Genomic DNA, 56702 nt, shown 5'->3' with positions numbered 1-56702 from the left:
GGCGGCGGAGGTGCCGATCAGACCGGTGCCGATGACGAGGGCGGTTCTCACTGGGCGATGTCCTTGCGGAGTGCGGCGGCGGCGCCGAGGTAGACGTGCGCGACCTCGGAGCGCGGCCGGTCGGTGTCGATGTGCGCGAGGACGCGGACCACGCGCGGCATGGCCCCCGCTATGTCCAGCTCCTGGGCGCAGATCAGCGGTACGTCGACGATGCCGAGGCCGCGCGCGGCGGCCGCGGGGAAGTCGCAGTGCAGATCGGGCGTGGCCGTGAACCAGATGCTGATCAGGTCTTCCTGGGTCAGCCCGTTCCGCTCGAGGACGGCGGTGAGCAGCGCGCTGACCCGCTCGCCCATGTGCCCGGCCTCGTCCCGCTCCAGTTGGACGGCGCCCCGGACCGCTCGTACCGCCACAGTGCTGCTCCTCGCTCGCGCGGCGACGACTGTTGCCGACACCTTCGTACGACAAGCGTAGTCAGCGCCCGGCACGGGAGTGCGCGGCGCCCGTCTGCCGAGACGGGCGCCGCGCACCATACCGGGGTGGGTCAGAGCTGCTGCTGCTTGATCAGGTCCTCGAGCGATCCGGAGGGCACCTGGCCCTCGGGCGTCAGCTTGTCGACGGCCTGCGGCAGCACCTGAGCGATGTCGTTCGCGGCCTGCTCAGGGGAGACTCCGGCCTCCTCGGCGACTTGGCGGAGGGTGTCGTCGGGCAGCGCCTCCCGCACCTGGGCGCCGGAGACCTCCTTGTTCTCGCCGTTGCCGACCCAGGACTGGGCCTGGTCGGCGAGTCCGGCCTTGGTCAGCCCTTCGAGCAGGCCGGACAGCGGGTTGCTCCCGCCCGCGCCGCCGCCCTTGCTCATCAGGGCGCCGAGCAGCGCGCCGAGGATGTTCCCGCCACCGCCGCCGGACGAGCCACCCTGCTGACCGCCCTGCTGGCCGCCGCCGAGGAGACCGCCGAGAAGGCTGCCGAGATCGTTACCCGCCATGGTCGCGCCTTTCGCGTGAAGGGCCGGGCCCGCGCCGAGGAGGACGGCGGGGCCTCAGACCATGCCAATGTCACCCGAATCGCCCACTGTCGCCACTTGGGCCGATTGGGGGACGTTTAGCTATGGATAGCTATGGACGAAGGGGGACGGGTCCGCTTGCATGGAAGGGCCGGGCAGGCTCAGCGCCTCGGGGGGCTCGCATGAAGCGCTCAGGACCTCTGTACACCCTTCTCGCCGGGCTGCTGCTCGCCCTGTTCATGCTGTCGCTCAACGCGACGACGGGGACGGGCAGTTCGTCGTACGGAGGGAACGCGCCCGGCACCACACCCCCCTCCCCCACGAAGGGCACGCCGAAGCCGACGGGCAGCCCCTCCGCGAGTGCGTCCGAGAGCCCCTCGAAGAAGCCGCCGCCCAACGCCGACTACGCGGGCCGCACCGACGACAACACCTCGGCGGTCTCCCTCTCGCTGCGCGACGGCAAGGCCATCGCGTACTTCTGCGACGGCCACAACACCGAGTCCTGGCTGAAGGGCGACGTCGAGGACGACGGCTCGATGCGGCTGACCGGCAAGCACGGCGCGAAGCTGAACGGTCAGCTCACCGGCAAGAGGATCCGGGGCACGGTCGACATCGACAAAGAGACCTGGAAGTTCACCGCCGCCAAGGCCGTCAAGCCGTCCGGCCTCTACCGCGCCACCACCGAGGTGCGCGGCGCCAAGCTCGACGGCGGCTGGATCGTCCTGGCCGACGGCAGCCAGGTCGGCATCCTCAAGCGCGACGGCAAGCCCGCGAAGGCCCCGCGGCTCGACCCGCGCACCGGCACCGTCCGGGTCGACGGCGACGTCGTCACCGCCCGCCCCGTCACGCCGTAGAGCCGCCCGCCCGCATCGCCGGGCGCCCGTCCCGCCCACGCCGAGAGGGAGCCCTCATGAGCGTCGACCCCACCGCCCCCACCCAGGGCGGCTTCCCCGTGCCCCCGGGCGCGGGCGAGCACCGCAGGCCGGGCGCCGCCCGCTATCTGGTGCCCGCGCTGTTCGCCGCGGCCGTCGCGGTGGGCCTCGGGGCGTACGGCAAGATCCACGATCCGGAGGGCACCGCCTTCAACCTCGCGGGCTTCAGCAGCACGAGCGCCGTCAAGTCCTGGCTGGCCACGACGGCGTTCGCCTTCGCGCTCGTGCAGGTCGTCTCGGCCCTGATGCTGTACGGGAAGGTCCCGGGACCCTCCTGGTCGGCGGCCCTGCACCGCTGGTCGGGCCGGATCGCGTTCCTGGTCGCCGTCCCCGTGGCGGTGCACTGCCTCTACGCGCTCGGCTACCAGACGTACTCGACCCGCGTGCTGTGGCACTCGCTGCTCGGCTGCTTCTTCTTCGGCGCGTTCAGCGCCAAGATGCTGCTGCTCCGCTCGGAGCGGCTGCCCGGCTGGCTGCTGCCCCTGGTCGCGGGCGTGGTCTTCGTGACGCTCACGGTGATCTGGCTGACGTCGGCGCTCTGGTTCTTCCGTACGGTCGGGGTGACGACGTGAGCGGCGCGGGGCGGGCGTCGCGGCGGGCGGTCATCGCGGCGGGCGCGGGGGCGCTGGCGGCGGGCTGCACGAAGTACGGCGACGAGGGGTCACAACCGGAGCCCTCGGACACCGCGACCCCGCCCCCGTCCTCGTCCGCACCCGGCTCCGCCAAGACCTCCGGATCCTCCGCGCCCGCCTCCGAGAGTCCGAAGCCGCCCGCGGGCCCCGAGCTGGCCAAGACCTCCGACATCCCGGTCGGCGGCGGCAAGGTCTTCAAGGACAAGAAGGTCGTCGTGACCCAGCCCGAGAGCGGCGACTTCAAGGCCTTCTCCGCGGTCTGCACCCACCAGGGCTGCACGGTCTCGGAGGTGGCGGGCGGCACGATCAACTGCCCCTGCCACGGCAGCAAGTACCGGGTGGCCGACGCCTCCGTCGCGGGCGGCCCCGCGCCGCGCCCACTGCCCCCGCAGAAGATCACGGTCACCGGAAACTCGATCACGCTCGGCTGACCCGGAGCCGTACGCTCACGGCATGCGCCCTCCGGACCCTCACGACCTGGTACGCGACCACACGATCTACTCCTGCGTGATGGGCTCGCGCGCCTTCGGCCTGGCCACGGACGGCAGCGACACCGACCGCAGGGGCGTCTTCCTCGCCCCCACACCGCTCTTCTGGCGCTTCGACAAGCCGCCGACGCATGTGGACGGGCCCGCGGCCGAACAGTTCGGCTGGGAGCTGGAGCGCTTCTGCGAACTCGCCCTGCGCGCGAACCCGAACGTCCTGGAGTGCCTGCACTCCCCGCTGGTGGAGCACCTCACGGACACCGGCCGCGAACTGCTCGACCTGCGCGACGCCTTCCTCTCCCGCCAGGCCCACGACACCTTCGCCAGGTACGCCCTTGGCCAGCGCAAAAAACTCGACGCCGACGTCCGCGTCCACGGCGTCCCGCGCTGGAAGCACGCCATGCACCTGCTCCGCCTGCTGATGTCCTGCCGCGACCTGCTGCGCACCGGCGAGCTGACGATCGACGTCGGCGAGCAGCGCGAGCCGCTGCTCGCGGTCAAGCGCGGCGAGGTCTCCTGGCCGGAGGTCGAGTCGTGGATGAACCGTCTCGCGGCAGAGGCGGACGCGGCGGCTCCGCACAGCCCGCTCCCGGCTGGACCCGACCGGGAGCGGATCGAGGACTTCCTCTTCCGTACGCGGCAGGCGTCAGCCCTGAAGTCCTGAAGTCCTGACAGGCGTACGCGGACGACGAGGCCGGGGTCAGCCGTCATGGCTCAAGAATCCCAGAGCGTGCCGAACGCGCGCAGCTCGTCCCCGTGTTCGATCCGCGCCGTCCACTCGGCGGGCCACGCGGCCGCCCCGAGGTGCGCCCCCGCGAAGGCCCCGGCCAGGCAGGCGATCGAGTCCGAGTCCCCCGACGTGCAGGCGGCTCTGCGCAGCGCCGTGACCGGCTCGTCGACGAACATCAGGAAGCACAGCAGGCCGGTGGCGAGCGCCTCCTCGGCGATCCAGCCCGCGCCGGTGGCCAGGCAAGGATCGGTCTCCGGCGAGGGTGAGCGCAGCGCGTCCTTGAGCCTCTCCAGGACATCGAGGCACTCGTCCCAGCCCTGCGCGATGAACGCCCCCGGCGTCGCGGCCCCGCCCCGCTTCCACAGCTCGCCGAGCCAGCGCTCGTGGTACGTCTCGCGGTTCTCGTACGCGTACGAGCGCAGCAGTCCGACGAGCCCGGTCGGCTCGACGCCCTCGGCGAGCAGCCGGACGGCGTGCGCGGTGAGGTCGGAGGCGGCGAGCGCGGTGGGGTGGCCGTGGGTGAGCGCGGACTGCAACTGGGCGACGCCCGCCCGCTGTTCGTCGCTCAGGCCCGGCACGAGGCCGATGGGCGCGACGCGCATGTTGGCGCCGCAGCCCTTGGAGTGCACCTGGCTCGCCTGCTCCCACGGCTTGCCGCCCATGAGGAGGTAGCACGCCTGTAGGCAGGTGTTGCCGGGCGCGCGGTTGTTCTCCGGAGACTGGTACCAGTCCACGAACTCCTCGCGCAGCGGCCGCTCAAAACGCTTGGGCCCGAGCAGCCCACGGTCCATGGCGGTACGCAGGCCGCGGGCCAGCGCGAGCGTCATCTGGGTGTCGTCCGTGATGAGCGCCCGCTTCGGCAGCTCCATCTCCCGCCAGGGCCCGCACTTGGCGAGGATCGACGGTACGTCGTCGAACTCGGTCGGGTAGCCGAGCGCGTCCCCGAGGGCGAGCCCGAGCAGGGATCCGGTGGCGGCGCGCTTCATGAGGAGGTCCCTTCCGACGCGGGGCGGAGCAGGGGCGGGTGCAAGGTGGTGGCGGTGCCCGCCCGGAAGAGCGCGGCGGGCTTGCCGCGGCCGCCGGTCAGCCGTGCGGCGCCGGGGATCGCCTCGACGAGCCCTGCGGTGCCGACGACCTTGCGCCGGAAGTTGGCGGGGTCGAGTTCGGCGCCCCACACCGCCTCGTAGACCTGCCGCAGCTCGCCGAGGGTGAACCGGGGCGCGCAGAAGGCGGTGGCGATGCCGGTGTACTCGAGCTTGCCGCCGACCCGGTCGTGGGCGTCGGCGAGGATCCGGTCGTGGTCGAAGGCGAGCGGCCGGTAGGTCGCGGGGCTGTACGGCAGCCAGGCGGCGCGGGCCGCGTCGCCGCCGCCGCGCACCTCTGGCTGGTCGGGCACGAGCGCCGCGAACGCGACGGAGACGACCCGCATGCGCGGGTCGCGGTCCGGCTCGCTGTAGGTGCGCACCTGCTCCAGATGGAGCCCGCTGACGTCCGCGAGCCCGGTCTCCTCGGCGAGCTCGCGCGCCGCCGCGCTCTCCGCGGACTCGTCGGACCGCACGAAGCCGCCGGGCAGCGCCCAGCGCCCCGCGTACGGCTCCTGGCCGCGCTCGACGAGCAGCACGTGCAGCGCGCCGTCGCGGATGGTGAACACCGCCAGGTCGACGGTGACGGCGAACGGCTCGTAGGCGTGTTTGTCGTAGGTCCCGGACACGGACATGCCCGCCCACCCCCTTAAAAGTCATCACGACTATAAAGAGGGTGGGCGGGCCGTCACAACCCCTGAGGGCCTACAGATCGACTTCCTTCATCAGCATGCCGACCTCCGTGTTCGAGAGCCTGCGCAGCCAGCCGGACTTCTGGTCGCCCAGGGTGATCGGCCCGAAGGCCACCCGCACCAGCTTGTCGACCGGGAAGCCCGCCTCGGCGAGCATGCGCCGCACGATGTGCTTGCGGCCCTCGTGCAGGGTGACCTCGACCAGGTAGTTCTTGCCGGTCTGCTCCACGACGCGGAAGTGGTCCGCGCGCGCGTAGCCGTCCTCCAGCTCGATGCCGTCCTTGAGCTGCTTGCCCAGGTCGCGCGGGATCGGACCCACGATGTGCGCGAGGTAGGTCTTCTTCACGCCGTACTTCGGGTGGGTCAGCCGGTGCGAGAGCTCACCGTGGTTGGTGAGCAGGATGACGCCCTCGGTCTCGGTGTCCAGACGTCCCACGTGGAACAGCCGCGTCTCACGGTTGTTCGTGTAGTCGCCCAGGCACTGGCGGCCGTCGGGGTCCTCCATGGTGGCCACGACACCGGCCGGCTTGTTCAGCGCGAAGAACTGGTACGACTGCGTGGCCACGGTCAGGCCGTCGACCTTGATCTCGTCCTTCTCGGGGTCGACGCGCAGGCCCTGCTCCAGGACGATCTCGCCGTTGACCTCGACGCGGGCCTCGTCGACCAGCTCCTCACAGGCACGGCGCGAGCCGTAGCCCGCACGGGCCAGGATCTTCTGCAGCCGCTCGCCCTCCTGCTCGGCACCCGGGAAGGTCTTGGGCGGGCTCACCTTGGGCTTGCCCGCGTACCGCTCGCGGTTGCGCTCCTCCTGCCGGGCGTCGTACTCCCGCGAGGTCGCCGGGGAGCCGCCGCGGCGGCTGCCGCGGGCGCCGGTGCCCTGCGAGGTGCGGGGGCCGCCCTTGGCGCCGCCGCGCGCCGCCGCGCCACGGCCCTTCTTGGGCGCGCCGCCGCCGTCGGCGGGGCTCACGTCGTAGCGCCGCTCCTCGGGACGCGGCTTGCTCGGCCTGCCGCTGTCCTGCTTGTCGTCACGGCCGTTACCGGCACCCCGGTAATTGCCGCGGCCACCGGTGCTTCCCCGGCCGCCGCTGTTGCCGCGGCCGCCGCTGTTGCCACCACGGCTCCCGCCGTTGTTTCCGCTGCTGTTCCTGCCGCTGCTGTTTCGCATCAAAGTTCCGTCTAGTCGTCAGCGTCCTCGTAACCCGGCGCATCGGGTGCGTCCGGGTCGAACGACGGGACACCTTCCAGCGTCTCCGACTCGATCGCCTCCGCCTCGGGGAGGAAGGGCGCGAGCTCCGGGAGTTCGTCAAGGCCGCGCAGGCCCATCCGCTCCAGAAAGTAGTTCGTCGTCCTGTACAGGATCGCACCTGTTTCGGGTTCCGCGCCCGCCTCCTCCACCAGACCCCTCTGGAGGAGCGTCCGCATCACCCCGTCACAGTTCACCCCGCGCACCGCGGAGACCCGGGAACGGCTGACCGGCTGGCGGTACGCGACCACCGCGAGGGTCTCCAGGGCCGCCTGGGTGAGCCGCGCCTGCTGCCCGTCAAGGACGAAGCCCTCCACCGCCGCGGCGTACTCGGGCCGCGTGTAGAACCGCCACCCGCCCGCCACCAGGCGCAGCTCGAAGCCCCGCTTCTGCACCGTGTACTCGTCGGCCAGCTCCCGCAGCGCCTCGGCGACCTGCCGCCTCGGCCGCTGCAGGATCTTCGCGAGGTGCTCCTCGGTGGCGGGCTCGTCCACCACCATCAGGACGGCCTCTAGAGCGGGCCGCAGCGCCAGCTCCGCCACGGCACCGGCAAGCTCCCCCACGGGGCTCTGCTGCTCGCTCACGCCTTCTCCTCCATCGGCTCGGGGGCCCGGTCGAACTCGTCGGTCACGGTCGGCTCCTCCGCACCGTCCCCGCCGGTCCACCGGACCATCAGCTCGCCCAGCGGGTCCTCCTGGTCCAGGGCGACGACCTTCTCCCGGTAGAGCTCCAGGAGGGCCAGGAAGCGGGCGACGACCGTCAGGGTGTCCCCCGCGTCCTCCACGAGCACCTGGAAGCTGACCTCCCCGCGCTCCCGGAGCCGGGCGACGACGAGGCCCGCCTGCTCCCGTACGGAGACCAGCGGGGCGTGAATGTGGTCCACGTACACCTGCGGCTCGGCGCGCGGCCGCATGGCCTTCACGGCGAGCTTGGCGAATCCTTCCGCCCCGATGCTGATGACGACCTCGGGCAGCAGCTCGGCGTGGTGCGGCTCCAGGCCCACGGTCCGCGGATAGCGCCGTGCCTCGTCATCCAGGCGCCCGCTGAAGATGTCCGCGATCTGTTTGTACGCGCGGTACTGCAGCAGCCGCGCGAAGAGCAGGTCCCTGGCTTCGAGCAGCGCCAGATCGGCTTCGTCCTCGACCTCGGCTGCGGGCAGCAGGCGGGCCGCCTTCAGATCGAGCAGGGTGGCCGCGACCACCAGGAACTCGGTGGTCTGGTCCAGGTCCCAGTCGGCCCCCATGGCGCGGATGTGCGCCATGAACTCGTCGGTCACCTTGGACAGCGCGACTTCGGTGACGTCGAGCTTGTGCCGGGAGATCAGCTGCAACAGCAGATCGAAGGGCCCTTCGAAGTTCGCGAGCCGAACCTTGAACCGCCCGTCATCGGGCTCGGCAGAAGCTTCGGTCCCGGAGTCCGCGTTGTGGGCAGGCGTTCCGCACGGCGAGTGGGGCATCCCCTGCTCGAGCGAAGCCGAGAGCTTGGGGAAGGGTGGGCACAACGCCCCACGGTCCGCAGGCAAGGGCTCCGGTTCAGCGGAAGAAGCCCCCGGGCCGCGCCCCAGGGTGCGGCGCCGAGCGGCGGGTGGTGCGGATTCACTGTTCTGGGCCATGAGGCCAGAAACGCTACCCCTACCGCCCGCGCAACCGTCGTACGAGAATGCTCGCGTCCCCGCGCGACTCCAGGTCGGCGAGGACGACGGCGACCGCCTCGCGCACGATGCGCCCGCGGTCGACCGCGAGACCGTGCTCGCCGCGCAGCACGAGGCGCGCGTGCTCGAGGTCCATCAGTTCCTCGGCGGAGACGTACACGGTGATCTTCTCGTCGTGCCGCTCGCGCCCGCTGGGGCGCCGGTTGGCCGCCCTGGCCCGCCGCCGTGCCTGCGCGGTGGACGAGCCGCCGGACTTGCCGCCGCTCTGGGCGGCCGCGCCGTCCTGCGCGGGTGCCGCACGGCGCCCCGCACCCTTCTCGCCCTCGGCCGTCCCGGCCGCCCTGCTGCGCGACCCGGATCCGGACTCGGCGTCCGTGGCCGCGTGTTCGGCGGGCTCACCGCCGTCGCCCTGCGCGGCGGCGTCGTCCGTGGCCGCGGTCTCGTCGCTCTCGCCCGCGGGACCCGGCACCCTCGGCTCGCCGTTGGCCGGGCGCCGCGGAGACGACGACTGGAGCGCCATCCCCCCGGTCGTACGGAACAGTTCGTCGGCCCCGGGCAGACTCACTCGGCGTGACACCGGGCGAGCACCTCCCTGGCGAGCTGACGATAGGCGGCCGCGCCGACCGAGTTGGAGGCGTACGTCGTGATGGGCTCACCGGCGACCGTGGTCTCCGGGAAGCGCACCGTGCGCCCGATGACCGTGTGGTAGACGTGGTCGTCGAAGGCCTCGACCACGCGCGCGAGCACCTCACGGCTGTGCACCGTGCGCGAGTCGTACATGGTCGCGAGGATGCCGTCGAGCTCCAGGTCGGGGTTGAGCCGCTCCTGGACCTTCTCGATCGTCTCGGTCAGCAGGGCCACACCGCGCAGCGCGAAGAACTCGCACTCGAGCGGCACGATCACCTTGTGAGCCGCCGTCAGGGCGTTCACGGTGAGCAGGCCGAGCGAGGGCTGACAGTCGATCACGATGTAGTCGTAGTCCTGCATCAGCGGCTTGAGCGCCCGCTGCAGGGTGGACTCGCGCGCGACCTCGCTCACCAACTGCACTTCGGCGGCCGACAAGTCGATGTTGCTGGGCAGCAGGTCCATGTTCGGGACCGCGGTCTTCAGGAGCACCTCGTCCGCGGACATGCCGCGCTCCATGAGGAGGTTGTAGACCGTCAGGTCCAGCTCCATCGGGTTCACCCCGAGGCCCACCGAGAGGGCGCCCTGCGGGTCGAAGTCGACGAGCAGGACCCGGCGTCCGTACTCCGCGAGTGCCGCGCCCAGGTTGATGGTCGACGTCGTCTTGCCGACGCCGCCCTTCTGGTTGCACATCGCGATGATCTTCGCGGGACCGTGGTCGGTCAGCGGGCCCGGGATCGGAAAGTACGGCAGCGGGCGCCCCGTGGGACCGATGCGCTCGCGGCGCTGACGGGCGGCGTCCGGCGCGAGCGTGGCCGCGTACTCCGGATCGGGCTCGTACTCGGCGTCGGGGTCGTAGAAGTGCCCCTGGGGCAGTTCCTCGTAGTCGGCGAGGTGGGTGTGGGTGTTATCGCCACTCCGGTCGCCGGCCATGGCGTTCACGTGATGGCCATCCATGCTCTGGGGTGCTGACTGTGTCGGCTGGGGGCTCTGCCGGGCTTCGAAGGTGCGGACAGCGACCGAGCCGACGGCCTCGAGCCCCACGGGTCCTTGGCCCCGCTCAGAGGTTCCTGGTTGACCACCCCCGGGAGCAAATGTCGACTCATTCACAAGTCGTCTTACCTCCTTGGTGACCAGGAAATTTCTCGATAGGTCAGCGTGGCACCATGCCGACGGTTGGCGACTCTATGGCGTGTCACCGGTCCACAGCAACACAATCCGCCGGACCGGGCCTGATGTGTCGGCAACGGAACACCCTGATGTCAAGGGCGTGCGGCATGTCATCGGCACGTTTCAGGGGTGGGCGAAACGGTTAAAGGGTTACGTTCAAGGCGAGTTGAGCGTGTCCACACTGATACACATACGGCCGGACCCCTCTCAAGGTCCGGCCGTTGGCGTGAGATTGACGACTCTCGTTGACGAAAGTGTCCGAGACTGACCGAAGTCAGTCACCCGGGTCAGCCGAGGAGCGTCTCGAGCTCGAGGTGCTCGAGACCGTGGGCCTCGGCGACCTCCTTGTAAACGACCTTGCCGTCATGGGTGTTGAGACCCAGGGCGAGCGCCGGGTCGCGGCGCAGGGCCTCGACCCAGCCGCGGTTCGCCAGCTCGACGATGTACGGCATCGTCGCGTTGGTCAGCGCGTACGTGGAGGTGTTGGGCACCGCGCCGGGCATGTTGGCGACGCAGTAGAAGACCGAGTTGTGGACCGGGAAGGTCGGCTCGGCGTGCGTGGTGGCGTGCGAGTCCTCGAAGCAGCCGCCCTGGTCGATCGCGATGTCGACAAGGACACTTCCCGGCTTCATCCGCGAGACGAGCTCGTTGGTGACCAGCTTCGGGGCCTTGGCGCCCGGGATCAGGACGGCACCGATGACGAGGTCGGCCTCGAGGCAGGCCTTCTCCAGCTCGAAGGCGTTGGAGACGACGGTCTGGATCTTCGTACCGAAGATCTTGTCCGCCTCCTTGAGCTTGTTGATGTCCTTGTCGAGCAGGGTCACGTGGAAGCCCATGCCGATGGCGATCTGCGCGGCGTTCCAGCCGGAGACGCCGCCGCCGATGACGACGGCCTTGCCCGCCGCCACGCCGGGGACGCCGCCGGGCAGGACACCGCGACCGCCCTGGGCGGCCATCAGGTGGTAGGCGCCGACCTGCGGGGCCAGGCGGCCCGCGACCTCGGACATCGGGGCGAGCAGCGGGAGCGCGCGGTTCGCGGTCTCCACGGTCTCGTACGCGATGGCGGTGGTGCCCGACTCCAGGAGCGCGTCCGTGCACTCCTTGGACGCGGCCAGGTGCAGGTAGGTGAAGAGGGTCTGGTCCTTGCGCAGGCGGTGGTACTCCTCCGCGATCGGCTCCTTGACCTTCAGGAGCAGGTCGGCGGTGGCCCAGACCTCATCGGCGGTCTCCAGGATCCGCGCACCGGCCGAGACGTACTCGGCGTCCGTGATCGAGGAGCCCACACCGGCGTTCCGCTCGATGACGACCTGGTGGCCGTGGCGCACCAGCTCGTGCACGCCGGCGGGGGTGATGGCCACCCGGAACTCGTTGTTCTTGACCTCGCGGGGGATGCCGACCTTCATCGTGGATCACGGTCCTTGGCTCAGGGGATTTCTCGGGCAATGCAACACAGACCGGTGCACACGAGGGCGCAACGGGAGACACCACGGATGTACGCGGCGGAGCCAGTCTAATGAAGGATTTCTCGCTGTCTAGCCTTCCAATACTTCAATCTTCTGTAGATGCACTACGGATTTCGCAGGCGGAAGGCTGCGCTCCACCGTTTGATTCAAGCCTGGCGGCCTTCGGGATCTCCGTTCCCAGCATGCGCTCGGCCGCGCCCCTGTGCAGCCGGGCGGCCGCCGGGTCGCCGAGGCGCTCCAGGGTGTCCGCGAGCCGCAGCTGCAGCGCGGCCTGCAGACGGACGTCCTTGGCGTGCCGCGCCCACTCCACCGCCTCCTGGCAGGTACGCAGCGACTCCTCGGGCCGCCCCGCGTACTCCTGGACCCGCGCCATCTCGCTCAACGCCCGCGCCTGGGCCGCCACGTCCCCGTTCTTGCGGTGCCCGGTGACGGACGAACTCCAGTTGCGCAGCGCCTCCCCGTAGCGGCCCGCGTAGGTGTGCACCGCACCGATCCGGCCGTAGAGCCGGGCGGCGTCCGCGCGCTCGTCGCGGGCGAGCCGCTGGGCCAGCGCCCTGCCGTACCAGTCGGAGGCCCGCGGCCAGTCCCCCAGCTCCTGATAGGCACCGCCTACGGATTCCATCGCGCGCGCGGTCGCGTACGGATCACCCGCCGCCCGCCCCGCGTCCAGCGCGGCCCGGTAGCGGACCAGCGCCTCCTGCGTACGTCCGGTCCGCGCGTCCAGGTCCGCGAGGTTCAGCAGCGCGGCGGCCTGCTCGCGCGGCAGGTTCCGCCGCTCGGCGACGTCGAGCACCAGACGGTGGATTCCGTAGAGCACCGGAGCCGCTTCCTCGGTGCCGCGGTGCGCGACCAGGGCCCTGACCAGCGCGGCCATCAGGCGCCGTGCGAGGGTGTCGAGCTCGCCGTCGGCCACCGCGATCCTCGCGGCGGCGAGCAGCGCGGGCTGGCGGATGCTCAGCCACTCGGCGGCGGCCGCCGCGGAGGGGAAGCGCAGCGCCCGCGGCAGTCCGGCGAGCTTCTTGCGGGCCGCCGACCCTTCCGGTTCCGTGATCGCACGGCAGGACTGCAGCAGGCGTACGGTCCGCTCCAGCATCCGGGCCCTGGCCAGCTGGACCTCGGCGGGCCTGTCCTGGCTCTCGGTGCGGGCGCGCAGCAGCGGCACCAGACAGCCGGGCACCTCGTACTGCGGAAGCGGCGAGTCAACAGCGCGCACCAGGCCGAGCGCCACGAAGTCGTCGAGGGTCGTGCGCGCCGCGGAGACCGAGCAGCCCGCCAGCGCGGACGCGGTGTGCGGGTCGACGTGGCCCGCCGGGGCGAGGGAGAGGAATCGCAGTATCCGCGCGGCGGGCCCGGGCAGCGAGGCGTAGGTGTGGTAGAAGACACGCGCGAGGGCGGACCCCTCGTCCGGCATGTCGTGCACCTGCTTGGCCAGATCGGCGACGGCGGCCTTGGGCCGCACCGAAAGCCAGCCACCGGCGAGCACCAGCGCCTCGGGGTGCGCCTGGCACGCCTCGACCAGGGACTCGGCCGAGCGCGGGTCGACGGTGATGCGCACGGGTCCCGACGCCCGGGCGAGCAGTTCGACGGCGGCGCCCTTGTCCAGGCCGCCGAGCGTGCACGGGCGGACGTCGGGGATGCCGGTCAGCGGCCCCTCTGAGACCGCGACGACCAGGCAGTCGGGGGCGTCGGGCAGGAGCGGGTCGACCTGCTCGGCGTCGGCCGCGTCGTCCAGCAGGAGCAGCGCCCTGCGGTCGGCGAGCGCGTCCCTGAGCGCACCGGAGAGGTCGTCCTCGCAGGCCCCCGGCGGCGCGGGCACGGCCAGCGCGTCGAGCAGTTCGCGGGCGGTGCGCTCGGTGGGCACCCGGGCGCCGTCGGGTTCGGTGAGGCGGGCGCGGAGCACCCCGTCGGGGTAGTCGTCCGCCAGCTGCCGCGCCAGTTCCACGGCGAGCGAGGTGCGGCCCGAACCGGGGCGCCCTGCGATCAGCAGGACCCGCGCGCGGGGCGCCTTGCGGCCCGAGAGGGTGTCGAGTCCCGCCCGGTCGATGTCGGCGCGGAGTTCTTTCAACTCCCGGCGTCTGCCGACGAACTGAGCCTTCGTCGGCTGGGCCGCGGCACTCGCGGGCGACGGCACAGCGCCACCCGCCGCCGCACCGTCCGTGTCGACCGCCTGATCCGTCACGGGCCACGCTCCCGTCCGCCTGCACGAACCCGCCGGGACTCCGGGCGGGACGCTTTCAGAGACTAGTTCAGGCCCTGCGGCCCTCCCGGCCGCGCGGCGCGCACAAGTCGCCCGATCGGATCAGTGGATCGTCACACCGCAGGCGTCGGGGACGCTCTCACACCTCGAAGGGGCGGGCGGGCCACGGCGCCTCCGCGGGGCGCAGCGCGTCGACGCCGTCGCCCTTGAGGGCGGTGTACAGCGACAGGGCACCGACCACGAGGCAGTTGTTGTGCAGCTCGCCCGCGAGCACGCCGCGCACGAGCTCCTCCAGCGGGATCCTGGCGAGCTCCATGTCGGCCTCCTCCTCGGAGACCTCGAAGCGCTCGCCCTCGGCCTCGGAGAGGTCACGCGCGAGGAAGACGCGCACGGCCTCGTCGCAGCCGCCGGGCGTGGTGTACACGTCGGTGAGGACCCGCCAGTCCTCGGCCTTGACGTGCGCCTCTTCGTAGAGCTCGCGCTGGGCGGCGTGCAGCGGGTTCTCGCCGGGTACGTCCAGGAGCCCCGCGGGGATCTCCCAGAGCTTGTGGCGGACGGGGTGGCGGTACTGGCGGATGACCAGGACGCGGCCCGCGTCGTCGAGCGCGAGGACGGCCACCGAGCCGGGGTGGACCTGGTAGTCGCGGTGCGCGACGGTCCCGTCGGGCATGACCACGTCGTCGGTGCGCACGGAGGTCTTGTTCCCGACGAACGGCGTCCGGCTCGCCGTGACCTGCCACTCCTCGGCGGTGTCCTTGATCGTCATGTCGTCCTGTCCTCCCACGCACACATGCGGAAACCGGGGCGCGCACCCCGAAAGGCGCGCACCCCGGCAACCGTACAACCCTGGTGTTACTTGGCCTTCTTGGCCGCCGTCTGGCGCTCCACGGCCGCCTTCACCAGACCCGCGAAGAGCGGGTGCGGACGCGTCGGACGCGAGCGCAGCTCCGGGTGGGCCTGCGTGGCGACCAGGTAGGGGTGCACCTCGCGCGGGTACTCGACGTACTCGACGAGCTTGCCGTCCGGGGAGGTGCCGGAGAACTGCAGACCGGCCTTCTTCTCCAGCTCGGCGCGGTAGGAGTTGTTCACCTCGTAGCGGTGGCGGTGGCGCTCCTCCACGTACTCCTTGCCGTCGTACACCTCGCGCGCGATGGAGCCCTCGGCGAGCTTGGCCGGGTACATGCCCAGGCGCATCGTGCCGCCCATGTCGCCGTCGCCCGCGACGATGTCGAGCTGCTCGGCCATGGTGGAGATCACCGGGTGGCCGGTGGCGGCGTCGAACTCCGTCGAGTTCGCGTCGGGGATGTCGGCCAGGTTCCGCGCGGCCTCGATCACGATGCACTGCAGGCCGAGGCAGATGCCGAGCAGCGGCACCTTGTTCTCGCGGGCGTACTGGATCGCGCCGATCTTGCCGTTCACGCCGCGGTCGCCGAAGCCGCCGGGGATGAGGATCGCGTCGACGTCGCCGAGCTGCTTCTTGGCGCCCGCAGGGGTCTTGCAGTCGTCCGAGGTGACCCACTTGACCTTGACGCGGGCCTTGTTGGCGAAGCCGCCCGCGCGCATGGCCTCGGTGATCGACAGGTAGGCGTCGGGCAGGTCGATGTACTTGCCGACCAGGGCGACGGTGACCTCGTGCTTGGGGTTGTGCACGCGGTCGAGCAGGTCGTCCCACTGGGTCCAGTCGACGTCGCGGAACGGCAGGTCGAGCTTGCGCACGACGTAGGCGTCCAGGCCCTCGGTGTGCAGGACCTTCGGGATGTCGTAGATCGACTTGGCGTCGATGGCGGCCACCACGGCGGCCTCGTCGACGTCGCACATCAGCGAGATCTTGCGCTTGATGGCGGTCGGCACCTCGCGGTCGGCGCGCAGGACGATGGCGTCCGGCTGGATGCCGATGTTTCGCAGGGCGGCGACCGAGTGCTGGGTCGGCTTGGTCTTCAGCTCGCCGGAGGGGCCGATGTAGGGCAGCAGCGAGATGTGCACGACGAAGACGTTGTCGCGGCCGACCTCGTGGCGGACCTGGCGGACGGTCTCCAGGAACGGCAGCGACTCGATGTCGCCGACCGTGCCGCCGACCTCGGTGATCACGACGTCGACGTCGTCCGTCGCCATGCGGCGGATGCGGTGCTTGATCTCGTTGGTGATGTGCGGGATGACCTGGACGGTGTCGCCGAGGTACTCGCCGCGCCGCTCCTTGGCGATCACCTGGGAGTAGACCTGGCCGGTGGTCACGTTCGCCGAGCCGTCGAGGTCGACGTCGAGGAAGCGCTCGTAGTGGCCGATGTCCAGGTCGGTCTCGGCGCCGTCGTTGGTGACGAACACCTCGCCGTGCTGGAAGGGGTTCATCGTGCCTGGGTCGACGTTCAGGTACGGGTCGAGCTTCTGCATGGTGACGCGCAGACCCCTTGCCTTGAGCAGCGCGCCAAGGCTGGAGGCCGTCAGCCCCTTACCGAGCGAGGAGGCGACACCCCCGGTGACGAAGATGTGCTTGGTCGTCGTGGCTGTGCTGTTTCGAAAAGCAGCGGGCTGCATAGCCAAAGGGGGGCTCCCGTGGTCGCGGTCTGGAGGTGCGTTCCGGCGCCCTCACCAGGGATTCGGGGAGGCGCCGTCGCTGCGGTTCGGGGGTTCTATGACCACCGGCTCACGGGCTACCAGGGTATCAGCGACGGGGCGGCCCCGCTTCCGGCCACGCTCCGCCACGAGCCGCGCACATCTCGGTCACCAGACCCGCACGCCCCTCTTCCCGGCTCGCGCACCGCCTCTCACCAGGCGCTCACCCGTTCGGCGTAGCCGCGTTGTCCAGAGGGGCGCGCAGATCACTAACGTGCGTCGTATCCTGCTCGGACACTCGCTGCCGAGCCCCCTCCGGCACACGGCATCACCCCGCCCTGCACCCGGAACAAGCGCTCGTCAACGATCACTTGACCGCTGACCAGTAAGCGCCCCGCGGGGCGAACGTGGCCGTTCGACTGGAGATGCACGTGGCCGGGCGCATCGAGGACTACGCACTCATCGGAGACATGCAGACCGCAGCCCTGGTCTGTCGGGACGGCACAGTCGACTGGCTGTGCCTGCCCCGCTTCGACTCCCACGCCGTTTTCGCGGGCCTGTTGGGCACGGAGGAACACGGCTTCTGGCGTCTGGGGCCCGCACACTCCCCGGACTCGCCGCCGCCCAGCGCCGATCGCCGCACCTATCGCGGCGACTCCCTGGTGCTCGAATCCGAGTGGGACACTCCGCGCGGCACCGTCCGCGTGATCGATTTCATGCCGCCGCGCGACACCGACGCCCCGCAGCTGGTGCGGATCGTCGAGGGCGTCAGCGGCCGGGTGCCGATGCGCTCGGCGCTGCGCATGCGGTTCAGCTACGGCCGTGTGGTGCCCTGGGTCCACAAGGTCGACGGGCGCACGGTGGCCGTCGCGGGACCCGACTCGGTGTGGCTCGACACCTCCGCCGAGACCTTCGGCAAGGACCTCACCACCTACTCGGACTTCACGGTGGCGCCGGGCGACCGGATCGCGTTCACCATCTCGTGGCAGCCCTCCCACAAGGAGCCGCCCGCGCTGCCCGAGCCCGAGGCGGCGCTCACCGCCACGGAGACCTTCTGGCGGGAGTGGGTCGAGCACTGTACGTACCACGGCCCCTACCGGGAGGCCGTGGTCCGCTCGCTGATCACGCTCAAGGCGCTCACCTACGCGCCGACCGGCGGGATCGTCGCGGCGCCCACCACCTCGCTGCCCGAGGACATCGGGGGTTCGCGCAACTGGGACTACCGCTTCACGTGGCTGCGCGACGCTGCGATCACCCTCTCCTCGCTCCTTCGCACCGGCTACCGCGAGGAGGCCCGCGCCTGGCGCGAGTGGCTCCTGCGCGCGGTCGCGGGCGACCCGGAGAACCTGCAGATCATGTATGGCATCGCGGGCGAGCGCGAGCTCGGCGAGACCGAGCTCGACTGGCTGCCCGGGTACGAGAACTCGCAGCCGGTCCGGGCGGGCAACGGCGCCGCGCACCAGCTGCAGCTCGACGTGTACGGCGAGGTCACCGAGGCCCTGCACCTGGCGCACATGACCGGGCTCGCCCGCAACGACTACGCGTCCCTGCTCCAGCTCAAGCTGATCCGCTACCTGGAGACGCACTGGGACCAGCCGGACGAGGGCATCTGGGAGGTGCGGGGACCGCGCCGCCACTTCGTGCACTCCAAGGTGATGGTCTGGGTCGCCGTCGACCGCACGATCAAGCTCATCGAGTCCGGTGAGGCGGACGGCCCGCTGGAGAAGTGGCGCGAGCTGCGCGACGACATCCACCGGGACGTGTGCGAGAAGGGCTACGACAAGGAGCGGAACACCTTCACCCAGTCGTACGGCTCCAAGGAGCTGGACGCCTCGCTGCTGCTCATCCCGCAGATGGGCTTCCTGCCGCCCGACGACAAGCGCGTCATCGGCACGATCGAGGCGATCCAGCGCGAGCTCTCCACGTCCGACGGCTTCATCCTGCGCTACCCGACGACCGGTGACGACGCGGGCGTGGACGGCCTCGAAGGCGACGAGGGGGCGTTCCTGGCCTGCTCGTTCTGGATGGCCGACGACCTCGCGATGATCGGCAGGGTCGACGAGGCCCGCAAGCTCTTCGAGAAGCTGCTCGCGCTCCGCAACGACCTGGGCCTGCTCGCCGAGGAGTGGGACCCGCGCCTGCAGCGCCAGGTCGGCAACTTCCCGCAGGCATTCAGCCACGTGCCGCTGATCGACACGGCGCTGCGGCTGACGGCCTCGGGGGCGTACGGGGGGTAGCGCCGCTCGGCTCCGGGCGGCGACGGGCAGCGGACCCGTCGCCGCCCGCGTGTGACGCACACCACCGGAGATGCCCCCGGGACGTGCGCCCCGGTAGCGTCCGCGCCATGGACAGTCAGGGCACTCAGGGCGGCATCACCGTGCAGCGCGCGCTGGAACTGCCGGGCCTGCGCGGCGGCCTCCCCGAGGTCGTCGCGGGCGCGGAGCGGTTGCAGCGCACGGTGCGGTGGGTACACGCGGGCGAGGTGCCCAACATCGCCTCACTGCTCAAGGGCGGCGAGCTGCTGCTCACCACCGGCCTCGGGCTCGGCGCGCGCCCCGCCGAGCAGCGGGCCTTCGTGCGCAACCTCGCCGAGCGCGGCATCGCGGCGCTCGTGGTCGAGCTGGGACCGCGCTTCACGCGGCTGCCCGCGGCGATCGTGGACACGGCGCGGGCGGCCGGTCTGCCGCTGGTGCAGCTGCACCGCGAGGTGCCGTTCGTGACGGTCACCGAAGAGGTGCACACCGAGATCGTCAACGGTCACTACGCGCTGCTCCAGCGGGCCGAGGAGGTGCACAGGCGCTGCACGGAGGCGCTGCTCGGCGGGGGCGGGGTGCCCCAAGTGCTCGGCATCCTCGCGGAGTTCAGCGGCAACCCGGTCTTCCTGGAGACGGCTGACGGCCAGCTCCTGTACGCCGCGGGCGCGGGCACCGAGTGCGCCGACCCGCTGCAGGTGTGGGAGGGGCTGCGGGGACATCGCAAGGACGGACCGCCCGCGGGCGCGGTCCTCGTCGACGTGCCGGGCGGCGGTCCCGGCGCCGGTTCGGTGCGGGCCAGGCTGGTGCTGCTCGCCGTGGAGTCCGCGCCGCTGCCGGTGCACCGCATCGCGGCCGAGCGGGCCGCGAGCAGCCTCGCGGTGGTGCTCATGCAGGCCCGCCAGGAGGAGGAACTCGCGGCGCGCGGCCGCGGCGACTTCCTCACCGACCTCGCGGAGGGCCGGATCGCCGCCGACGACGCGCCCGCGCAGGCCCGCGTACTCGGCTTCAAGCCCGGCGAGAGCCCGCTCCTGCCGGTCGTGATGCGGCTCGCCGACGGACTGCCGACCGGCGCCGCCTTGGCGGTGCTCGCGCGCGCGGTCGCCGAGGAGCTGGCGTCGGTGGGAGTTCCGGTACTCCTGGGCGTACGCCCCGTCGAAGGCCGTGTGCCGCTCCTCCTCGGCCTGCGCTCGGAGTCGGAGCGCACCGCGGTGGCCGACCGCGTCGCGGCCGCGCTGCGGGCCGGTGTGGAGCGGGCCGGGTTGCGGCGGCCCGGGGCGCAGCCGCCGGTCGTCGTGGTCGGGGTCGCGGGCGGCTGGGCCGCGGCCTCCGCGGGCCTGCGGCACGCGGCGGAGACGGCGGCCGCAGCGCAGGGCCTCTCCGACCGCCCTTGGTACGACGCGCGGCGGCTCGACATCGACCTGCTCCTCTGGCGGCTGCGGGACCACCCCGACCTGGCGGCGTTCGTGGACCGTGCGATCGGCCCGCTGCGGACCCACGACGAGCGCTCCAGGCCGCCGCTGCTGCCCACGCTCCAGACCTACCTGGCGCACGCGGGCCGCAAGGCGGAGACCGCACGCGAACTCCACCTCAACCGGCAGACGCTGTACAACCGCCTGGCCCGGATAAGCGAGCTCCTGGGCACCGACCTCGACGACCCCCAGACGGTGCTCGCCCTGAGCCTGGCCCTGCGGGCGCGCCGCCATGTGACGTGAGGCGCCTCAGCTGTACCGCAGGGGCTGCGTCAACTCGTCGTACACGCTGAGGACTTGGGTGACGGTCTCGTCCTCCGACGGCCAAGTGGCCGCCTGCGCCTCGCCCCTGGCCTTCAGCTCGCTCCTGCGCACCGGGTCGGCCAGCAGGCGCGCGACGGCGGTGCCGAGGGCCTCCGCGTCGCCGTACGGGACGAGTTCGGCGGCGTCGCCGACCAGTTCGGGGACACCGCCGACGGCCGTCGCCACGAGGGGCACGCGCGCGTGCAGGGCCTCCTGGGCGAGCACGGAACGCGACTCCCAACTGCTGGGCACCACCGCGAGGTCGGCGGCCGCGAGCAGCTCGGGCACGTCATCGCGCCGTCCCACGAGGCGGGCTGGCAGTCCCTCCGCCTCGATGCGCCGCTGCAGGGCGCCCCGTTCGGACCCCTCCCCCGCGACGACGAGGAGCGGCAGCGGATCCAGATGCCGCCACACCCGGGTGGCGTCCAGGAGGTGGTCGTAGCCGCAGTGCCGTTCGAGCGCGCCGACGGCCAGGATCAACGGCCTGTCCACGGCGCCGAGTTCGGCACGGGCCTTGTGCAGGAGGCTGTCCGGTTCCTCGTCCTCGGATACGTCGGGGCGGCGCGGCGCGGGCAGCGCGATGGCCGCGAGCCTGGCATCGCGCGCGCCCCTGCTGCGGGCCCGGTCCACGAGGTCGGACGAGGCCCCGAGGACCACGGCCGCGGCCTTGGCCACGCGCCGCTCCAGGAGGCGCAGCACACGGGCGCGGGTGCCCTCCGCGTACGAGCGGGTGTGCCAGGTGACGACGAGCGGGGTACGGCGTCCTGTCAGCGCCACGGAGGCGCGCAGGGCGGCGTGCAGTCCGTGCGCGTGCACGAGGTCGGCCTCGGCGCAGGCCGCGCGCAGAGCGGCGACGGAGGCGGGGTCGCCGCTGCGCGGCACGGGGACGTGGCGGGCGCCGGTGGCCGCGAAGTCGTACGCCCGGGCGGCCTCGTCGGGAGCGCACACGGTGACCCGCACGCCCCGGGCGGCGAGTCCCGCCGCCAGCGATCTGACGTGCGCGCTGCTGCCCGCGCTGCCGCCGCCGAGGACTTGAACGGTGTGCAGCGGCGTCTGTCCGTGCGGCGAGTGGCTGCTCACGTGGCTCACGTGGCCGGGGCTCCTGAGTCTTCGTCGGTCGGTGCTCGGGCGGTTCGGGCAGATGCTGCGCCAAGGATGCCAGTCCGCACGGGCGTTGCGGCACCGCTGAAAGGTCACTTCCACGTTTGTCCGGGCAACTCATCGCCCGGGATCACCCACACGGGTGAGTTCGCAGGAGCGCCGTCCGCCTCGGGGGCGGGGCCGCGCCGGTAGGGCTACCGCTGTGGGCAATTGTTCCGCAGGGCGGAACGGGTGGGCACAGCCCCCGGCGCCGAGGGACGACAACCAGGGCATCCACCCGTCGCAGACGGACCCAGCCCGGTGCCGAGGAGGGGGACACCGCCCAAGGCGCCCCGCCAGCTACCCGTCCCCGCGAGCCGTGGCCAAAAGCTCCTCCGCATGGGCCCGCGCGGTCTCCGAGTCCTCCTGCCCCGCCAGCATCCGCGACAGCTCCCGCACCCGGTCCTCGCCCTCCAGGACCTGCACCCCTGACCGCGTCACCATGCCGTCGTTCGTCTTCTCCACCAGCAGCTGCCGGTCCGCGAACGCCGCCACCTGCGGCAGGTGCGTGACGACCACGACCTGCGCGGACTTGGCAAGGCGCGCCAGGCGGCGGCCGATCTCGACCGCCGCCTTGCCGCCGACCCCCGCGTCGACCTCGTCGAACAGATACGTGGGCACCGGATCCGTACCCGCGAAGACCACCTCGACCGCGAGCATCACGCGTGACAGCTCACCGCCCGACGCCCCCTTGGCGACGGGCCGTGGCGGCGCACCGGGGTGCGGGGCGAGCAGCAGCTCGACCTCGTCGACCCCCGTGGGTCCGTACGCGACCGTACGACCGCCGACGACCACCCCGTCACCGCCCTCGGAAACCTCCGTACTGCTGATGGCGATCGACACGCGCGCGTGAGGCATGGCCAACGAGGCCAGTTCCTCGGTGACCGCCGCGGCGAACCGCGAAGCCGCCTCCTGCCGTGCGTCGGTCAGCGCCGAGGCGAGCCCGGCGAGTTCGGCCCGCAGCGCGTCCCGCTCGGCCGTCAGCTCGCCCAACCGGTCGTCGTCGCCCTCCAGTTCGCCGAGGCGCGCGGCCCCCTCCTCCGCCCAGGCGAGCACGGCGTCGATGTCCGCGCCGTACTTCCGGGTGAGCTGGGTCAACGCGGCCCGCCGCTCCTCGACGGCCGCGAGGCGCAACGGATCGGCATCGAGGTCGTCGGCGTACCCGGCGAGCTCGCCCGCCACGTCGCCGAGCAGGATCCCGATCTCACCGAGCCGCTCGGCGAGGGCGGACAGCGCGGGGTCGTGGGAGCGCACGGCCTCCAGGGCCCGCGAGGCGCCCGCCACCAGCGTGGTGGCGTCGACGCCCTCCGGGTCCTCGGGGTTGCCCGCGAGCGCGGCGTGCGCGGACGCGGCGGCGGAGGCGAGGGCCTCCGCGTGGCCGAGCCGCTCGGCCTCACCGGCCAGCTCGACGTCCTCGCCCGCGCGCGGCTCGACGCCACCGATCTCGTCGAGGCCGAAGCGCAGCAGATCCGCTTCCTGGGCGCGCTCACGCGCGCGTGTGGTGATCTCGTCGACCTCGGCGGTGACGGCCCGCAGCCGCCGGTAGGCCGATGTGTACTTGGCGAGCGGCACGGCGACGGCGTCGCCCGCGTACCGGTCGAGTGCGCCGCGCTGCCTGCCGGGCTTGAGGAGCCCCTGCTGGTCGGTCTGACCGTGCACGGCGACGAGGTCGTCGGCGAGTTCGGCGAGCAGGCCGACCGGCACGGACCGCCCACCGAGGTGCGCGCGCGAGCGCCCTTCGGCCGAAACGGTACGGCTGATGAGCAACGCCCCGTCGTCGAGTTCGGCCCCGGCCTCCTCCGCGCGGACGACCGCGGAGGCACCCGCGGGCACGGCGATGCGTCCTTCCACCACCGCCGACTTGGCGCCGATCCGCACCAGGGCGGGATCCGCGCGCCCGCCGAGCAACAGGCCCAGGCTCGTGACCACCATCGTCTTGCCCGCACCCGTCTCACCCGTCACGGCGGTGAAACCTGGTGACAGCTCGACGACCGCGTCGTCGATGACTCCGAGCGACCGTATCCGCATCTCCTCCAACACGGACCCGACCATACGAGGTTTCCCCTGTGTGCCGCGACGTCGCCCCTTCGTTGGCCCGCGAAGACGCAGGTTGGCGACCGAACCGGAAGTACTGCGTCACTCTCCGAGGGGACGGAAGATGGGGGGGGGAGGTCAGGGAAGGTGGGGATAACCCGAGCAAGATCCACCAGCTCGCCGCATGGCCACCCGCCCCTCCCCCGCAGGACCATGATCGACATGGCAACAGGACTGGCAGGGGCTGCCCTGCGCGCACACCGCCCGGCTTTCGTGGGCACGGCGGTGGCCGCGCTCTTCGCCGCGACCGTGGTGAGCGCGTCGACGATGATGCTCACCTCGACGAGCAGGGGAAGCACCGAGGGCCTTTCCGCGGCCGCCCGCGCGCGGATCGCGGCGAACGGCGTGGGCGACATGGCGGTCGTCCTGCTGATCGGATCCATCTACATGTCGATATTCGTGGTCGCGTCGACCATGGGCACGGCCGTGGCACAGCAGCACCGCGAGCTGGCCATGGTGCGCTCGATCGGCGCCAAGCCCCGCCAGGTCCGCCGCGCCGTGGCCGCGCAGGCGCTCGCCGCGTCCGTCCCCGCGGCCCTCGTCGGCTTCGTCCTCGGCGGCTTCGGCGCCCGCTGGTGGCACGCGGGGATGATCTCGCACGGGCTGCTCCCCGCCGAGGCCGTCTTCCGCTTCAGCTGGCTCGCGCTGCCCGTGTGCATCGGCGTGGCCGTGGTGACGACGACGCTCGCCGCCTTCCTCTCCGCGCTGCGCTTCTCCCTGTTGCGTCCGGCCCGCGCCCTGGGCGAGGCGGCGACCGGGCGGCGCGGCCTCGGGTTCCTGCGCGCGCCGCTCGGGGTGCTCGCGATCGCGGGGGCCTGCGTCGTCGCCGTACTCCTGTCGAAGCAGCCCGCGGACGAGGCGGGCGAGGGCGCGTTCCTCGTGCTGATCCTCTTCTGCGTCGGCGCCGGGCTGCTCGGCCCGCGGATCATCGGCCCCGCGGCCTGGCTGGTCTCCGCGGCCGTGGGCCGGTTCGGCCCGAGCGCGCGGCTCGCGATGCTCAACGTCCGCTCGCAGCCCCGCCGGTTCTCCGCCGCGGTCGTCCCGCTCGTCCTCGTCGTGGGCTTCGGCCTCACCAAGATCGGCATGCATACGACGGCCCAGCACCACACCGGCTCGGCGGGCAGCCCCGGCGAGGTGTGGCTCGACTACGTGGGCACGGGTCTGTACGCGGGGTTCGCCGCCATCGCCGCGGCGAACACCCTCGCGATGATCTCCTTCGAGCGCCGCCGCGACGTCGCCCTGCTGCGGGTCGTCGGCAGTCAGCGCGCGCAGGTGCGCTCGATGGCGGCCTGGGAGGCCGTGGTCGTCGCGGGAACGGCGCTGCTGCTCGGCGGCGCGATCGCCCTCGGCACGCTGGCGCCCATCCTCAGCACGGCGTTCGGCGCCGCCCTGCCGTACCTGCCGTGGCCCGTGCCGGCCGGCGTCGCGACGGGCACGCTGCTGCTGACCCTGCTCGCCACCGGGGTGCCGGTCCGCGCCGTGCTGCGCAAGCAGGCGATCTCGGTGGTCAGCGCGACCTGACCCCGGGGGTCAGTGCGGCGCCCCCCGCCACCCGGAGACGGGCAGCGCGAACTTGGCGACAAGTCGATCCGTGAACGAGGCGTGGTGCAGCCGGGCCAGCCGCACCGGCACCTCGCCCCTGCGCACCTCGACCCGCGCCCCCGCGGGCAGTTCGACGGTCCGCCGCCCGTCGCACCAGAGCACTCCGTGCGGCGTGTGCGGCTGGACCTCGACGGCGAGCACCGAGTCGGGCGAGGTCACCAGAGGCTTGGCGAACAGGGCGTGCGCGCTGATCGGCACCATGAGCAGCGCCTCGACCTCGGGCCAGACGACCGGCCCGCCCGCCGAGAACGCGTACGCCGTCGATCCCGTCGGCGTCGCGCAGACGATGCCGTCGCAGCCGAAGCCGGTGACGGGCCGCCCGTCGATCTCCAGGACCACCTCCAGCATCCGCTCGGGCGAGACCTTCTGCACGGCGGCCTCGTTGAGCGCCCAGTCGCGGTGCACGACGTCGCCGTTGCGGTGCACGACGACGTCGATCGTCATGCGCTCCTCGACCTCGTACGCCTTGGTGACCACGCGGTCGACGACCTTGTCGAGGTCGTCGCGCTCGGCCTCGGCGAGGAAGCCGACCCGCCCGAGGTTGACGCCGAGCATCGGCACTCCGGAGGCCCTGGCGAACTCGGCGCCGCGCAGCAGCGTCCCGTCCCCGCCGAGCACGACGATCAGCTCACAGTCGTCGATGCACTCGGCGGTGGCCTCCTTGACCGTCTCGACCTCGTCGGGCAGCGGCAGGTCCGCGGCCTCCGCCTCCAGGACCCGTACGCCGAGGCCGCTGCGCAGCAGCCCCTGCACGACGAGCTCGGCGCTGCGGATGGCCGCGGGCCGCCCGGTGTGCGCGAGCAGGAAGACGGTACGAGATCGGGTCTGGGTCACTCGGGTCTGGGTCAACGGGGCCCCTCCGCCACGGCACGGTCAACGTCCGCCGGGTCCAGTTCGGGAGCCCCGGCGCGCAGCCACAGAAAGTACTCGACATTCCCTGAAGGCCCTGGCAGCGGGCTCGCGGTCACTCCGCGCACCCCGAGGCCGAGCCCCCACGCCTGCCGCGCCACGTTGCGCACGGCATCGGCCCGCAGTTCGGCGCTGCGCACCACTCCGCCGGTGCCGAGCCGCTCCTTGCCGACCTCGAACTGCGGCTTGACCATGAGCGCGAGGTCCGCGTCCGGCGCCGCGCACCGCACCAGGGCGGGCAGCACCAGGCCGAGCGGGATGAACGAGAGGTCGCCGACGACCAGGTCGACGGGGACGCCGTCGATGGCTTCGAGCGTCAACTCCCGTACGTTCGTACGGTCCTTCACGGTGACCCGGTCGTCACTCTGCAGGGACCACGCGAGCTGGCCGTAGCCGACGTCGACGGCGACGACGTGCGCGGCGCCCGCCCGCAGCAGCACGTCGGTGAAGCCGCCGGTGGAGGCGCCCGCGTCGAGCGCGCGCCGTCCCTCGACGACCAGTCCCCGCGGCCCGAAGGCCGCGAACGCGCCCGCGAGTTTGTGCCCGCCGCGCGAGACGTAGTCGGGGTCGCTGTCGTCCTGCGAGACCACGATCGCGGCGGCCGTCTCGACCTGGGTCGCGGCCTTGGTCGCGACGGTCTTGCCGACCGCGACCCGGCCTGCGGCGATCAGCTGGCTCGCGTGCTCGCGCGAGCGCGCGAGCTTCCTGCGGACGAGCTCGGCGTCGAGGCGGCGTCGTGCCACTCCTGCCACGTTCGGTTCAGCTCCTGTTGTACGAAGGTGTGGGCGCCCCTGCGGGTGCCGGTGGGCCGGGGCGGCTGTCGAGCGCGGTCAGCGCGTCGCGCAGGCCCCGGTGTACATCCTCGTACACCTCGATGTGGCCGTCCGTGGCGAGGTGGTCGGCGTCGCCGAGGCGGGCGAGGCGGGAGTCCACGTCGGCGTTGCCCGTGGGGGTGCGCTCGACACCGAGGGGCGCCGGGGCTGCGGGGTCGTACGACGGCTCGTCCGGAACCTGAGGCTCCGGGTCCACCGCCTCCCCCTCTTCGGGGCCCGCGTAAGAGTCGCTCATGGCACGACGCTACCCCGAAGCGCTGCGGTACCGTCGATCACGATGGCGACCATGGCGGAGTGCCGCACCGCACTCGACAGACTCTCGGACAATCTCGCGTCCGCCGACGGCGACGTGCGCGGCGCCGTGGCCCTGAACCGCTCGCTGAGCTGCCGCATCACCGATCTCGACGTCACCTTCACCGGCCGTCTGGAGAACGGCCGGATCAAGGTGCTCGACCACCACCCGGGACCGCCCCGCGAGAAGGCCGAGATCCGCCTCGCGATGACCGGCGACGACCTCGTCGCGATGGTCTCCGGCGAGCTGAACTTCGCGAAGGCGTGGGCCTCGGGCCGGGTGAAGCTGGAGGCGGGGTTCCGGGACCTGCTGAAGCTCAGATCGCTGCTCTAGATCGCTGCCCTAGATCGCTGCTTTGGCCGGCGCCCGACGCCCCGCGCGCGCCGCCGGGATCACCAGCGGCGTCCCCGTCTCCGGGTCGTCGATGATCTGGCAGCGGATCCCGAACGTCTGCTCCACCAGTTCCGCCGTGACGATGTCGGCGGGCGCGCCCTCGGCGACGACCGCTCCGTCGCGCAGCGCGATGAGGTGTGTGGCGTAGCGGGCCGCGTGGTTCAGGTCGTGCAGCACGGCGACGAGCGTGCGGCCCTGCTCCTCGTGGAGGTCGGCGCAGAGGTCGAGGACATCGATCTGGTGCTGGATGTCGAGGAACGTCGTGGGCTCGTCGAGGAGCAGCAGCGGGGTCTGCTGCGCGAGGGCCATCGCGATCCAGACGCGCTGGCGCTGGCCGCCGGAGAGTTCGTCGACATAGCGCTCGGCGAGTTCGCGCACGCCCGTCGACTCCATCGATTCGTCGACGATCCGCTCGTCGTCGTCCGACCACTGCCGCAGCAGCCCCTGGTGCGGGTAGCGGCCGCGCGCCACCAGGTCGCCGACCGTGATCCCGTCGGGCGCGATGGACGACTGGGGCAGCAGGCCGAGCGTCTTGGCGACCTTCTTGGCGGGCATCGACTGGATGACGTTCCCGTCGAGCAGCACACGGCCCTCGGACGGCTTGAGCATCCGGGACAGGGCGCGCAGCAGCGTCGACTTGCCGCAGGCGTTGGGGCCCACGATCACGGTGAAGGAGTTGTCGGGTATCTCGACGGACAGCTTCTCCGCGATGACGCGCTGGTCATAGCCGAGGGTGACGTCGTCGGCGATGAGCCGGTTCACAGCAGCACGCTCCTGGTCCTTGGGTTGTACGGGTTGGTGGCGAGGCTTCATATCCGTCCCGCCTTCCGCTGCGTGACGAGCAGCCACAGCAGATAGGCGCCGCCGAGCACGCCGGTGACGACGCCGACGGGCAGCTGGTCCGCGCCGAAGGCCCGCTGCGAGGCCCAGTCCGCGACGATCAGGAGCGTGGCGCCCATGAACATCGCGGGCATCAGGTTCGGCCCGGGCGAGCGGGTGAGGCGCCGGGCCAGCTGCGGCGCGGTGAGCGCGACGAAGGCGACCGGGCCCGCGGCGGCGGTGGCGGCCGCGGTGAGCAGCACGGAGGCGATCAGCAGCACCAAGCGGGTGCGCTCGACGCGTACGCCGAGCGCGTGGGCGACGTCGTCGCCCATCTCCAGCATCCGCAGCGGCCGCCCGTACACGAGGACGAGCGGTACGAGGACGGCGCAGAGCGCGAGCAGCGGCCAGACCTGCTCCCAGTCGCGGCCGTTGAGGGATCCGGTCATCCAGACGACGGCGCGGGCGGCGTCCACGAAGTCGGCCTTGGTGAGGAGGTAGCCGTTGATGGCCGTCATGAAGGCGGAGACGCCGATGCCGACGAGGACGAGCCGGTAGCCGTGCACGCCCCGCTTCCAGGCGAGCAGATAGATGGCGAGGCCGGTCACCAGGCCGCCGACGAGCGCGCCGCCCGCGACCTCGACCGCGTCGCCCTGGAAGAGGACGATCATCGTGAGCGCGCCCGCGGTCGACCCCTGTCCGAGGCCGAGCACGTCCGGGCTGCCCAGCGGGTTGCGCGCGATGGACTGGAAGAGCGCGCCGCCGAGCCCGAGGGCCGCGCCCACGAGCAGTCCGACCAGGACCCGCGGCAGGCGCAGGTCGTTGATGATGAACTCCTGCCCCGCGTCGCCGTTGCCGAGCAGGGTGCGCACGACGTCGCCGGCCGGGATCTCGAAGTCGCCGGTGCCGATCAGGACGACGCTCGCGACGAGCGCGGCCACGAGCAGCAGGGCGACGACCACCGCGGTGCGGACGTCGAGCCGGACGGAGAGGCCGCCCCGGGTGCGTATCGCCTTCACAGCTGGGCCAACTTCCGCCGACGTACGAGAAGGATGAAGACGGGCGCGCCGATGACCGCGGTCACGATGCCCACCTGGAGCTCGGAGGGCCGGGCCACCACGCGTCCCACGACGTCCGCGCCGAGCAGCAGGACCGGCGAGAGGACGGCCGCGTACGGCAGGATCCAGCGCATGTCGGGGCCGGTGAAGGAGCGCACGATGTGCGGCACCATCAGGCCGACGAAGACGATGGGCCCGCAGGCCGCCGTCGCCGCGCCGCACAGCAGGGTCGCCGCCGCCATGGAAAGGGCGCGGGTCCGCGTCAGATGGGCGCCGAGCGCGCGGGCGGTGTCGTCGCCCATGGCCATGGCGTTCAGCGGCCGGGCCAGGGAGAGCGCGAGCACGGTGCCGATCACGAGGAAGGGCAGCACCTGCTTGATGGTGTCCATGTTGGCGGAGGCCAGGGAACCGACCGTCCAGAAGCGCATCTTGTTGAGCGCGGCGCCGTCCGTGATCATCACGGCCTGCAGATAGCCGTAGAGCGCCGCGCTGATGGCGGTGCCCGCGAGCGCGAGCCGCACGGGCGTCGCGCCGCGCGCGCCGCCGAGGATGTAGAGGAGTACGCCGACGAGCGCGGCGCCCACGAAGGCGAACCACACGTAGCCGCTCAGCGAGGTCACGCCGAAGAAGCTGATCGCGGTGACGACCGCGGCCGAGGCGCCCAGGTTGATGCCGAGCAGTCCGGGGTCGGCCAGCGGATTGCGGGTGAGCGCCTGGAGGACGGCGCCGGAGAGCCCGAGCGCGACACCGGCGAGCAGGCCGAGCAGGGTGCGCGCGAGCCGCTCGCCGACCACCACGTCCCCGTACGTCCCCGAGTCCTCGAAGAGGCCGTGCCAGACCTGGTCCATGGACATCGATTTCGCGCCGACCGCGATGCTCGTGAGGAAGACGAGCAGCAGCACGAGCACCGATACCAGCAGCCCGATGCTGCGTGTCGCGCGGCGCTTGGGGGGCGCGGGAGCGGATTCCGCGCGGGGTTCTGGGGGACTGTCGACCAACACCAGGTTAGGTTAGCCTACCCTCGCACTGCACTTCGATGAGAGAAGCGCCATCCATGCCCGCATCCCGTCGCTCCCCCTCGACTGCCCTGAACCGCCGCGGCGTAATCACCGCGGGCGGCGCGCTCGGCGTCGGCGCGCTGCTCACCGCGTGCGGCGGCGGCGAGGAGAAACGGTCCGGCGGCGACGCGAAGACCTGGCGCTTCGAGGACGACCGCGGCAAGACCGCCAGGTCCGCCGCGCCCCCGAAGAAGATCGTCGCCTACATCGGCGCGGCCGCGGCCCTCCACGACCTCGGCATCGAATGCACGGGTGTCTTCGGGCCGACCAAGCTGAAGAACGGCGAACCCGACATCCAGGCCGCCGACATCGATGTCGACAAAGTGACCGTCATCGGCAACGCCTGGGGCGAGTTCAGCATCGAGAAGTACGCGGCCCTGGAGCCCGACCTGCTGGTCAGCACCATGAACGTCGCGCCGACCCTCTGGTACGTCCCCGAAGAGTCCGCCAAGAAGATCACCTCGCTCGCCCCGAGCGTCGGCATCCTCACCGCCAAGAGCTCGCTCACCCACGTCATCGGGCGCTTCGCCGAACTCGCCGAATCGCTCGGCGCCGACCTGAAGGCGGCCAAGGTCACCGCGGCGAAGAAGCGCTTCGAGGCCGCCTGCGAGACCCTCCGCAAGGCGGCCAAGGCCGCGAAGGCCCGCGGCGGGATCAAGGTCATGGCGATCGCCGCGCAGGACCCCCTCCTCTATGTGGGCAACCCCGCGAGCTTCACCGACCTGCGCCACTACAAAAGCCTCGGCGTCGAATTCGTCACCCCCGCCAAGCCCTCGTCGGCGGGCTTCTTCGAGGAACTGGCCTGGGAGAACGCCGACGCCTACGACGCCGACCTGATCCTCGTCGACCGGCGGACCGGCAACCTCCAGCCCGCCGACCTCAAGAAGTCCAAGCCCACCTGGGCCAAGCTGCCCGCCGTACGCGCGGGACAGGTCGTGTCCTGGTCCAACGAGGCCCAGTTCAGCCACGCCGGATACGCGCCGCTCATCGAACAGCTCGCCGCAGCCATCACCGACGCCAAGAAGACCAACCCAGCTGAGAAGGCCGCCTGATGCCCACGCACCATCCCGCCCTGTCCCGCCGCACCCTCCTCGGCGCGGGCGGCGCCCTGGGCCTCGGCGCCCTGCTCACCGCGTGCGGCGGCGACAGCGATGCCGCCTCCTCCGGCAAGGGCGGCAAGGACGCGGCGGACGCGGGCGACGGCAAACCCTGGAGCTTCAAGGACGACCGCGGCAAGACCGCAAGCGCCGAGCGGCTCCCGAAGAACATCGTCGCCTTCATCAGCACGGCCGCCGCCCTGCACGACTACGGCATCGCGTGCACGGGCGTCTTCGGCCCCTCCAAGCCCATCGACGGCAAGCCCAACCCGCAGGCGGGCGACCTCGACCTCACCAAGCTGACCAGCCTCGGTACCGAGTGGGGCCAGTTCAACATCGAGAAGTACGCGGCCCTCGAACCCGACCTGCTGATCAGCAACATGTTCCCGGCGCCCGCCCTCTGGTTCGTCCCCGAGGAGAGCGGCAAGAAGATCGCCTCGCTCGCCCCGACCGTCGGCATCGACGGCGCCCGCGTCTCCCTCAAGCAGCCGCTGGAGCGCTACACCGAACTGGCCGCCTCCCTCGGCGCCGACCTGGAGACCGAGAAGGTGCGCGCCGCCAAGGCCCGCTTCCAGAAGGCCGAAAGGACCCTGCGCAAGGCCGCGGCGGCCAACCGCGGCCTCAAGGTCCTCGCGATGACGGGCGACGCCGACCAGATGTACGTCGCCGTCCCCGACTCCTACTGCGACCTGAACTACTTCAAGGACCTCGGCATCGAGTTCGTCGAGGGCAAGAAGAGCGACGAGTGGGGCTTCTGGGAGTTCCTCAGCTGGGAGAACGCCGACAGGCACCACGCCGACCTGATCATGATCGACAACCGTACGACCGCGCTGCCCCCCAAGGAGCTCGCGAAGAAGCCCACCTGGGCCCAACTCCCCGCCGTCAAGGCAGGTCAGACCGTGGCCTGGTCGATGGAGGAGCGCTACAGCTACGCCGGATACGCCCCCGTCCTCGAGGGGCTCGCCACCGCAGTCGAGAAGTCGAAGAGGCTCAAGCGATGACCGAATCCCCGTACCAGTTCTTCGACGCCCAGGTCCTGAGCGCCGAACACCTCACCCCCGCCATGATCCGCGTCGCCTTCGGCGGCACCGGCTTGTCGCGCATGGCATCGGGCGGCCGCGACCAGCGCATCAAGATCTTCCTGCCGCACCCGGGCCAGGACACCCCGGTCATGCCGGACACCGACTCCGGTGACGCGATGGACTGGTACGCGGCGTGGTGCGCGCTCGACCCGTCCGTACGCGGCATCATGCGCACCTACACGACCCGCGAACTGCGCCGCGAACCCGATGAGCTGATCGTCGACTTCGCCGTGCACGGCGCGACCCCCTCGCCCGGCGACGGCCCGGCCACCAGCTGGGCGCGGACCGCGCGGCCCGGCGCCCGCATCGGCGTGCTCGCCCCGGTCGACGAGGAGAACGGGGCGTACGACTTCCGGCCGCCGCAGGACACCGACTGGCTCCTGCTGACCGCCGACGAGTCCGCGCTCCCGGCCGTCGCGAGCATCCTGGAGACGCTCCCGCCCGGCCTGCCGACCCGGGTCTGGATCGAGGTGCACGACCTGGCCGACCGTCAGGAACTGCCCACCAAGGCCGACGCCGAGATCCACTGGCTCACCGCGGAAGGCGCCACCACGGACGCGATACGCGGCGCCGACCTCCCCGAAGGCACCCCCTACGCCTGGGTCGCCGGTGAGTCAGCGACCGTCAAGGCCGTCCGCCGCCACCTCGTCCGCGACCGCGGCTTCGACCGCAAGAAGGTGTCGTTCTCCGGCTATTGGCGCAAGGACACGACCACGGACGAGCTGATCGAACGGGGCGAGGCCGCCTGAGGCGAGGCGACCGACGTCAGGGCCCACGGCCCTGACGTCACGTCACCCCTGGTTCCTCCCTGGTTCCTCACACCCCGAGCCGGGACAGCGCCTTGCCCGCGTCAAGGGCGCAGGTGCCGTCCCCGGCCTCGGTCCAGGCCGCCGCGCACAGCGCCCGCAGCCCGTCGATGACCTCGCCCTCGCCGTCGAGCCCGAGCTCGTCGCCCCGCACCGAAGCGGTCCACCCGCCACAGCCGAACCCGCCCTCCACGGGGGCGACTTCGGGCTGACCGGTGAGCATGCCGCGCAGATCCACGTCCACGTACGTCGGCCGGTGCTCGGGCGGCGCGGCCAGCAACTGCGCCCCGTCCGTGACCCCGGTCAGGACGAGCAGCGAGTCCACCTCTCCGTTGAACGCCCCCTCGATGTCCGTGTCGAGACGATCGCCCACGACCAACGGCCGCTCCGCGCCCGTCCGCAGAATCGTCTCCCGGTGCATCGGAGGCAGCGGCTTCCCCGCGACCTGCGGCTCCGCGCCCGTGGCGATGCGTACGACCTCGACGGCCGCGCCATTGCCCGGCGCGATGCCCCGCGCGCTCGGGATCGTCAGATCCGTGTTGGACGCGAACCACGGAAGCCCGCGCGCGATGGCGTAACTCGCCTCGGCGAACCGCCCCCACGCCATGTCGGGCCCGCCGTACCCCTGCACGACCGCCACCGGATCGTCGTCGGCGGACTCCACCGGCTCAAGTCCCCGCTCCCGGAGCGCGACCCTCAGCCCATCCCCACCGATCACCAACACCCTTGCCCCCGCGGGCACTTGCTCGCTCACCAGCCGGGCGGCCGCCTGCGCCGACGTGATGACGTCCGAGGCCTCGGTCGGAATACCGAGCTCCGTCAGATGCTCGGCCACCGCGTCCGGGGTGCGCAGCGCGTTGTTCGTGACGTACGCCAGGTGCATGCCGCCCTCGCGCGCGGTCCCGAGCGAATCGACGGCGTGCGCGATGGCGTGCCCGCCCGCGTAGACCACCCCGTCCAGGTCGAGCAGCGCCGTGTCATAGGCCTCGCTCAGCGCCCGCGCGCTGCCCTCGGGCCGCGTCCTGACGCTCCGGTCCGCGCCGCCGCCTGCGGTCTGGCTCATTACACATCGCTCCTCGCTCGATCCCACTCCCCCGATCATCGCTTATGCCACTGACACACATACGATGCCCTAATGAACACAGTGGGTCACGCTGACGTAACCGGCCTCGAACTGCGCCCGTTCCGGGGCGTGCGGTACGTACCCGAACGGGTCGGCAGCCTCGCCGCCGTGACCTCACCCCCGTACGACGTGGTCGTACGCCCCGACGGCCTCCTCCACCTGGAATCCGCCGACCCGCACAACATCGTCCGCCTGATCCTCCCGCAGGCCACCACCCCGGCGGCCCGCAACCAGCAGGCCGCCGACACCCTCGGCAGCTGGCTCGCGGAAGGCATCCTCGCCCCCGACACCGAGCCCAGCCTGTACGTCTACGAACAGCACGACGGCGACATCCTGCAGCGCGGCATCATCGGCACGCTGCGGCTCTCGGAGGCCGCGGAGGGCATCGTCCTGCCGCACGAGGACGTCATGCCGCACGTCGTCGAGGACCGCGCGGGCCTGATGCGCGCCACGGCCGCCAACCTGGAGCCGCTGCTCCTCACCTACCGCAGCAACGGCGACGCGACGGGCGCCCTCGGCGTCATCGAACGCACCGCCCTTCGCGACCCGCTCCTCTCCACGACCACGGAAGACGGCTTCAGCCACCGCCTGTGGTCCGTGCGGGACCCGGCAGAGATCGCCGAGATCGCGTCAGATCTCGCCCGCCACCAGGCCCTGATCGCCGACGGCCACCACCGCTGGGCGACCAACCTGCGGCTGCGCGCCGAGCACCCTTCGCCGAGCGCCTGGGACCACGGCCTCGTCCTCCTGGTCGACACGGCCCGCTACCCGCTGCGGGTCCGCGCCATCCACCGCTACCTGCACCGCCTCCCGGTCGCCGACGCGCTCGCCGCCCTCGGCGACTCCTTCCGCGTACGCACGCTGGAAGGCGATCTCGACCACGCGCTCGGCGCCCTGGCCGAGGCCGCGGGCAAGGGCAACGCGTTCGTCCTCGCGGGTGACGGCGCCTTCCACCTCGTCGACCACCCGTCCCCCGACCTCCTCACGCGTACGGTCCCGGCCGATTTCCCCGAGGCCTGGCGCACCCTGGACGCGACGGTCCTGCACGCCACGCTCCTCGACCACGTCTGGCGGATCCCCGACGCCCCGGAGCACATCGCATACATCCACGACACCGCGGCGACGGTCGAGAAGGCGGAGCGGGACGGCGGCACGGCGGTCCTGATGCACCCGGTCCGCGAGGAGGTCGTCCGCGACCTGGCCCGCCAGGGCGTCACGATGCCCCGCAAGTCCACGTCCTTCGGCCCCAAGCCCGCCACCGGCCTGGTCCTGCGCAGTCTGGACTTCTGACACCGGGCACCTTCCGGACATACGACAACGGGCGGGACCCCCTCAGGGAGTCCCGCCCGTCTCAGTCTGCCCGGAGGTCAGTCCTTGTGGCCCGCGGAATCCGCAGAGTCCACGGCGTCGTCCGCCGAGTCGTCGGAGTCCTCGGAAGACTCCCGGAGCTCGACAACCTCGACGACCTCGGCAACCTCGTCCGTCCCGTCGACCTCGTCGTCGCCAAGCGCGTCGACGAACTCGACACCGTCCAGCTCGGCGAGCCGGTCGGACGCGTCGGTGCTGCCGTCCTTGTCGGACTCGATGACCTTGGCGAACCACTCGCGCGCTTCGTCCTCGCGGCCCGCATCCAACAGCGCGTCGGCGTACGCGTACCGCAGTCGCGCCGTCCAGGGCTGCACGGAGTTCGAGGCGAGCTCGGGGCTCTGCAGCGTGACGATGGCGGCATCGATCTGGTCCAGGTCGCGCCGGGCCCCGGCGGCCACGAGCCGCATCTCGACCTGACCGGCCTTGTCCAGCTTCTGCACCTCCGGCGCACCGGCCATCTCCAGCGCCTTCTCGGGACGGCCGAGCCCACGCTCGCAGTCCGCCATGACGGGCCACAGCTCGACGCTGCCGGTCATCCGCCGCGCGGCACGGAACTCGGCCAGCGCCTCGCTGTACTTCTGGTTCGCGTACGCGGCGAAGCCCGCTGCCTCACGCACGGCGGCGACCCTGGAGGCCAGCCGCAGCGCGATCCGCGAGTAGGCGTACGCCTGCTCGGGGTCCTCGTCGATGAGCTTGGCGACCATCACCAGGTTTCTGGCGACGTCCTCCGCGAGCCCCTTGGGAAGGCTCTGCAGCTCCTGCTGTACGTCCTTGTCGATCTCGTACCCGGTGACGTCGTCCGGGATGGGCAGCCGCTTGATGGGCTCGCGGTCACGGTCGTCACGACCGCGGTAGCCCCCGCGGTCGCCGTCACGCCGGTCATCACGGCGGTCGTCCCTGCGGTCGTCACGCCCACGGAACCCGCCGCCGCCACTGGGGCGCCCGCCCCGGTCGTCACGGCGCGGCCCACGCCCACGGTCGTCACGCCCGCGGTCGTCGCGACCCCGGAACCCGCCGCCACCGCCACGGTTGTCATCGCGGCCGCGGAAACCACCGCGGTCACCATCGCGACGGTCATCACGGCGATCGTCCCTGCGGTCATCGCGACGGTCGTCACGGCCGCGGAAACCACCGCGGTCACCATCGCGACGGTCATCGCGCCGATCGTCACGGCGGTCGTCGCTACGGAAGGCGGGACGGTCGCCGTCGCGGCGGAAGGTGGGACGGTCGCCGTCACGGCGGAAGCCACCGCGGTCGCCGCCGCGGTTGTCGTCACGGCGGTCATCGCGGCGGGGCCCGCTGGGACGGTCATCACGCCGGAACGGCGGACGCCCGCCGCCACCACGGCTGTCATCACGCCCGCGGTAGCCACCGCCACCGCCACCGCCACCGCCACGATTGTCATCGCGGCCACGGAACCCGCCGCCACGGTTGTCATCACGCCGGTCATCACGGCGATCGTCACGACGGTCATCACGGCCACGGAAACCACCACGGTCACCGTCACGCCGGTCGTCCCTGCGGTCATCGCGGCGGTCGTCACGGCGGTCGTCACGGCCGCGGAAACCGCCACCGCGGTTGTCGTCGCGGCCACGGAACCCACCGCGGTCCGGACGGTCCCCGCCCCGGCGGTCGTCGCTACGGAAGGCGGGGCGGTCGCCGTCACGGCGGAAGCCACCGCGGTCGCCGCCGCGGTTGTCGTCACGGCGGTCATCGCGGCGCGGCCCGCTGGGACGGTCATCACGCCGGAACGGCGGACGCCCGCCGCCACCACGGCTGTCATCACGCCCGCGGTAGCCACCGCCACCGCCACCGCCACCGCCACGATTGTCATCGCGGCCACGGAACCCGCCGCCACGGTTGTCATCACGCCGGTCATCACGGCGATCGTCACGACGGTCATCACGGCCACGGAAACCACCACGGTCACCGTCACGCCGGTCGTTGTCCCGGCGCGGAGCACCGCGGTATCCGCCCCGGTCGCCACCGTCCCGGCTGCGCTGGTCGCGCTCCGGTCGCTCGTCGGGAGAGTTGGTGGACATCGGTGACTCCTAGTCTTCGGTACCGCAGTCATTCTCGCGCAGCCGGGATGCCGGCGCGCTTCGACAAAAACAAAAGGACCCCTGGTCCCAGCGTGGACGCTGGGACCAGGGGTCCTCAAAAATTGTTCGGCGGCGTCCTACTCTCCCACAGGGTCCCCCCTGCAGTACCATCGGCGCTTTGAGGCTTAGCTTCCGGGTTCGGAATGTAACCGGGCGTTTCCCTCACGCTATGACCACCGAAACCCTATGAAATATCCAGCGAAATCGCCGGATCTCAAACAGGGCAGCGAACAAGCACACTCTTCAATTAGATAGTGACGCTGTTCAGCCGACACAACTGTTCGTTGTTTCAGAACAAACACAGTGGACGCGAGCGACTGAGGACAAGCCCTCGGCCTATTAGTACCAGTCACCTCCACCCGTTACCGGGCTTCCAGATCTGGCCTATCAACCCAGTCGTCTACTGGGAGCCTTAACCCCTCAAAGGGGGTGGGAATACTCATCTCGAAGCAGGCTTCCCGCTTAGATGCTTTCAGCGGTTATCCTTTCCGAACGTAGCCAACCAGCCATGCCCTTGGCAGGACAACTGGCACACCAGAGGTTCGTCCGTCCCGGTCCTCTCGTACTAGGGACAGCCCTTCTCAATATTCCTACGCGCACAGAGGATAGGGACCGAACTGTCTCACGACGTTCTAAACCCAGCTCGCGTACCGCTTTAATGGGCGAACAGCCCAACCCTTGGGACCGACTCCAGCCCCAGGATGCGACGAGCCGACATCGAGGTGCCAAACCATCCCGTCGATATGGACTCTTGGGGAAGATCAGCCTGTTATCCCCGGGGTACCTTTTATCCGTTGAGCGACGGCGCTTCCACAAGCCACCGCCGGATCACTAGTCCCGACTTTCGTCCCTGCTCGACCCGTCGGTCTCACAGTCAAGCTCCCTTGTGCACTTACACTCAACACCTGATTACCAACCAGGCTGAGGGAACCTTTGGGCGCCTCCGTTACTCTTTGGGAGGCAACCGCCCCAGTTAAACTACCCATCAGACACTGTCCCTGATCCGGATCACGGACCGAGGTTAGACATCCAGCACGACCAGAGTGGTATTTCAACGTTGACTCCACGAACACTGGCGTGCCCGCTTCAAAGTCTCCCACCTATCCTACACAAGCCGAACCGAACACCAATATCAAACTGTAGTAAAGGTCCCGGGGTCTTTCCGTCCTTCTGCGCGAAACGAGCATCTTTACTCGTAGTGCAATTTCACCGGGCCTATGGTTGAGACAGTCGAGAAGTCGTTACGCCATTCGTGCAGGTCGGAACTTACCCGACAAGGAATTTCGCTACCTTAGGATGGTTATAGTTACCACCGCCGTTTACTGGCGCTTAAGTTCTCAGCTTCGCACGCCCGAAAGCGCACTAACCGGTCCCCTTAACGTTCCAGCACCGGGCAGGCGTCAGTCCGTATACATCGCCTTACGGCTTCGCACGGACCTGTGTTTTTAGTAAACAGTCGCTTCTCGCTGGTCTCTGCGGCCACCCCCAGCTCAGACAGTAAATGTCATCACCGGTGATGGCCCCCCTTCTCCCGAAGTTACGGGGGCATTTTGCCGAGTTCCTTAACCATAGTTCACCCGAACGCCTCGGTATTCTCTACCTGACTACCTGAGTCGGTTTAGGGTACGGGCCGCCATGAAACTCGCTAGAGGCTTTTCTCGACAGCATAGGATCATCCACTTCACCACAATCGGCTCGGCATCAGGTCTCAGACTTCATGCAAGGCGGATTTGCCTACCTCACGTCCTACACCCTTACCCCGGGACAACCATCGCCCGGGCTGGACTACCTTCCTGCGTCACCCCATCACTCACCTACTACAAGTCTGGTCCGTCGGCTCCACCACTTCCCTCAACTCCGAAGAGATCGGGACGGCTTCACGGACTTAGCATCGCCTGATTCGATGTTTGACGCTTCACAGCGGGTACCGGAATATCAACCGGTTATCCATCGACTACGCCTGTCGGCCTCGCCTTAGGTCCCGACTTACCCTGGGCAGATCAGCTTGACCCAGGAACCCTTAGTCAATCGGCGCACACGTTTCTCACGTATGTATCGCTACTCATGCCTGCATTCTCACTCGTGAACCGTCCACCACTAGCTTCCGCTGCAGCTTCACCCGGCACACGACGCTCCCCTACCCATCACGATCCCCGTTGGGGGTATATATCGCAATGACACGACTTCGGCGGTACGCTTGAGCCCCGCTACATTGTCGGCGCGGAATCACTAGACCAGTGAGCTATTACGCACTCTTTCAAGGGTGGCTGCTTCTAAGCCAACCTCCTGGTTGTCTGTGCGACTCCACATCCTTTCCCACTTAGCGTACGCTTAGGGGCCTTAGTCGATGCTCTGGGCTGTTTCCCTCTCGACCATGGAGCTTATCCCCCACAGTCTCACTGCCGCGCTCTCACTTACCGGCATTCGGAGTTTGGCTAAGGTCAGTAACCCGGTAGGGCCCATCGCCTATCCAGTGCTCTACCTCCGGCAAGAAACACACGACGCTGCACCTAAATGCATTTCGGGGAGAACCAGCTATCACGGAGTTTGATTGGCCTTTCACCCCTAACCACAGGTCATCCCCCAGGTTTTCAACCCTGGTGGGTTCGGTCCTCCACGACCTCTTACAGCCGCTTCAACCTGCCCATGGCTAGATCACTCCGCTTCGGGTCTTGAGCGCGCTACTAAATCGCCCTATTCGGACTCGCTTTCGCTACGGCTTCCCCACACGGGTTAACCTCGCAACACACCGCAAACTCGCAGGCTCATTCTTCAAAAGGCACGCAGTCACGAGACACCAAGCAAGCTTGATGTCCGACGCTCCCACGGCTTGTAGGCACACGGTTTCAGGTACTATTTCACTCCGCTCCCGCGGTACTTTTCACCATTCCCTCACGGTACTATCCGCTATCGGTCACCAGGGAATATTTAGGCTTAACGGGTGGTCCCGCCAGATTCACACGGGATTTCTCGGGCCCCGTGCTACTTGGGTGTCTCTCAAACGAGCCGCTGATGTTTCGACTACGGGGGTCTTACCCTCTACGCCGGACCTTTCGCATGTCCTTCGTCTACATCAACGGTTTCTGACTCGTCTCACAGCCGGCAGACTGCAAAAGAGAGATCCCACAACCCCGTATGCGCAACCCCTGCCGGGTATCACACGCATACGGTTTGGCCTCATCCGGTTTCGCTCGCCACTACTCCCGGAATCACGGTTGTTTTCTCTTCCTGCGGGTACTGAGATGTTTCACTTCCCCGCGTTCCCTCCACACTGCCTATGTGTTCAGCAGCGGGTGACAGCCCATGACGACTGCCGGGTTTCCCCATTCGGAAACCCCCGGATCAAAGCCTGGTTGACGACTCCCCGGGGACTATCGTGGCCTCCCACGTCCTTCATCGGTTCCTGGTGCCAAGGCATCCACCGTGCGCCCTTAAAAACTTGGCCACAGATGCTCGCGTCCACTGTGCAGTTCTCAAACAACGACCAACCACCCGTCACACACCCTTACCAGGATGCTTCACCGGGGTCGGCATTGAGGTCGGGACAAACCCGTACCCTCAGATACCCAACAGCGTGCCCGACCCGACCCATCAACCTTCACGTTCCACGCCGAAGCAGTACTAGTGAAGCCAACCGATCGTGCCGAGTAGTCAACGTTCCACCCATGAGCAACCACCGTCGAACATTTGCCGACGTAGTGGCCTCTGGATTCCTTGCGGAATCTAGATGCTCCTTAGAAAGGAGGTGATCCAGCCGCACCTTCCGGTACGGCTACCTTGTTACGACTTCGTCCCAATCGCCAGTCCCACCTTCGACAGCTCCCTCCCACAAGGGGTTGGGCCACCGGCTTCGGGTGTTACCGACTTTCGTGACGTGACGGGCGGTGTGTACAAGGCCCGGGAACGTATTCACCGCAGCAATGCTGATCTGCGATTACTAGCAACTCCGACTTCATGGGGTCGAGTTGCAGACCCCAATCCGAACTGAGACAGGCTTTTTGAGATTCGCTCCGCCTCGCGGCTTCGCAGCTCATTGTACCTGCCATTGTAGCACGTGTGCAGCCCAAGACATAAGGGGCATGATGACTTGACGTCGTCCCCACCTTCCTCCGAGTTGACCCCGGCAGTCTCCTGTGAGTCCCCATCACCCCGAAGGGCATGCTGGCAACACAGAACAAGGGTTGCGCTCGTTGCGGGACTTAACCCAACATCTCACGACACGAGCTGACGACAGCCATGCACCACCTGTATACCGACCACAAGGGGGGCACCATCTCTGATGCTTTCCGGTATATGTCAAGCCTTGGTAAGGTTCTTCGCGTTGCGTCGAATTAAGCCACATGCTCCGCTGCTTGTGCGGGCCCCCGTCAATTCCTTTGAGTTTTAGCCTTGCGGCCGTACTCCCCAGGCGGGGAACTTAATGCGTTAGCTGCGGCACCGACGACGTGGAATGTCGCCAACACCTAGTTCCCACCGTTTACGGCGTGGACTACCAGGGTATCTAATCCTGTTCGCTCCCCACGCTTTCGCTCCTCAGCGTCAGTAATGGCCCAGAGATCCGCCTTCGCCACCGGTGTTCCTCCTGATATCTGCGCATTTCACCGCTACACCAGGAATTCCGATCTCCCCTACCACACTCTAGCCTGCCCGTATCGACTGCAGACCCGGGGTTAAGCCCCGGGCTTTCACAACCGACGTGACAAGCCGCCTACGAGCTCTTTACGCCCAATAATTCCGGACAACGCTTGCGCCCTACGTATTACCGCGGCTGCTGGCACGTAGTTAGCCGGCGCTTCTTCTGCAGGTACCGTCACTTTCGCTTCTTCCCTGCTGAAAGAGGTTTACAACCCGAAGGCCGTCATCCCTCACGCGGCGTCGCTGCATCAGGCTTTCGCCCATTGTGCAATATTCCCCACTGCTGCCTCCCGTAGGAGTCTGGGCCGTGTCTCAGTCCCAGTGTGGCCGGTCGCCCTCTCAGGCCGGCTACCCGTCGTCGCCTTGGTGAGCTTCTACCTCACCAACAAGCTGATAGGCCGCGGGCTCATCCTTCACCGCCGGAGCTTTCAACCCTCTCCCATGCGAGAGAAGGTATTATCCGGTATTAGACCCCGTTTCCAGGGCTTGTCCCAGAGTGAAGGGCAGATTGCCCACGTGTTACTCACCCGTTCGCCACTAATCCACCCCGAAGGGCTTCATCGTTCGACTTGCATGTGTTAAGCACGCCGCCAGCGTTCGTCCTGAGCCAGGATCAAACTCTCCGTGAATGTTTTCCCGTAATCGGGACGACACACACGAGAGCGGAACCAAGGAGAGGAATAATCTCCCGGTTCACAGCGTCCTCGCTGTGCTGCCTGCACGACCGAGGCCGTACAGGACTTTTTCAAAGGAACCTCAACTCACCGAAGTGAGTCGGGGTATCAACATATCTGGCGTTGACTTTTGGCACGCTGTTGAGTTCTCAAGGAACGGACGCTTCCTTTGTACTCACCCGCAGAACATTCTCTGGGGCTTTCCTCCGGGCGCTTCCCTTCGGTATTTCGTGTTTCCAACCTTACCAGATCCGTTTTCCGTTCCGTTTCCGGTTCGGATTTCATTTCCGGTGGCCGTTGGAGGGCCTTTGCCTTTCGGCGTGTTCACTACTTTAGCGGATTCCCTCCGCAACTCATAATCGAGTTCCGCGAGTTCGAATTTCGACATGCGAGCATGCGAAATAAGCCCCCGCCTAGGGGAAGTCGTAGGTAGTGGTTGGCCGCTTCCGGTGTCCGGCAGATTGCCGTGACCGGTTTAAGCGGCTCGGACTACATTACGGATGCCCCAAGGGCGCGTCAAGTTCGTCGGCGCCGGGGCGTATGGGCCCGATAAGGGCTCACCGTAGGGTCGTTGGCCGTCCAGAAGCGCCAGGGGTGGACACCGCCCTCCCCCGATACGCCCGTCCGGGGTCCGCTCCTGACCTGGTCGGGGTGGGTCGGGGTGCCGGACAGGACAGTGAAGGGGGAGCCCCGGCCGCCACAGGCGTCGCTGCCGTTGAGGCTCCGGTCCACGTCGAGGGCCGTGGCCAGGCGGGCGGGGCCTTTGGCCAGTTCCTTGTCGTTGCGGGCCGAGAGTCGACGTTTGCGGGCCAGTTCGGCGCCTTCGGTGATCTCTCCCGCGCGGAGCAGGACCGCGCTCGCCATCCCCGGTGGACCGCAGACCAGGTTCATGCAGTGCCACATGCCGTAGGTGAAGTAGACGTACACGTGTCCTGGCTCCTCGAACATCACGCCGTTGCGCGCGGTGCGACCGCGATAGGCGTGGGAGCCGGGGTCGACCTCCCCCGCGTACGCCTCCACCTCTGTCAGGCGGAGTTCGATCGGACCGTCCTGCGAGTCGCGCACGAGGATGCGGCCCAGCAGATCCGGGGCCACGTCCAGGACGGGCCGGTCGAAGAAGTCACGGGTCAGGGGCGTACGGTCAGGGGCCGCGATCATGGCGTACGAGCGTAGTGCACCTGGTCTTTGGGCACGGGTGGTCAGCGGTCCTTCCGATTGCCAGGGTGATGACACGGAACCGGGCACGGTCCCCTCGCGTTTGTACCGATCAAGGATTCAAGTCGAGACGAGCCACAGGCGGCGGCCTGGGGAGGAGAGTCATGGGTTTCAAGAAGCTGCTCGCGAGTCTGGGGGCCGGTGGTGCCTCGGTCGAGACCGTGCTGACCGAGGTCAACGTGGTGCCGGGCGGCGTGGTCCAGGGTGAGGTCAGGATCCAGGGCGGATCCGTGGACCAGGAGATCGAGGGGCTCTCCGTGGGCCTGCAGGCCCGGGTCGAGGTCGAGGGCAACGACCAGGAGACCAAGCAGGACATCGAGTTCACCAAGGTGCGGCTCGGTGGCGCCTTCACGCTGCGGGCCGGTCAGGTGCACGCGGTGCCGTTCGGCCTGGAGATCCCGTGGGAGACGCCGGTCACGAGCATCGACGGGCAGCAGCTGCGCGGCATGAACATCGGTGTGACCACCGAGCTGGAGATCGCGCGCGCCGTGGACTCGGGTGACCTCGACCCGATCAACGTGCACCCGCTGCCCGCGCAGCAGGCCCTCCTGGACGCCTTCATTCAGCTGGGCTTCCGCTTCAAGAGCGCGGACATGGAGCGCGGCCACATCCGCGGTACGCGGCAGAAGCTGCCGTTCTACCAGGAGATCGAGTTCTACCCGCCGCAGCAGTACCGCGGTCTCAACCAGGTCGAATTGAGCTTCGTCGCGGACGACCGCGAGATGGACGTCGTCCTGGAGATGGACAAGAAGCCGGGTCTGTTCAGCGAGGGCAGTGACTCGTTCCGTTCGTTCAAGGTCGGTCTGAACGACTTCCAGGGCACGGACTGGGCGGCGTACCTCAACGAGTGGCTGTCCCAGGTCGGCAGCAAGCGCAACTGGTTCTAGGCTCGGAGAGGATCAGCGAGGACCAGCAACCAACCAGGAGGTGCCGACGTGACCGAGCTCAAGAGGCCGCCGCTTCCCCATGACTTCCATCCGCCCGTGCCGTCGTTCACGGTCGTGAGCGAGGACTTCGAGCCGGGGGCGGTCCTTAAGGACGCTCACGTCTACGCGGCCGGGAACACCTCGCCGCAGCTGCGGTGGGAGGGCTTCCCGCCGGAGACCAAGAGCTTCGCCGTGACGTGCTTCGACCCGGACGCCCCTACGGGGAGCGGGTTCTGGCACTGGACCGTCTTCGACATCCCGGTGTCGGTGACGGAGCTGCCCGGTGGCGCGGGCAGCGGCAAGTTCGAGGGGCTGCCCGCGGGCGCGGTGCAGGTGCGCAACGACTACGGGACGAAGGACTTCGGGGGCGCCGCCCCGCCGCCCGGGGATCCGGCCCACCGCTATGTGTTCACCGTGTACGCGGTGGACCAGGAGAAGCTGGGTCCGGACTCGGACGCCTCGCCCGCGGTCGTGGGGTTCAACCTCCGGTTCCACACGCTGGCCCGTGCGCAGGTGCTCGCGGAGTACGCGGCCCCCGCGGAGAACTGAGCGTTCATCGGTTGTTTGCCCGTCTCTGGTCATGGAAGTGATCAGAGACGGGCATTTTTTATTGCGTTGTCCATCCCGGCGTGCCCGGCCAGAGTTGATCCCAGCCCGCCAGGCGGTGGGCCGGTGTGCATACGGGAGGTGGGCAGGTTGATGCGGGACACGCTGGTGCTGAACGCGAGCTTCGAGCCGCTCTCGACGGTGTCGCTCAACCGAGCCGTCGTTCTGGTGCTCCAGGACAAGGCCGTGGTCGAGCACGCCCACCCCGGACTGCGTGTGCGCGCGGCGGCGGTCGACATACCCGTGCCCCGGGTGATCAGGCTCTGCAGGTATGTGCGCGTGCCGTTCCGAAGACAAGCCCCGTGGTCGAGGCGGGGTGTGCTGGTCAGGGACCAGCACCGGTGCGCGTACTGCGGCAGGCGCGCGTCGACGGTCGACCACGTGGTGCCGCGCTCGCGCGGTGGCGCGGACTCCTGGCTGAACACGGTCGCTTCGTGCGCGATGGACAATCACCGCAAAGCGGACCGGACTCCGGAGCAGGCCGGGATGCCGTTGCTACGGCAGCCGTTCGAGCCGACCCCCGCGGATGCGATGTTGCTGGCGCTCGGCCGAGACGAACTGGCCTCGTTGCCCGAGTGGCTGGCGCAGCCTGCGGCGTAGTGGCCCTGGCGCCCTGGCGAGAACGGCCCGCGGTGAGACATCACCGCGGGCCGTTTTGGGCTGATCGCGCCCACGCGGCGGAGCCGCACATGTCACAGCCCCGCGCCCCTCACGGGGCGCCTGACATCAGTCGATCGTCGGCTGTTCCCTGCGCTCCTTGCCGGAGGCGCCGCCGCCGCCCGAACCGCCGCCCATCGGGCCGAAGTTGCCGAGTGCGCCGCCCAGGCCCTTGAGGGCGTCGCCGATCTCGCTGGGCACGATCCAGAGCTTGTTCGCGTCGCCCTCGGCGATCTTCGGGAGCATCTGGAGGTACTGGTAGGAGAGGAGCTTCTGGTCCGGGTCTCCGGCGTGGATGGACTCGAAGACCGTACGGATCGCCTGGGCCTCGCCCTCAGCGCGCAGCGCCGCGGCCTTGGCCTCACCTTCGGCGCGCAGGATCGCGGACTGCTTCTCACCCTCGGCGCGCAGGATCTCCGACTGTCGTACACCTTCGGCCTGGAGGATCGCGGCGCGCTTGTCACGGTCGGCGCGCATCTGCTTCTCCATCGAGTCCTGGATGGAGGTCGGCGGCTCGATCGCCTTGAGCTCGACGCGGTTGACGCGGATGCCCCACTTGCCGGTGGCCTCGTCGAGGACGCCGCGCAGGGCCGCGTTGATCTCCTCGCGGGATGTCAGGGTCCGCTCCAGGTCCATGCCACCGATGATGTTGCGCAGGGTGGTGACGGTGAGCTGCTCGATCGCCTGGATGTAGCTGGCGACCTCGTACGTCGCGGCTCGTGCGTCGGTCACCTGGTAATAGATGACGGTGTCGATGTTGACCACCAGGTTGTCCTGGGTGATCACCGGCTGCGGCGGGAACGGGACGACCTGTTCACGCAGGTCGATGCGGTTGCGGATCGAGTCGATGAACGGGACGACGATGTTCAGTCCCGCGTTCAGCGTGCGGGTGTAGCGCCCGAAGCGCTCGACGATGGCGGCGCTGGCCTGCGGGATGACCTGGATGGTCTTGATCAGGGCGATGAAGACCAGCACCACCAGAATGATCAGGACGATGACGATTGGCCCCATCGGACTCCCCGTACCCTTCGTGCCTCGGTGTTCCCGGAACGATCCCGCGTCGTCGGCGAAGATCTTGCTGGTCGAGTCTGTCAGACCGGCGCACCGTCCGTGGCGCAATCACATGACGATCGCCGTCGCTCCGTCGATCTCGACGACGTCGACCTCCTGACCTGCCTCGTAGGCCTGGTCCGCGTCCAGTGCGCGGGCCGACCAGATCTCGCCCGCCAGCTTGATGCGTCCGCCCGCGCCGTCGACCCGTTCCAGGACGACGGCCTGTCGGCCCTTCAGCGCCTCGACTCCGGAGACCAGTTCGGGACGCTGGGCGCGGTGCCTCGCGGCGACCGGGCGGACGACGCCGATGAGCGCGACGGAGACCGCGGCGAAGACCACGACCTGGAGGACCATGTCTCCGCCGAGGCCCGCGGTCACGGCGCCCGCGACGGCGCCCACCGCCAGCATGCCGAGCTCGGGCATGGCGGTCAGTACGAGCGGGATTCCGAGCGCGGCGGCGCCGACCAGCCACCACACCCATGCGTCGATGTCCACATGGTCATGGTAGGACCGCAGGTCCGTCGGGGACAGGGCGCGGCTCAGCTGAGCGGGAGCCCCGTGGCCGTCCAGCGGTCGTTGCGCTGCTCGACGACCAGCGGGAGGCCGAAGCAGAGGGAGAGGTTGCGCGAGGTCAGTTCGAGCTCCAGCGGGCCCGCCGCCATGACCTTGCCCTGGCGGATCATGAGCACGTGCGTGAAGCCGGGCGCGATCTCCTCGACGTGGTGCGTGACCATGATCATCGAGGGTGCGATCGGGTCGCGGGCGAGGCGGCCGAGGCGTCGTACGAGGTCTTCGCGGCCGCCGAGGTCGAGGCCCGCGGCGGGCTCGTCGAGGAGCAGCAGCTCGGGGTCGGTCATCAGGGCGCGGGCGATCAGGGTGCGCTTGCGCTCGCCCTCGGAGAGGGTGCCGAACCTGCGGTCCAGGTAGTCGCTCATGCCGAGGCGGTCGAGGAAGGCGCGGGCGCGCTGCTCGTCCACGTCCTCGTAGTCCTCGTGCCAGCCGGCGGTCATGCCGTACGCGGCGGTGAGGACCGTCTGCAGGACGGTCTGGCGCTTGGGGAGCTTCTCGGCCATCGCGATGCCGGCGACGCCGATGCGCGGGCGCAGCTCGAAGACGTCGGTGCCGGGCTTGCCGAGGGTCTCGCCGAGGATGGTGGCGGTTCCGGTGCTCGGGAAGAGGTAGCTGGAGGCGACGTTCAGGAGGGTGGTCTTGCCCGCGCCGTTCGGGCCGAGGATGACCCAGCGCTCGCCTTCCTTGACCGACCAGGAGACCTGGTCCACCAGAGCCCGGCCCTCGCGGACCACAGATACGTCCTCAAGCTCCAGTACATCGCTCATGAGCGCGCTGTCTCCCATTGCAGTCTCGGTCGTCGCTCGCGCCTGTGGACGCGGCCCCCGGATAAAACCTACGCCACCGGCCGACCGTTCCTGTCGTGAGGCCGGTCCTTAGGCTGTGTGCATGCTCTCGGAACCACGCTCAGGACGCCTGGCCGCATGGGGAAATGCCCTGTTGGCCGGACTTGTTTCACCGGATGACGCGGTGCTCGCCATGGTCGGCGAGGACGCGCTGCACCGGGTCGAAGGACTTCCCGGGGAGTCGGGCCCGGTCGGACTCACGCTCGCGATGGGCCGCCTTCGGGGGCTCGGAGTGAGGGGCCTTCGGGTGGCGCTGCCCGCGCCCGGGCATCCGCTCGGGCTGAGCGGCCCGCCCGAGTTCAACGCGCGGGCCCTCGACGCGGAGGAGGCCGTGGTCGCGTTCGGCGCGCCGTACGGCCTGGTGCCCGAGGTGTACGAGGCCGGTCCCGACGGCGACGTGCACGTCGAGGTCGTCTGGCACTGTCTGCCGGTGCGCGAGGCGCCGCCCGCCGACGTGCCCTCGCTCGGCGAGGCGGAGCGCGAGCTCGCGGAGGCGCTGCGGGAGGCGACCGAGGTCCTCTCCAGGCTCGACGTCGCCGGGTCGGGTCCGGTCGCCGAGGCGGCCCTCGACGCGTACCGGGCGCGTGCCGAGCGGGGCCGCGAGGTGCTCGCGCCCGGGTATCCGCCGCGTGCGGTACGGGTGTTGGAGCTGGCGCAGCGGGTCGGGCTGCTGGTTTCCCTGGCGTACGACCACGGGCACGGCGGGGCCGTGAGCGCCTCGGAGATGGCCGCGCGGGGGCAGGCGCTGCGTCCGGTGGAGCGGACGGCCCGGCGGGCCCAGGTGGCCGCCTACAACGCGTACGTGGAGGAGCGGGAGCGGCACTGAGGCCGGGCGTGCGGCACTGCGTCCCGGCACGGCGAAGGCCCCGGGACCGTGTGGTCCGCGGGGCCTCGTGTGCCGGTGGGGCGGTGCGTCAGTCGTTGACGGCCTGGTTGCCGAAGACCGGGTTGAGCACACCGATCACGTTGACGCTGTCGCCGCTCACGTTGACGGGGACGTGCACCGGGACCTCGGCGTGGTTGCCGGAGCCGACGCCCGGGGACTGGGTGGCCGCGCCGTTGGCGTCCGCGTCGGCGAACGCGGCACCGGCGGAGCCGCCCGCGGCGATACCGGCGACGGCGACGGCCAGGGCGGCCTTCTTGGCGATGTTCATGGGAAGTGTTCCTCCTGCGGAAAATGTCGTACGCGACCCCAGCCGTGGGGTCGCACGCTGGGAAACGCCTTGGGCCGTCCGGATGACACGGGGCGCCGGAGCGATGCCCTCATTTGGATCAATCAGCGTGCGAACAGCGGAACTTGAGGGCGCCTGACGCGTTAGGCGGCCCTTGCGAGAGCAACCCTCCACAACGCCGGACCGGCCCCCCGGGAACGTGCTCCGGGGGGCCGGTGGTCACCGCTGGGACGTGCGTCAGCTGTTGACGCCGTCGTTCGCGAAGGCCGGGTTGAGGGCGCCGATGACGGACACGGTGTTGCCGACCGCGTTCACGGGGACGTGCACCGGGGCCTGAACCAGGTTGCCCGAGCCGACGCCCGGCGACTTCACGGCCTCGCCGTTCGCGTGGGCACCGCCGCTCGTGGCGGACGCCATACCGGCACCGGCGGCGACGAGGCCACCCGCTACGAGCGTGACGGCCGCGGCCTTCTTCAGGTTCTTCACTTCAGGATCCTCCTAGCGACTGCCACGACCAGCCGCCGCGGCACGCACTGAAGAACGGCCGTGCGCCGCGCAGGATGCGCCATTTGGGGGACACTCACACGACGGTATGAATCCCCTCCCCGGAACGAGACGGTCCGCTCTGACCGTCCCGCTGCCCGTCCCGTGGTCGCCCCAGTGCCCTTGCGACGGCTCTGATCAGCCCGTAACCCCGTGCCGCACCGCCCACAGGGCGGCCTGGGTCCGGTCGGCGAGGTCCAGTTTCATCAGGATGTTCGAGACGTGGGTCTTGACGGTCTTCTCGGAGAGGACGAGGGCGCGGGCGATCTCGCGGTTCGAGCGGCCGTCGGCGATCAGTCCGAGGACCTCGCGCTCGCGCTCGGTGAGCGAACCGCCCCTGCCCTGGGAGCCGTTGGCCTCCTCCTGGGTGAGCAGCGCGCCCGCCACCTCGGGCTGGAGCAGCACGTGCCCCGCGTGCACCGAGCGGATGGCGCCCGCGAGGGCGTCCGGGTCGACGTCCTTGTAGACGTATCCCGCGGCGCCCGCGCGCAGGGCGGGGACGACCGTGCGCTGCTCGGTGAAGCTGGTGACGATGAGCACGCGCGCGGGGTTGGCCAGTTCGCGGAGCTTGCGCAGCGCCTCGACGCCGTCCATGCCGGGCATCTTGACGTCCATCAGGACGACGTCCGGCTTCAACTCCTCGGCCTGCGCCACTCCTTCGGCGCCGTCCGACGCCTCGCCGACGACCTCGATGTCGTCCTGGACCTCCAGGAACGTACGCAGACCGCGGCGGACCACCTGGTGGTCGTCGACCAGCAGTACCCGGATTCCGGCCTTCGAGTTCTGCGCGGTGTCAGCCACCGGGGACCTCCATCTCGATCGTCGTGCCCTTGCCGGGCGCCGATTCCACGGTCAGCTGTCCGCCGACCCCGTCGGCCCTGTCCCGCATGGAGACCAGGCCCAAGTGACGTCCCGCGCGCCGTATGGCATGCGGGTCGAAGCCGCCGCCGTCGTCGATGACGCGCAGGACCGCTCCGGCGCCGCGCTTCTCCAGGACCACCGCTACGTGCCCGGCCTCGGAGTGGCGCAGCGCGTTGTGCAGGGCCTCCTGGGCGACCCGGAGCATGGCTTCCTCCTGGGAGGCGGGCAGGGCCCGTACGCCGTTGCTCTCGAAGGTGACCCGGGCGGAGTGCGCGCGGTGCAGCACCTGGGTGTGCGTACGCAACGTGGCCACCAGGCCGTCCTCGTCCAGGGCCGCGGGGCGCAACTCCACGACGGCCGCGCGCAGTTCGTCAGCCGCCTCGGCCGCGAGCGCCGCGACCTGCTGCAGTTCGCCCTTGGCCCGCGACGGGTCGCGGTCCACCAGGGCGGCCGCGGCCTGGGCCGTCAGGCGCAGCGAGAAGAGCTTCTGGCTGACGGCGTCGTGCAGTTCATGGGCCAGGCGCGAGCGCTCCTCGGCGATGGTCAGTTCGCGGCTGCGCTCGTACAGGCGGGCGTTGGTGAGGGCGATCGCCGCGTGCTGGGCGAGGATGGAGAGCAGGTCCTCGTCGTCCTCGGTGAAGCCGCAGCCGCCCTGCGGCTTGGCGCACTTCTTGTTGGCGAGGAAGAGCGCGCCGAGGGTCTCGTCCCCGTAGCGGATCGGCAGGCCGAGGAAGTCGGACATGTCCGGGTGCGCGGCGGGCCAGCCCTCGAAGCGCGGGTCCTGGCGCACGTCGGCAAGGCGCTCGGGCTCCGCCTTCCGCAGCATCGCGGCGAGGATGCCGTGCTGGCGGGGCAGCGGCCCGATCGCCTTCCACTGCTCGTCGCTCACGCCGTCGACGACGAACTGGGCGAACCCTCCGTGGTCGTCGGGGACCCCCAGGGCCGCGTACTCGGCGTCGAGCAGCTCGCGGGCCGAGGCGACGATCGTCTTGAGGACGTCGCGCACCTCAAGATGCCTGCTCATGGCCAGCAGCGCGGCGCTCACCGCGGTCAGCCCTGATCGGGGTCCTTGACTCATGGCCACACCGTACCGGCGGGGTGTGACGCTGCGTATCGGACCTGTGGTGGCCCCCGCCTAGGGCCCGGGGCCTAGGCCCATGGGCCCGGCCTAGTCCGAAGGGCCCCGGGGAGTTACGGCCCGCGTACGAGGTGTGAGGGGCGGGCCCGTTCCTACGGTGAAGGCCGGACGAACCGAGGGGACGATGTCATGCCGGTGGCGATCATTACGGGGGCTTCCAAGGGACTCGGGCGCGCGCTCGGCGCGGCGCTCGCGGAGAGCGGCTGGAATCTGGTGCTCGACGCCAGAACCTCCGGGGTGCTCCAGGAGTCCGCGACGTATGTAAGGGAGCACGCGAAGGACGGCGCGCGCGTGGAGGCGCTCGCCGGGGATGTCGGGGACGCGGCGCACCGCGCCGCGCTGGTGGCCGCCGCGCGGGGTCTGGGCGGCCTGGACCTGCTGGTGAACAACGCGAGCGCGCTGGGCGCCGAGCCGCTCGTCCGCCTGGCCGGGCTCCCGCTCGACGGGCTGCGGGCCGCTCTCGAGACGAATGTGGTGGCGGCCCTCGGTCTGGTCCAGGAATCGCTGCCGCTGTTGCGGGCGTCCGCCGGGGGCGCGGTTTTGAACATCAGCTCGGACGCGGCCGTCGAGGCGTACGAGACCTGGGGAGGGTACGGCGCTTCCAAGGCCGCTCTGGACCACCTTTCGGCGGTGCTCGGCGTGGAGGAGCCGGGGATCCGGGTGTGGTCCTTCGACCCCGGGGACATGCGGACGGATCTCTACCGGGCGGCGGTGCCCGCCGACGATCCTGCCGGGCGGCCGCTTCCGGAGCGTGTGGTGCCCGCCTTCCTCGACGTCATCGCCCGGCGTCCCGCCAGCGGGCGCTACACGGCTCCCGCGCTGCTCGCGGGTGCCCGGTGAACATGCTCGGTGCCGCGTGGCACGTGCCCGAAGCGCTGCTCGCCCGGGTCCCCGCCGAGCAGCGGGGGCCCGGGCTCGGCAGGGACGCGGTACGGCTGCTCGTCTCGCGCGGCACCGCGGTGACCCACCACACGTTCGCCGAGTTGCCCGCGCTGCTGCGGGCCGGGGACCTGCTCGTCGTCAATACGTCGCCGACCCTGCCCGCTGCCGTCGACGGGCGGCTCGGGCACGCGCGCGTGGTGGTGCACTTCTCCACGCGGGGCGAGGACGGCCGCTGGGCGGTGGAGCTGCGTGATCCGGACGGGAAAGGCACGACACGCGCGTGCGTGGGTGGTCCGGCCGGTGCGGTGGTGCGGCTGCCCGGGGACGTACGCCTCGTCCATGAGGAGCCGCTCGCGGAAGGGAGCGGGCGGCTGTGGTGGGCGCGGGTGTCGGCGGACGTGCCCGAGCTGCTGCGCCGGTACGGGCGGCCCATCCGGTACTCCTATACGGACAGGGACCAGCCGCTCTCCGCGCACCAGACCGTCTTCGCGCTCCCGTCGGCGGACGGTGCGGGCAGCGCGGAGATGCCGAGCGCGGGGCGGCCCTTCACGGCCGCGCTCGTGGCGGAGCTGGTGAGCAGGGGCGTGCAGTTCGCGCCGATCACGCTGCACACCGGCGTCGCCTCGCAGGAGGCGCACGAGCCGCCGTATCCGGAGCTCTTCGACGTGCCGCTGCCGTCGGCGCGGCTGATCAACGCGGCGAAGGCGGGCGGGGGCCGGGTCGTGGCGGTCGGGACGACGGCCGTGCGGGCCGTGGAGTCCGCGACGGGCGCCGACGGCGTGGTCCGCGCGGCGGCGGGCCGCACCGATCTCCTGGTGACTCCGGAGCGCGGGGTGCGCGTGGTGGACGGGCTGCTCACGGGGTTGCACGAGCCGGAGGCCTCGCATCTGCTGATGCTGGAGGCGGTCGCGGGGCGCGCGGCGGTCGACCGAGGTTATGCGGAGGCGGTATGCCGTCTCTACCTCTGGCACGAGTTCGGCGACGTGCACCTCATCCTCCGGGAGGACACTCCTCACCGTGAGCGTTGCTGAGGCAACTCCTGGTGAGACCGTTACGTGGTCGATGTGAGCCCGCGCATAGGACGCACATCACGTACGAAGGTCCCTAGTGGATAAGGAATCCCTTTATACGTGGGGGGTGCGAGGGCGTTCTCGGCGTCGGTGCACCCCCTGATCCACTACCCGGGATCGTACGTCACGCCTTTGCCACAGAATTTTGCTGCCGCTAAGAATTACTCCCGTCGCTCGGCGCCGCGGTCTCGCACCGCGGCGTTTGTGCCGGAGAAGCAGTTGTCCCCGCCGGACCAGAGCGACCTCCCCTATCCGAAGAGGTCCCACTCGCATGTCCCAGCACACCACCCCTGGTCATAGTCGCTCCACCGTGACCAAGGCCCAGAAGTTCTCGATCGCCGGTGTCGCCACGCTCGGCGCCGCCGCCCTCGCGTTCTCCCTCGTGCCGGGCAGCTCCGAGGCCGGGACCCAGGCCACCGCCGACGTCGCTCCCGTGGCCTTCGCCGCGTCGACGAGCGCGCAGCAGACGGTGCACGCCAGCGTCACCAAGCAGCAGTCCAACGCCGACAAGCAGGCCAAGGACGCCGCCGCGAAGGCCGCCGCCGACAAGAAGGCCGCCGACGAGGCCGCCGCGAAGAAGAAGGCCGAGGACGAGCGCAAGGTCAAGGAGGCCGCCAGCCGCGCCGCCGCCCGCAAGCCCGTCTACGCCAACAACCTCGACGGCTGGATCCGCCAGTCCCTGGACATCATGAAGGCCAAGGGCATCCCCGGTTCCTACGAGGGCCTGCACCGCAACATCATGCGCGAGTCCACCGGCAACCCGAACGCGCAGAACGGCTGGGACGTCAACGCCCAGAACGGCACCCCGTCGATCGGCCTGCTCCAGGTCATCCAGCCGACGTTCAACGCGTACCACGTCGAGGGCACGTCGACGAACATCTACGACCCGGTCGCCAACATCACCGCCGCGGCCAACTACGCGGCCGACAAGTACGGCTCGATGGACAACGTGAACGGCGCCTACTGAGCCCCTGAACAGGGGACCTCTTCAGCGAGGCTCAGCGAACGACGCCGAAGGGCGGCACCCCGTGCGGGGTGCCGCCCTTCTTCGTGCTTATGCGCGCGAGCCGGTCACTTGCGCATGACCTCCGGCTCGTGGCGCCGCAGCAGGCGCGCGACCGCGAAGCCGCAGATGACGCCGAGCGCGAGCAGGACCGTGATGTTCAGGCCCCACTGGCCCACCGAGTGCTCCCAGAGCGGGTCCAGGTCGTTCGGCTTCTTCGGGTCCCACGGCGGCATCAGGTGCGCGAGGTCGAGCGTGGCGCCCGCGCCCGCGATGGCCCAGCGGGACGGCATCAGCCAGGCGAACTGCTCCAGGCCCGGCGAGCCGTAGATCTGGAAGAGGACGCCGGTGAACACGACCTGGACGATCGCGAACATCACCAGGAGCGGCATGGTCTTCTCGGAGGTCTTCACCAGCGCGGAGATGACCAGGCCGAACATCATCGAGGTGAAGCCGAGCGCGATGATGACCAGGCAGATCTCCACGGCGGGGGGCATGATCAGCCCCTCCTTCGGCAGCTCGCGCGGGGCGAAGCCGATGCCGCAGATGATGACGCCCTGGAAGGCCGTGATCAGGCCGAGGACGATGACCTTGGACA

Annotated in this window: 53 protein-coding genes and 3 rRNA genes (2 of these 56 running past the window's edge); 19 read left to right on the top strand and 37 right to left on the bottom strand. The window is 70.1% G+C overall.

Annotation, left to right across the window (positions count from 1 at the left end):
- The 3 genes from CP970_RS34265 to CP970_RS34255 all read right to left on the bottom strand — a co-directional run.
- Positions 1-51, bottom strand: partial view of a prephenate dehydrogenase gene (locus tag CP970_RS34265; RefSeq protein WP_055556221.1) — the beginning only. 1035 nt of this gene lie to the left of the window's left edge; the window shows 51 of its 1086 coding nt (coding positions 1-51); the start codon lies at positions 49-51; its stop codon lies off the left edge, out of view.
- A complete protein-coding gene (gene aroH / locus CP970_RS34260) occupies positions 48-410 on the bottom strand; it encodes a chorismate mutase (RefSeq protein ID WP_055556223.1) in 363 nt (120 codons plus the stop codon). Before aroH ends, CP970_RS34265 begins: the two co-directional genes overlap by 4 nt.
- A 131-nt stretch (positions 411-541) precedes the next feature.
- Positions 542-982: a YidB family protein gene (locus CP970_RS34255; protein WP_055556225.1), complete on the bottom strand. Its 441-nt coding sequence runs from the start codon at positions 980-982 to the stop codon at positions 542-544.
- A gap of 200 nt (positions 983-1182) precedes the next feature.
- Between CP970_RS34255 and CP970_RS34250 the strand changes: the two genes are divergently transcribed.
- From CP970_RS34250 to CP970_RS34235, 4 genes are read left to right on the top strand one after another with little or no spacing between them, the layout of a single operon-like run.
- The gene (locus CP970_RS34250) at positions 1183-1854 is read left to right on the top strand and encodes a hypothetical protein (RefSeq protein WP_055556227.1); all 672 of its coding nucleotides are present in this window, start codon (positions 1183-1185) and stop codon (positions 1852-1854) included.
- Between the two features lie 56 nt (positions 1855-1910).
- A complete protein-coding gene (locus CP970_RS34245; RefSeq protein WP_150494366.1) occupies positions 1911-2504 on the top strand; it encodes a DUF6529 family protein in 594 nt (197 codons plus the stop codon).
- Positions 2501-2995: a Rieske (2Fe-2S) protein gene (locus CP970_RS34240; RefSeq protein WP_055547270.1), complete on the top strand. Its 495-nt coding sequence runs from the start codon at positions 2501-2503 to the stop codon at positions 2993-2995. The genes CP970_RS34245 and CP970_RS34240 overlap by 4 nt, the downstream gene beginning before the upstream one ends.
- 22 nt (positions 2996-3017) lie before the next feature.
- Entirely contained in the window at positions 3018-3713 is a 696-nt protein-coding gene (locus CP970_RS34235) for a nucleotidyltransferase domain-containing protein (RefSeq protein ID WP_055547272.1), read from the top strand.
- Between the two features lie 50 nt (positions 3714-3763).
- Here CP970_RS34235 and CP970_RS34230 read toward each other — a convergent pair whose 3' ends face one another.
- The 11 genes from CP970_RS34230 to CP970_RS34180 form a co-directional block, all read right to left on the bottom strand.
- Positions 3764-4765 carry an ADP-ribosylglycohydrolase family protein gene (locus tag CP970_RS34230; RefSeq protein ID WP_055547274.1) on the bottom strand — a complete coding sequence of 334 codons (1002 nt, stop codon included), beginning with the start codon at positions 4763-4765 and terminating at the stop codon, positions 3764-3766.
- Positions 4762-5496, bottom strand: a complete 735-nt coding sequence (locus tag CP970_RS34225) for an NUDIX hydrolase (RefSeq protein ID WP_055547276.1) — start codon at positions 5494-5496, stop codon at positions 4762-4764. Before CP970_RS34225 ends, CP970_RS34230 begins: the two co-directional genes overlap by 4 nt.
- A gap of 70 nt (positions 5497-5566) precedes the next feature.
- Positions 5567-6718, bottom strand: coding sequence for a pseudouridine synthase (locus CP970_RS34220; protein ID WP_055547278.1), 1152 nt, complete (start codon positions 6716-6718; stop codon positions 5567-5569).
- 11 nt (positions 6719-6729) lie between these two features.
- Positions 6730-7380, bottom strand: coding sequence for an SMC-Scp complex subunit ScpB (gene scpB / locus CP970_RS34215; protein WP_055547280.1), 651 nt, complete (start codon positions 7378-7380; stop codon positions 6730-6732).
- Positions 7377-8408: a segregation and condensation protein A gene (locus CP970_RS34210; RefSeq protein ID WP_079043496.1), complete on the bottom strand. Its 1032-nt coding sequence runs from the start codon at positions 8406-8408 to the stop codon at positions 7377-7379. The genes scpB and CP970_RS34210 overlap by 4 nt, the downstream gene beginning before the upstream one ends.
- Positions 8409-8427: 19 nt before the next feature.
- Positions 8428-9012, bottom strand: coding sequence for a hypothetical protein (locus CP970_RS34205; protein ID WP_055547284.1), 585 nt, complete (start codon positions 9010-9012; stop codon positions 8428-8430).
- Positions 9009-10181 carry a ParA family protein gene (locus tag CP970_RS34200; RefSeq protein ID WP_079043497.1) on the bottom strand — a complete coding sequence of 391 codons (1173 nt, stop codon included), beginning with the start codon at positions 10179-10181 and terminating at the stop codon, positions 9009-9011. The genes CP970_RS34205 and CP970_RS34200 overlap by 4 nt, the downstream gene beginning before the upstream one ends.
- Positions 10182-10528: 347 nt before the next feature.
- Positions 10529-11644 (bottom strand): alanine dehydrogenase, encoded by a 1116-nt coding sequence (ald, locus tag CP970_RS34195; protein WP_055547288.1) that lies wholly within the window; start codon positions 11642-11644, stop codon positions 10529-10531.
- Between the two features lie 145 nt (positions 11645-11789).
- Positions 11790-13883, bottom strand: a complete 2094-nt coding sequence (locus CP970_RS34190; RefSeq protein WP_055547290.1) for a tetratricopeptide repeat protein — start codon at positions 13881-13883, stop codon at positions 11790-11792.
- Between the two features lie 157 nt (positions 13884-14040).
- Positions 14041-14667, bottom strand: a complete 627-nt coding sequence (locus tag CP970_RS34185; RefSeq protein WP_055547292.1) for an NUDIX domain-containing protein — start codon at positions 14665-14667, stop codon at positions 14041-14043.
- Between the two features lie 86 nt (positions 14668-14753).
- Positions 14754-16433, bottom strand: a complete 1680-nt coding sequence (locus CP970_RS34180; protein WP_055547294.1) for a CTP synthase — start codon at positions 16431-16433, stop codon at positions 14754-14756.
- A 443-nt stretch (positions 16434-16876) separates the two neighbouring features.
- Here CP970_RS34180 and CP970_RS34175 point away from each other — a divergent pair, with 443 nt between their 5' ends.
- Both CP970_RS34175 and CP970_RS34170 read left to right on the top strand, forming a co-directional pair.
- The gene (locus tag CP970_RS34175; RefSeq protein WP_055547296.1) at positions 16877-18688 is read left to right on the top strand and encodes a glycoside hydrolase family 15 protein; all 1812 of its coding nucleotides are present in this window, start codon (positions 16877-16879) and stop codon (positions 18686-18688) included.
- Between the two features lie 107 nt (positions 18689-18795).
- Positions 18796-20418, top strand: coding sequence for a PucR family transcriptional regulator (locus tag CP970_RS34170; protein WP_055547298.1), 1623 nt, complete (start codon positions 18796-18798; stop codon positions 20416-20418).
- A gap of 6 nt (positions 20419-20424) precedes the next feature.
- Here the strand turns inward: CP970_RS34170 and CP970_RS34165 are convergent, their stop codons facing one another.
- Both CP970_RS34165 and recN read right to left on the bottom strand, forming a co-directional pair.
- Complete coding sequence (locus CP970_RS34165) at positions 20425-21567, bottom strand: glycosyltransferase family 4 protein (RefSeq protein ID WP_055547300.1); 1143 nt, start codon at positions 21565-21567, stop codon at positions 20425-20427.
- Positions 21568-21918: 351 nt separating this feature from the next.
- Positions 21919-23670 (bottom strand): DNA repair protein RecN, encoded by a 1752-nt coding sequence (gene recN / locus CP970_RS34160; RefSeq protein ID WP_191094983.1) that lies wholly within the window; start codon positions 23668-23670, stop codon positions 21919-21921.
- 204 nt (positions 23671-23874) lie between these two features.
- On the opposite strand from recN, the gene CP970_RS34155 reads away from it, so the two are divergent.
- Entirely contained in the window at positions 23875-25233 is a 1359-nt protein-coding gene (locus CP970_RS34155; RefSeq protein ID WP_224058878.1) for an ABC transporter permease, read from the top strand.
- Between the two features lie 9 nt (positions 25234-25242).
- Here the strand turns inward: CP970_RS34155 and CP970_RS34150 are convergent, their stop codons facing one another.
- The 3 genes from CP970_RS34150 to CP970_RS34140 are packed head-to-tail and all read right to left on the bottom strand — an operon-like array spanning position 25243 to position 27291.
- Positions 25243-26148, bottom strand: a complete 906-nt coding sequence (locus CP970_RS34150) for an NAD kinase (RefSeq protein WP_055547304.1) — start codon at positions 26146-26148, stop codon at positions 25243-25245.
- A gap of 11 nt (positions 26149-26159) precedes the next feature.
- Positions 26160-26975: a TlyA family RNA methyltransferase gene (locus CP970_RS34145; RefSeq protein ID WP_055547306.1), complete on the bottom strand. Its 816-nt coding sequence runs from the start codon at positions 26973-26975 to the stop codon at positions 26160-26162.
- Between the two features lie 7 nt (positions 26976-26982).
- Positions 26983-27291, bottom strand: coding sequence for a hypothetical protein (locus CP970_RS34140; protein WP_055547308.1), 309 nt, complete (start codon positions 27289-27291; stop codon positions 26983-26985).
- A 42-nt stretch (positions 27292-27333) separates the two neighbouring features.
- Here CP970_RS34140 and CP970_RS34135 point away from each other — a divergent pair, with 42 nt between their 5' ends.
- On the top strand, positions 27334-27681 hold the full coding sequence (locus CP970_RS34135) for an alkyl sulfatase C-terminal domain-containing protein (RefSeq protein ID WP_055547310.1): 348 nt from the start codon (positions 27334-27336) through the stop codon (positions 27679-27681).
- A 9-nt stretch (positions 27682-27690) separates the two neighbouring features.
- Here the strand turns inward: CP970_RS34135 and CP970_RS34130 are convergent, their stop codons facing one another.
- From CP970_RS34130 to CP970_RS34120, 3 genes are read right to left on the bottom strand one after another with little or no spacing between them, the layout of a single operon-like run.
- A complete protein-coding gene (locus tag CP970_RS34130; protein WP_055547312.1) occupies positions 27691-28554 on the bottom strand; it encodes an ABC transporter ATP-binding protein in 864 nt (287 codons plus the stop codon).
- A complete protein-coding gene (locus tag CP970_RS34125) occupies positions 28551-29579 on the bottom strand; it encodes a FecCD family ABC transporter permease (RefSeq protein WP_055547314.1) in 1029 nt (342 codons plus the stop codon). Before CP970_RS34125 ends, CP970_RS34130 begins: the two co-directional genes overlap by 4 nt.
- Complete coding sequence (locus tag CP970_RS34120) at positions 29576-30619, bottom strand: FecCD family ABC transporter permease (protein ID WP_055547316.1); 1044 nt, start codon at positions 30617-30619, stop codon at positions 29576-29578. Before CP970_RS34120 ends, CP970_RS34125 begins: the two co-directional genes overlap by 4 nt.
- Before the next feature lie 53 nt (positions 30620-30672).
- Here CP970_RS34120 and CP970_RS34115 point away from each other — a divergent pair, with 53 nt between their 5' ends.
- Genes CP970_RS34115 through CP970_RS34105 form a run of 3 tightly spaced genes read left to right on the top strand, consistent with a single transcriptional unit; the run spans position 30673 to position 33604 of the window.
- Entirely contained in the window at positions 30673-31728 is a 1056-nt protein-coding gene (locus CP970_RS34115; RefSeq protein ID WP_055547318.1) for an ABC transporter substrate-binding protein, read from the top strand.
- Positions 31728-32774, top strand: a complete 1047-nt coding sequence (locus CP970_RS34110; RefSeq protein WP_055547320.1) for an ABC transporter substrate-binding protein — start codon at positions 31728-31730, stop codon at positions 32772-32774. The genes CP970_RS34115 and CP970_RS34110 overlap by 1 nt, the downstream gene beginning before the upstream one ends.
- Positions 32771-33604, top strand: a complete 834-nt coding sequence (locus CP970_RS34105) for a siderophore-interacting protein (RefSeq protein WP_055547322.1) — start codon at positions 32771-32773, stop codon at positions 33602-33604. The genes CP970_RS34110 and CP970_RS34105 overlap by 4 nt, the downstream gene beginning before the upstream one ends.
- A gap of 67 nt (positions 33605-33671) precedes the next feature.
- Here CP970_RS34105 and CP970_RS34100 read toward each other — a convergent pair whose 3' ends face one another.
- Complete coding sequence (locus CP970_RS34100; RefSeq protein ID WP_055547324.1) at positions 33672-34724, bottom strand: HAD hydrolase-like protein; 1053 nt, start codon at positions 34722-34724, stop codon at positions 33672-33674.
- Between the two features lie 72 nt (positions 34725-34796).
- Between CP970_RS34100 and CP970_RS34095 the strand changes: the two genes are divergently transcribed.
- Positions 34797-36074 carry a DUF1015 family protein gene (locus tag CP970_RS34095; RefSeq protein WP_055547326.1) on the top strand — a complete coding sequence of 426 codons (1278 nt, stop codon included), beginning with the start codon at positions 34797-34799 and terminating at the stop codon, positions 36072-36074.
- Between the two features lie 77 nt (positions 36075-36151).
- Here the strand turns inward: CP970_RS34095 and CP970_RS45190 are convergent, their stop codons facing one another.
- The 6 genes from CP970_RS45190 to CP970_RS34070 form a co-directional block, all read right to left on the bottom strand.
- Complete coding sequence (locus CP970_RS45190) at positions 36152-36964, bottom strand: tetratricopeptide repeat protein (RefSeq protein ID WP_224059354.1); 813 nt, start codon at positions 36962-36964, stop codon at positions 36152-36154.
- A complete protein-coding gene (locus CP970_RS45185; RefSeq protein ID WP_224059408.1) occupies positions 36856-38088 on the bottom strand; it encodes a hypothetical protein in 1233 nt (410 codons plus the stop codon). Before CP970_RS45185 ends, CP970_RS45190 begins: the two co-directional genes overlap by 109 nt.
- A 230-nt stretch (positions 38089-38318) precedes the next feature.
- A 5S ribosomal RNA gene (rrf, locus tag CP970_RS34085) occupies positions 38319-38435 on the bottom strand.
- A 138-nt stretch (positions 38436-38573) separates the two neighbouring features.
- A 23S ribosomal RNA gene (locus CP970_RS34080) occupies positions 38574-41699 on the bottom strand.
- 293 nt (positions 41700-41992) lie between these two features.
- A 16S ribosomal RNA gene (locus CP970_RS34075) occupies positions 41993-43518 on the bottom strand.
- Together the 16S, 23S and 5S rRNA genes form the textbook arrangement of a ribosomal RNA operon.
- 561 nt (positions 43519-44079) lie before the next feature.
- Entirely contained in the window at positions 44080-44721 is a 642-nt protein-coding gene (locus tag CP970_RS34070) for a DNA-3-methyladenine glycosylase (RefSeq protein ID WP_055544724.1), read from the bottom strand.
- Between the two features lie 161 nt (positions 44722-44882).
- Between CP970_RS34070 and CP970_RS34065 the strand changes: the two genes are divergently transcribed.
- From CP970_RS34065 to CP970_RS34055, 3 genes are all read left to right on the top strand, one after another.
- Complete coding sequence (locus tag CP970_RS34065) at positions 44883-45665, top strand: sporulation protein (protein WP_055544723.1); 783 nt, start codon at positions 44883-44885, stop codon at positions 45663-45665.
- 48 nt (positions 45666-45713) lie between these two features.
- Positions 45714-46253: a YbhB/YbcL family Raf kinase inhibitor-like protein gene (locus CP970_RS34060; protein ID WP_055544722.1), complete on the top strand. Its 540-nt coding sequence runs from the start codon at positions 45714-45716 to the stop codon at positions 46251-46253.
- A gap of 150 nt (positions 46254-46403) precedes the next feature.
- A complete protein-coding gene (locus CP970_RS34055; protein ID WP_055544721.1) occupies positions 46404-46910 on the top strand; it encodes an HNH endonuclease in 507 nt (168 codons plus the stop codon).
- A gap of 126 nt (positions 46911-47036) precedes the next feature.
- On the opposite strand, the gene CP970_RS34050 is transcribed toward CP970_RS34055, so the two are convergent.
- From CP970_RS34050 to CP970_RS34040, 3 genes are all read right to left on the bottom strand, one after another.
- Positions 47037-47978 carry an SPFH domain-containing protein gene (locus CP970_RS34050; protein ID WP_055544729.1) on the bottom strand — a complete coding sequence of 314 codons (942 nt, stop codon included), beginning with the start codon at positions 47976-47978 and terminating at the stop codon, positions 47037-47039.
- Positions 47979-48086: 108 nt separating this feature from the next.
- The gene (locus CP970_RS34045) at positions 48087-48515 is read right to left on the bottom strand and encodes an NfeD family protein (RefSeq protein ID WP_055544720.1); all 429 of its coding nucleotides are present in this window, start codon (positions 48513-48515) and stop codon (positions 48087-48089) included.
- A 44-nt stretch (positions 48516-48559) separates the two neighbouring features.
- Positions 48560-49357 carry an ABC transporter ATP-binding protein gene (locus CP970_RS34040; protein ID WP_055544728.1) on the bottom strand — a complete coding sequence of 266 codons (798 nt, stop codon included), beginning with the start codon at positions 49355-49357 and terminating at the stop codon, positions 48560-48562.
- Between the two features lie 121 nt (positions 49358-49478).
- Between CP970_RS34040 and CP970_RS34035 the strand changes: the two genes are divergently transcribed.
- The gene (locus tag CP970_RS34035; protein ID WP_079043251.1) at positions 49479-50261 is read left to right on the top strand and encodes a hypothetical protein; all 783 of its coding nucleotides are present in this window, start codon (positions 49479-49481) and stop codon (positions 50259-50261) included.
- 88 nt (positions 50262-50349) lie between these two features.
- Here the strand turns inward: CP970_RS34035 and CP970_RS34030 are convergent, their stop codons facing one another.
- The 4 genes from CP970_RS34030 to CP970_RS34015 form a co-directional block, all read right to left on the bottom strand.
- The gene (locus CP970_RS34030) at positions 50350-50589 is read right to left on the bottom strand and encodes a chaplin (RefSeq protein WP_055544718.1); all 240 of its coding nucleotides are present in this window, start codon (positions 50587-50589) and stop codon (positions 50350-50352) included.
- 255 nt (positions 50590-50844) lie between these two features.
- Positions 50845-51093, bottom strand: a complete 249-nt coding sequence (locus tag CP970_RS34025) for a chaplin (RefSeq protein ID WP_055544717.1) — start codon at positions 51091-51093, stop codon at positions 50845-50847.
- Between the two features lie 195 nt (positions 51094-51288).
- A complete protein-coding gene (locus tag CP970_RS34020) occupies positions 51289-51951 on the bottom strand; it encodes a response regulator (protein WP_224058876.1) in 663 nt (220 codons plus the stop codon).
- Complete coding sequence (locus tag CP970_RS34015; RefSeq protein ID WP_055544716.1) at positions 51944-53089, bottom strand: GAF domain-containing sensor histidine kinase; 1146 nt, start codon at positions 53087-53089, stop codon at positions 51944-51946. Before CP970_RS34015 ends, CP970_RS34020 begins: the two co-directional genes overlap by 8 nt.
- 189 nt (positions 53090-53278) lie before the next feature.
- Here CP970_RS34015 and CP970_RS34010 point away from each other — a divergent pair, with 189 nt between their 5' ends.
- The 3 genes from CP970_RS34010 (at position 53279) to CP970_RS34000 (ending at position 56068) form a co-directional block, all read left to right on the top strand.
- Positions 53279-53989: an SDR family NAD(P)-dependent oxidoreductase gene (locus CP970_RS34010; RefSeq protein ID WP_055544715.1), complete on the top strand. Its 711-nt coding sequence runs from the start codon at positions 53279-53281 to the stop codon at positions 53987-53989.
- A gap of 2 nt (positions 53990-53991) precedes the next feature.
- The gene (locus CP970_RS34005; RefSeq protein WP_055544714.1) at positions 53992-55062 is read left to right on the top strand and encodes an S-adenosylmethionine:tRNA ribosyltransferase-isomerase; all 1071 of its coding nucleotides are present in this window, start codon (positions 53992-53994) and stop codon (positions 55060-55062) included.
- Positions 55063-55372: 310 nt separating this feature from the next.
- Positions 55373-56068 carry a transglycosylase SLT domain-containing protein gene (locus CP970_RS34000; protein ID WP_055544713.1) on the top strand — a complete coding sequence of 232 codons (696 nt, stop codon included), beginning with the start codon at positions 55373-55375 and terminating at the stop codon, positions 56066-56068.
- Between the two features lie 104 nt (positions 56069-56172).
- Here the strand turns inward: CP970_RS34000 and CP970_RS33995 are convergent, their stop codons facing one another.
- On the bottom strand, positions 56173-56702 hold the 3' portion of the coding sequence (locus CP970_RS33995; RefSeq protein WP_079043250.1) for an ABC transporter ATP-binding protein/permease. It continues 2080 nt past the right edge of the window; 530 of the gene's 2610 nt are visible here — the last part of the coding sequence; the start codon falls outside the window, past its right edge; the stop codon is at positions 56173-56175.

Origin of the sequence: Streptomyces kanamyceticus, assembly GCF_008704495.1 — a bacterium.
GTDB lineage: Bacteria > Actinomycetota > Actinomycetes > Streptomycetales > Streptomycetaceae > Streptomyces > Streptomyces kanamyceticus.
This window is presented reverse-complemented; position numbering and strand designations above follow the sequence as displayed.

Bases quoted from the DNA above. Each gene is read 5' to 3' on its own strand.
- CP970_RS34070 (WP_055544724.1), bottom strand. From the start codon at position 44,721: ATGATCGCGGCCCCTGACCGTACGCCCCTGACCCGTGACTTCTTCGAC.
- CP970_RS34255 (WP_055556225.1), bottom strand. From the start codon at position 982: ATGGCGGGTAACGATCTCGGCAGCCTTCTCGGCGGTCTCCTCGGCGGC.
- CP970_RS34015 (WP_055544716.1), bottom strand. From the start codon at position 53,089: ATGAGTCAAGGACCCCGATCAGGGCTGACCGCGGTGAGCGCCGCGCTG.
- CP970_RS34030 (WP_055544718.1), bottom strand. From the start codon at position 50,589: ATGAACATCGCCAAGAAGGCCGCCCTGGCCGTCGCCGTCGCCGGTATC.
- CP970_RS34230 (WP_055547274.1), bottom strand. From the start codon at position 4,765: ATGAAGCGCGCCGCCACCGGATCCCTGCTCGGGCTCGCCCTCGGGGAC.
- CP970_RS34055 (WP_055544721.1), top strand. From the start codon at position 46,404: ATGCGGGACACGCTGGTGCTGAACGCGAGCTTCGAGCCGCTCTCGACG.
- CP970_RS34180 (WP_055547294.1), bottom strand. From the start codon at position 16,433: ATGCAGCCCGCTGCTTTTCGAAACAGCACAGCCACGACGACCAAGCAC.
- CP970_RS34095 (WP_055547326.1), top strand. From the start codon at position 34,797: ATGAACACAGTGGGTCACGCTGACGTAACCGGCCTCGAACTGCGCCCG.
- CP970_RS34035 (WP_079043251.1), top strand. From the start codon at position 49,479: ATGCTCTCGGAACCACGCTCAGGACGCCTGGCCGCATGGGGAAATGCC.
- ald (WP_055547288.1), bottom strand. From the start codon at position 11,644: ATGAAGGTCGGCATCCCCCGCGAGGTCAAGAACAACGAGTTCCGGGTG.
- CP970_RS34245 (WP_150494366.1), top strand. From the start codon at position 1,911: ATGAGCGTCGACCCCACCGCCCCCACCCAGGGCGGCTTCCCCGTGCCC.
- CP970_RS34065 (WP_055544723.1), top strand. From the start codon at position 44,883: ATGGGTTTCAAGAAGCTGCTCGCGAGTCTGGGGGCCGGTGGTGCCTCG.
- CP970_RS34220 (WP_055547278.1), bottom strand. From the start codon at position 6,718: ATGCGAAACAGCAGCGGCAGGAACAGCAGCGGAAACAACGGCGGGAGC.
- CP970_RS34010 (WP_055544715.1), top strand. From the start codon at position 53,279: ATGCCGGTGGCGATCATTACGGGGGCTTCCAAGGGACTCGGGCGCGCG.
- CP970_RS34000 (WP_055544713.1), top strand. From the start codon at position 55,373: ATGTCCCAGCACACCACCCCTGGTCATAGTCGCTCCACCGTGACCAAG.
- CP970_RS34100 (WP_055547324.1), bottom strand. From the start codon at position 34,724: ATGAGCCAGACCGCAGGCGGCGGCGCGGACCGGAGCGTCAGGACGCGG.
- CP970_RS34130 (WP_055547312.1), bottom strand. From the start codon at position 28,554: ATGAAGCCTCGCCACCAACCCGTACAACCCAAGGACCAGGAGCGTGCT.
- CP970_RS34235 (WP_055547272.1), top strand. From the start codon at position 3,018: ATGCGCCCTCCGGACCCTCACGACCTGGTACGCGACCACACGATCTAC.
- CP970_RS34050 (WP_055544729.1), bottom strand. From the start codon at position 47,978: ATGGGGCCAATCGTCATCGTCCTGATCATTCTGGTGGTGCTGGTCTTC.
- CP970_RS34135 (WP_055547310.1), top strand. From the start codon at position 27,334: ATGGCGACCATGGCGGAGTGCCGCACCGCACTCGACAGACTCTCGGAC.
- CP970_RS34105 (WP_055547322.1), top strand. From the start codon at position 32,771: ATGACCGAATCCCCGTACCAGTTCTTCGACGCCCAGGTCCTGAGCGCC.
- CP970_RS34170 (WP_055547298.1), top strand. From the start codon at position 18,796: ATGGACAGTCAGGGCACTCAGGGCGGCATCACCGTGCAGCGCGCGCTG.
- CP970_RS34250 (WP_055556227.1), top strand. From the start codon at position 1,183: ATGAAGCGCTCAGGACCTCTGTACACCCTTCTCGCCGGGCTGCTGCTC.
- CP970_RS34040 (WP_055544728.1), bottom strand. From the start codon at position 49,357: ATGAGCGATGTACTGGAGCTTGAGGACGTATCTGTGGTCCGCGAGGGC.
- CP970_RS34210 (WP_079043496.1), bottom strand. From the start codon at position 8,408: ATGGCCCAGAACAGTGAATCCGCACCACCCGCCGCTCGGCGCCGCACC.
- CP970_RS34175 (WP_055547296.1), top strand. From the start codon at position 16,877: ATGCACGTGGCCGGGCGCATCGAGGACTACGCACTCATCGGAGACATG.
- CP970_RS34115 (WP_055547318.1), top strand. From the start codon at position 30,673: ATGCCCGCATCCCGTCGCTCCCCCTCGACTGCCCTGAACCGCCGCGGC.
- CP970_RS34155 (WP_224058878.1), top strand. From the start codon at position 23,875: ATGGCAACAGGACTGGCAGGGGCTGCCCTGCGCGCACACCGCCCGGCT.
- recN (WP_191094983.1), bottom strand. From the start codon at position 23,670: ATGGTCGGGTCCGTGTTGGAGGAGATGCGGATACGGTCGCTCGGAGTC.
- CP970_RS34005 (WP_055544714.1), top strand. From the start codon at position 53,992: ATGCTCGGTGCCGCGTGGCACGTGCCCGAAGCGCTGCTCGCCCGGGTC.
- CP970_RS34185 (WP_055547292.1), bottom strand. From the start codon at position 14,667: ATGACGATCAAGGACACCGCCGAGGAGTGGCAGGTCACGGCGAGCCGG.
- CP970_RS34225 (WP_055547276.1), bottom strand. From the start codon at position 5,496: ATGTCCGTGTCCGGGACCTACGACAAACACGCCTACGAGCCGTTCGCC.
- CP970_RS34110 (WP_055547320.1), top strand. From the start codon at position 31,728: ATGCCCACGCACCATCCCGCCCTGTCCCGCCGCACCCTCCTCGGCGCG.
- CP970_RS34140 (WP_055547308.1), bottom strand. From the start codon at position 27,291: ATGAGCGACTCTTACGCGGGCCCCGAAGAGGGGGAGGCGGTGGACCCG.